A 57,671-nucleotide genomic window follows, 5' to 3' on the forward strand; every position below is an offset into this window, starting at 1 on the left:
TGTTTCGAATAAAATTTCGTCGTCGGTATCAATGGGAATGGCAACAACATTTGTAATGGTTATAACCGCTGTCGTCAGCTGGATACTCTACTTTAAAATATTAGTTCCTTACAATCTTGAATTTCTACAAATACCTTCGTTTATTTTAGTAATTGCTTCCCTCGTACAGTTTGTAGAGATGGTTATTAAAAAAGTAAGTCCAACAATATATCGTTCGCTCGGTATTTTTCTTCCTCTCATAACAACGAATTGCGCTATATTGGGCCTCGCTTTATTATTGTCGATGAGAAATTACTCGTTTTTGGAGAGCATCTTTTTCGGACTTGGTGCAGGCGCTGGATTTACAATGGCATTGGTTATAATGGCCGGAATACGCGAAGAACTTGAGATGGCTGACGTGCCCGAAGCATTTAAAGGCGCTCCAATCACTTTAATTACAGCCGGACTTCTTGCTCTGGCGTTTATGGGATTTGCAGGAATGATTTGATATGAAAAGGTATTTCATCATAATGCTTCTACTTGCAACTGCCTGTTCCGACAAGACAACTGTAAGTCGCAATACAATAGTAATGGGCAGTACACTCGAAATACAGGTGCGCGGAATAGACGAGATAAAGGCAAATAAAGCCATAACAAAAGCTTTCGAAGAAGCACGCCGAATCGATACCCTCTTTTCTACGTATATCGACGGAAATCCAATGTGGAAAATAAATAACACAGCTGCCGACGAAATTCTCATCGACCGCGAAATTTTTCATGTGATGAGAAGATGCGATGAATTTTGGAAGCTGACCAGAGGAGCTTTTGACCCTGCTATTGCTAATCTCGGATTGCTCTACGGATTCGACAGTAACACCGACAATTATCGGATTCCTTCCGAAGAAGAAATTCAAAAAGCACTTGCAAATTCCGGCTGGAAGAATATTAAACTCCGCGAACCAAATATTCTTATCAAACCAGCTGGAATCAAAATTAACTTTAACGCTTGTATTCCCGGTTACACTGCAGACAAAATTGCAAACCTTCTTTCCAATTTCGGTATTAAGGAGTTTCTCATTAACGTCGGCGGGGAAATTTTTGCCAGAGGTAAAGATTGGAAAGTGGGGATTCAACATCCGCGAAAACCCGGCGATCTGTTGACAGCAATTAAAGTCGACGGCTTTGGAGTGGCCACTTCAGGCGACTATGAAAAATATATCGATTCAAATGGTAAAAGAATTACACATATTTTTAATCCCTTGACGGGCAAACCTGCAGACGAATGTGAATCTGTTACAGTAATTGCACCCAACGCAATGACTGCCGATGCTCTATCGACTGCGCTTTTTGTAATGAAGATTGAAGAAGCTTTGAAATTAATTAACTCACTCGAAAATACAGAAGCTATAATTGTCGACTCCTCAGGTGGAATTCATAAATCTCATAATTTTGATAACTATATCGTGAGGGAATAATGGACTCAATTTTGTTGATTGCACTGGCAACTATGGGAGGACTTGGATTTATTTTTGCCGGAGGACTTGCATTTGCCGATAAGAAACTGAGAGTTGAAGAAAATCCTTTAATTTCTAAAGTTCATGAACTACTTCCGAATGCAAATTGTGGAGCCTGTGGTAATGCCGGATGTTACGATTTTGCGGTTAAAGTAGTGGAAGGTAAAGTTGCACCATCTTCCTGTCCTGTATGCGATGAAGAGGCTACAGCGGAAATTGCACGAATTGTAGGCAGCGACGCAGGAAATACTGTTAAATATTTACCGAGAATTTTATGCGGAGGTGGAGTCGACAAAGCAAAGAACAAAGACGTTTTTTATACAGGTCCTTTGAATTGCGCTCTGATGGAAATTGTAGCAGGCGGCAACAAAAAATGTAGTTATGGCTGCCTCGGCGGTGGCGATTGCGTCAAAGCCTGCAAATTTAACGCAATTTATATGGGAGAGGACAATCTACCAGTCATTATTGAAGAATTATGTAAAGGGTGTGGATTATGTGCTCAAGCCTGCCCACGTGGAATAATCGAGATGCACCCTGCTGATAGAGATTTATTCGTTTATTGCAAAAGTCACGACGACCCGAAAACTTCAAAAGAGAATTGCTCAGCTGCATGTATTGGCTGCGGCATCTGCTCGCGTAATTCAAACGGCGCAATTGAAATTATTGACAACCTCGCAGTAATTCATTACGAATTATTGAACTCGCTGGAAATTCCGATTGAAAAGTGTTCAACCCGCGCTATAAGAAAAGTAGAAAAAATAATGACGTCGACTAATTGAAATGAAAGAAGAACTTATAATTGAAGAAGGAATAGTTTCGCGGTCGCTGGGAAAATATTCCGAGATAATTCTAAAAGATGTTAAAGATTGCACGGAATGTTCCGCCCGTTTAATTTGCAAGCCAACTGGCGGCGATACAAAGATTATTATAGCTCACGATCCCTATGGAGCTCTACCAGGCGACAAAGTAAAGATTGCAGTTAGCGGCTCGTCTATTCTGAAATCAGCATTTCTGCTTTATGGCCTACCCGTTTTAATTTTTGTAATCAGCATAATTGCAGCTTTCTCTTTTGAATTTCTGTTCCGGGGCAATGAATTGATCTCTTTCCTTTTTGCTGTATTAACGACAGCTACCTATTATATTCTCTTTTCACTCGCTTCAAAAAAATTTTTCCACTTTTCTAATCCGAAAATAATTTCCGTTTCGAGGTCCTCTTCGAACAATTAAAGTCTTTTTATCAGCAAAAGAAGAGCCAGAACAAAACTAACCGCAGAAGAAATTAAAAAAGGAAGTTGAAAACCATATAGATCCCACAGCAGTCCTGTAAAAAACGACCCGATTAAAACTCCAAGACTCATCATACCATTTAGCAACCCGATAGCCGAACCTTTAAATGATGGATCACTAAGGTCGTTTGCCCAGGCTTTTATTATGCCTTCGGTAGAGGCCGAATAAAAACCATAGAGCGCAAAACAGAGCCAGATAACAATAATCGATTGATAGAGCGCAAATATCAGATAGACAAACGAAAAGATAATCAGACCCATCGAGATAATATATTTCTTACCAATTCTATCCGAAATAATTCCAAGCGGATACGACAGCAGGGAATAAACGATATTAAAAAATACATAACCGGCAATAGCCATAGTATCAGACTTTGATATATCCTGTGAGCGTAGGACCAGAAATACATCGCTGCTATTGACAATCGAGAAGAGAGTCATTATAAAAACCACATATTTATAATTAGTCGGAGCAGTTTTCCAGAACAGAAGGAAAGTTTTTCGGCTTCCAATTTTTGCTGTTGGTGTCTTAATTTCTTTTATAAGAAACGTAAATCCTATTGCTAACAAAGAAGGCACTAAAGCCACAAGATAAATCAGTATATAATTTGCAGGGTAAAAATAAAGAAGAACAATTGCTGCTAAAGGGCCAGCAACAGCACCAAGAGTATCCATCGAACGATGGAATCCAAAAACTGTTCCGGAATTGTTTTCGTTTGAATAACTGCCGAGCAATGCATCTCTGGGCGAAGTTCTGATTCCTTTGCCAATTCTATCTACAATTCTGGATACAAAGACCGTCGTAACAAACGGGAAAATACCAGGCAGAGATTTGACAATACCCGACAATCCGTATCCTGTTTGCACGAATATTTTTCGTCTACCGATCTTATCCGAAAGAACACCGAAATATCCTTTCATAAATCCAGCGGTCATTTCTGCCAAACCCTCAATAAGTCCCACTACAGCCATCGAAGAGCCGAGTGCTGCTGTCAAAAAGAGTGGCGTTACTGGATAGAGCATTTCGCTTGCAAAATCGGTGAAAAAACTGATAACACCGAGAACTATAACCGTAGGTGGTATTTTTTTGAACATTTGACTTTCTCTTAAAAATTTAAAAAGAAATATATCTTTTTAGTTGACAATTTGGAAATAACTTTTAACATTAAGGTGTGATGTTAAAGCTATCTAAAATGTCGTCGCACAATCAACCGCATACATCCTATCCAAACAGATAAAAGGAGGATAAATGGAGTTCTACGAATTGCATCCCATTACACCCCAGCAAAGATATATAAACAAAGCCGTCGAAGTATTGCGCCGTGGGGGTGTGATAATCTATCCCACCGATACAATTTACGGTATCGGCTGCGACATTTTCAACCATGAGGCACTCGAACGAATTTATACTATAAAACAGGATTCCGGAACCAAACTCTTTAGTTTCATTTGTCCCGATCTGAAAGATATTTCGAAGTATGCAAAAGTATCTGACTATGCCTATAAAACAATGAAAAAATTGCTGCCTGGGCCATACACATTCGTACTGCCCGCAGCAAAAGAGGTACCGAAAAAATTATGGACTAAAAGAAAAACCGTGGGAATAAGAATTCCCGACAATAAAGTGGCTTTAATGCTTGCAAAAGAATTGGGCAATCCGATTATCAGCACAAGCGTTACGAACAGAAAGGGAGAAATTTTATATGACCCCGAAGAAATTAGATTGATTTTCAACAACCAGATCGATTTAATGCTCTCCGTTGGAGCTTTAGAAGGAAAACCATCCAGCATAATTGATCTAAGCGAAGAAGAACCCGAAGTAATCCGCGAAGGGGCTGGCGATATCAGTATGTTTGTTATGTAATTTTTTTGCTGTCCCGAACGCTTGCTCGGGACAGTAGATTTATAATCTTCGCCAGACTATACGATCGCCCTCTTTAATGCCGTACTTATCGGTAAATCCTGCATTGACTTCAACCACAAATTTTGCTGGCCGGCCCGATCGATAAGACGACTCGGAGTAAGGAGTCGTATATTTATGAATTTTCACAATGTTCCCTTCGGCATCTACAAATATCATATCGAGAGGTAGAATTGTATTCTTCATCCAGAACGATTGCTCATTTTCGTATGGAAAGATGAAAAGCATTCCCTGATTTTCTGCCATATATTCGCGATACATTAGTCCTGTAGCACGTTGAACATCGTCGTCTGCGATTTCCACGTCGATTTTAACAATCTGTTCATCGCTCCCGGTGACAAACGAAAGTTCACCTTCTTTTACGAATGAAAAAGCTGTCTTGTTTTTTAACGCTCTGTTCAATTCCTCATCGCCTTTATTTTTATTCATAAAAAGTCGTGGTAAATTCAATAAATAAATTAAAAAAATGATTGACGCCAGTGCAGCGATTATCTTAACCACTTTATTTCGACTTTGACTTTTTTTGGATTTGATTTTTCCCATTTTTAATCTCGTTTTAGAATTTTAGTTCGGTTTTTTTATTCGACTTTTTAAATGTTATAACTATATGATTCAAATCTGTCGGTACGTCTTTCTCTACAATTATATTTTTACCTGATTTCAAAATATATTCTTTAATTAGACTTGTATCTACCGATTGATATTCGACTTTGATAGTTTCGTTGTCTTGACTGTAACAAAGCAATTTAATAGTGCCGTCGTTACCTTTAACAAGCAAGGGCTTTTGTTCTTTTGTCAGAATGTCGCTCAAGCCTTCAAATAAATCGATGGATGGCAGACGTGAATCTCGATTACTTTCCAGCCAATATCTGTTGAGTGAAGTTATAGCAAAGTAGCAACGTGGAAATTTTAAACGGTTTATCTCCAGCCTGTAAGAATTATTTTCAGCTGGAATAAGATCGATTAAATAATCGTTACTTAAAAGTGAACTTGAATCGGGCAGGCAATAAATTGCATAATAATTAATATCAGAACCACTATTATTATTTTGCCATCTCAATTCTATTGAGCTCGATTTTTTTGAATATTCAGCGGTAAAAGTTGATAGCTGAAAATTATTAAAAGTATCCATCCCATTAACTTTTTGTGGAATGGAAATGTTTGCAAACGATTCAATGCGGATTTCCTTAATGTTCGAGTACCTGAAGAATGCAATGCCGGCGGCGCCGATATCTCTGGAAAAATTGACCATTTTATTTATCACTGCTTTTACTTCCGGTTTATATGCTGCTATTCCGACTACAACGTCTTTCCCGTACGAGTTATTGACCCACTCGCGTGCAATTTTATCGAATGAAGTTTGGTCTTCAAAAGACCAATAGATCTGAGGAGCAATATAATCGAGGATGCCTCGGCGCAGCCATTCGCGAGAATCCTGATAAACCTGTGAATATCCTTCCCAGCCATACATTCCGTCAAGATTCTTGTAGATACCAATCGGAGTGGCACCAACTTTAACGTATGGCTTTTTCGATTTTATATTTTTATAAATCTGTTCAATCAACTCCGTAACGTTATTTCTACGCCATTCATTGCGATTTTTATTATTGCCATAATTGTAATAAGAAGAGTCGTCGTTAATGTTGTTACCAGGATACCTGATATAATCGAGTTGAACTCCGTCAACGTCATATTTTTCGATTAATTCCATAACCAGATTATTTAGGTAATTTCTAACCTCTGGACGTCCTATGTCCAACCAGAGCGAAGTGCCATTTTCATCTTTATATTTTAAAATCCATTCTGGTTTTCTAACTGCAATATGGTTTGAATCCATTCTCAAAGAATTAGTAGCAAAAACCTGAACGGCATTAATCCATGCGTGAATTTCGAGTCCTCTTTTATGAGCTTCTTTCGTTGCAAACGAGAGCACGTCGAATTGCGGAGAAATAAATGGACTCGGAGGGTCGTAAGAAGAATTGAACATAACCGTACCGTTGCTTCTTACTTGAAGGTAGACAGTGTTCAATTTTTTAGCCTTTATCGAATCGAAAATTTCAATCAAGGCATTTTTCTGGATATCGATGTCATACGTAGGAGGAGGCCAGTCGAGGCGATGGTTTGTTGCCAGCCATACTGCGCGAGTTTCTCTTTTCGATTCTGCAGGAATTATTCCTGCTACAATTAACAACAATAACAGAATTTTTTTCATTTACAATTATGCTTCAAAGTATTGAAGACCGTTTTTAATCGAGTAGAGTACGTCCGCTTTATCGGCTTCAGCATCAATTACAAGTTTGCCCGCTTTTTCGATTAACACAAAATTAATTGTGCCTTTTTTATTTTTTTTGTCACGAAACATAATATTATAGATTGCCTCAGAATTATATTTTTTTAATTTTATTTCGTCTCTGAATTTGATTATCAACGAAAGATAGTTTTCCAGATATTCATCATTCATCAGCCCTATCTTATTCGAAAGATGCAAAGCACATCCAATACCAGCAATTACAGCCATGCCGTGTTTAATTTTGTGATCTTGTTCGACTTCGATTGCATGTGCAAAAGTGTGTCCAAGATTCAAGATTTTTCTCAACCCGCTTTTTTCTTTTTCATCATTTTCAACCGTGCTTCCTTTGAACAAAACCGATTCACAGATTACCTTATTGAGAAAAGCTCCATTATAGTCAAAAGCCCTGTGATAATTTCTTGCCACGTAATTAAAAAAATCGTCACCAATAAGTAAACCGTATTTAATTACTTCGCCGAGTCCGCACAGGATTTCTTCTCGAGGAAGGGTTTTAATAAAATCTGTTTCTATAAATACCGATTCGGGTTGATAAAACGTGCCGATGATATTTTTTGTATGACCGTAGTTGATGCCTGTTTTGCCGCCTATAGCACTGTCGACCATAGCAAGTAAAGTCGTTGGAATATGAATATAACGAATTCCTCTTGCATAAACCGAAGCTGCAAAACCACTCAGATCCCCCGTTATGCCTCCGCCGATGGCTATTAGCAAAGTATTCCTTCCCATTTTTTTTCGAAGCATTAAATCAAAAATTTTTTTCATACTTTCAAACGACTTATTTTTTTCATCGGCTTTGAATTTATATACAATTGAGTTTCCATTAACGCCGTGCAGTAGATGTTCTATTTTTCCTTTGTGAAGTTCGTATACTTTCGAGTCGACTATAATGATCGAGTCGTTATTTTCGGCAAGTGAATTAATTTTTGAAGAATATTTAGTGAAAACGCTGCCTCCGATATAAACGTCGTAATTTCTGGAAGGGGCATCAATGTTTATTTTTTTCATTTATTTTCCTTTGAATGTGTTGGGCAATTCTGTCAACTGTAAGACCAACAGGTCGCGAGTCGCAAACAATTGTTAAATCAGCCTGTTCATAATAATAACTTCGTTTGTCAAACAATTTATTTATTCTTTTTATAAATTCTTCCTTGCTATAATCATTCAATACAAGATCTTTGAACAGCGGTCGATCCGTTTTGTTTTTCAATCTGTTATAGAGAGTTTCTATATCTACTTTAAGATATACTATTAAGCCGTGTTCCTTCATGAATTTTAGATTTTCATTATAAGTAATTGTCCCGCCTCCGAGCGATATAATAGCATTGTCGTTTTGCGATATTTCTTTCAAAAGCTGGGTTTCGACATTTCTGAAATAGATTTCACCCTTTTTTTCGAATATATCGACTATCGACATTTCTTCCCGCTTAACTATTTCATCGTCGAGGTCAAAAAAGTCGAGACCCATAACATTCGCCAGTATGGGACCTATCGTACTTTTGCCGCTGGCCATGAAACCTGTAAGATAAATAACCATCTTTCAAATTATCATTTTTTACTTGTTCGAAATATAAGCAACTTACGAGAAATAGTTAATCAATCAGAAAGGCATTAAAGCAATAGTGTTTATAACTATTCCGATACCGAATGTCATGCCGTCTACATTTACTTTTGTAGTATACTCTTCAGGAAGCAAATAAATCCTTCCTTCATAATTCACAAATGTGTCGCTGTATTTATTTTTCAATTTAATTTCAGGGTCTCTGAAAAGAATATGTCCCCTCACAGCAATCACATCGTTTATAAAATAATCGATTCCCAGCGAAGCCTGAATTCCAAAGTCGATGTTGAATCTGGCATCTTTCGTCGATACATTCAAAACATTGCGAATCATTTTTCCAGCATAAATTCCGAGTCCTCCGCCAATAAAAAAATTGAACTTATCCGACGAAAAAGGAAGTCGATAATAAATACTTATATCAACTGGAAAGACACTGTATCCTTCTTCGATCGATATGGCAATTCCATTGAGATTGAAATCATCCCTTGTGATTGTTTTGCGAAGCATTTCGAATGCCAGTGCTGTCTCAACTGACTCAGATATTTTGTAGCGTATTTCTACTCCAAAGCTGTAGATATCGTTCAACTCATGATAAACTGACTGCAGCTCAGTATCTGATAATTCGGGATTTAAAAACAATTTCGATGTAGTAGTATAATTACCTGTAAATGAAATTTCCGAAATTTGAGCCTCGACGGGAACAGCCAATGCTATTAATATGATTATCAAGCGTTTCATTGAGAATAAAAATAAATCATTGAGGAAAAAATAGAAAGGATAAAAAAAGAGGGGCATAAGCCCCTCGTTGAAATCATCTAAAGAAGAGATGACGATTGTCGACTATGTCAGCTTCGTCCTTTAATTTCTGGATCCACTGAGACAGTAAAGTATTTTTCTTTCTGTTAAGCAGTTGTATTGCCAGGCCATTTTTTTGGAGTTGATAAGTTTCGGGCACAAATTTGGTTCTGTATCTAAGGTTAATAAGATATACACCGTTGCTCCCTTTAATTGGATTTGACCATTTATTCAAATCGCCTTTAAGACAATATTCGGTGAATGTGTATTCCTGTCCCACATTCGGGATGATCGATGCTGCTGTGAATTCGCCAGTTGTATCGATACGCACGCCACCCCACACTTCCATTGCAACTTCGGCGTTGCCATTGTCGCCCAATCGAGCGCGTATTTTTTCGGCAATTGCAATTGCTTTATTGAATTTCTTTTCGCGTAAGACGCGATTGCGAACAATATCTTTAACCTCGTCGAATTCTTTAAACCCTGCTTTGATTTTATCGGAAACCATTGCCACTACATAACCTGCAGGCACTTTGTAAACATCACTAATTTCTCCGACGTTGTTTTCGAATGCCCACTTCACAAGAGCCTTGTTACCACCAAGTCCTGGAATAAATTGACTTCCTTCATAGAATGGGGGTGTTTCAACAACGTTATAGTTCATCAATTTTGCTTCCGACTCGAAACCGTTTTCCTTTGCGATATATGAAAAATCTGAGGCGCTTTGATACAAATCGTCGAGCGAAGAGGCCGACATCTGAATTCGATTGACAATTTTTTCAATTACATACTCTGTGTTTGTTTTTCCAGTTACTTTAATTATATGGTAGCCGTAATTGGTTTTAATCGGTTTTTGAACCACTCCAACCTGACCCTTGAAGCACGCATCTTCGAACTCTTTTACCATTTGTCCTTTACCAAACCATCCGAGGTCACCACCTCTAAATGCGCTTCCAGGATCCTGTGATTTTTCTTTAGCCAGACTTGCAAAATCTGCGCCATTCATTAACTGGTTATAAATTTCATTTGCCTTTTTAAGATCTTCAGCATCATTAGAAGACGAGCGAACCAGAATGTGCGATGCTCTTACTGTCGGATTACTGCTGTTTATTTTTTCTACTATGCGATAAACAATGTATCCCTGACTTGTTGCCACTGGACCGATAATATCTCCAACGTTGCTGTTATAAATCAGGTTCTGAGCTTCAGCAGGAATAGAAGTTAATGATACTGTATCTTTGGAGTAAGGTAGATCAGAGTAGATATCCACATAGGATTTAAAGGAAGCTGTATCGCCTTTCAATTTAGCGACTATAGCTTCGAGATTATTTTTAATGCCGAGCGAATCCTGTCGTGAGGGAACTCTGCGGAATAGGACATATTTAATTTTTCTTGCAGGTTCCACCTTGAATTCTTTCTTATTTTGTTCGTAATAATCTCTAAGTTCCTGGTCTGTAACCTTAACATCTTTATCGGGAATTAGATTGGGATTTAATTGTATATAATCAGCTTTCATTTTAATGTTTTGTTTAATGAAAGCGTCTTTAATTTCCTGTTCACTTACAATCAGGGAAGCAAAGAGATAATCCTGAAGTTTACGTTGTTTGAGTTGTTCTCTAATCAAATCTTCGTAATAGAGGACAATTTCTTTGTTACGCGGATCCCTCATAGCCTGTTCGTATAATTGCCTGTTGAAATTTCCTGTTGTATCGGTAAATTGTTGTCTCAGTTCTGCGGGCGGATTAGGACCCAGTAAAGCCTCTCTGACTTCATCATCCGTGACAACGATCCCAAATTCTTTAATTTTTTCGTCGATTAGTTTCTGAGTAACCAGAGCATCCCACACCTGGTCTCTGAAAAAATCCATCTGGTTTTCATCTATTGACTGACCGGTAGCTTGTTCCTGGTTTTGACGGGCTCTTTCAACCATGTTGGAAAATTCCTGATAAGAAATACTTTCTCCATTGATCGAACCAACATTTTGCGATTGCTGTCCCAAAAACTCAAGGACACGTGAATCCGAAATAACCATAAAAAGAACAAACAAACCGCCAACCATTAGGATGAACCACGGAGCTAAACTCCTCATCCGTGCCATCATAGCCATATAAGACAACCTCCGTTTTAAGAAAAAAATTAATTTTAGAGGCTTAATTTAGATACACATCAACTTAAAAGCAATCATTTTTATTGTCTCGATGCAATTCAAAATTTGAAAGGATTATCCAAAATTAATTTGCGATTAATTTTAAAGCGTTCTAACTTGAAAGACGATTTTAAAAGGTTTTGATATGAAAATCGATTTTGTAAATACTTGGCTGCCTTTTATCTACCTCTATGCAGGAGGTGGAATCTTTTTTTTAATGGGCCTAATTGTCATACGGAAATCCAGAGCACTTGATATGAGACAAAAACGACATCGATTCTGGTGGAAAGCTCTAATATTCGGATACTTTTATTTTATGCTACTTCATGCCTTTCTAATTATTGCCGCACTATATTTATGAGATCACTATGAACAACATGACTAATATCGGAACACAGACCGACTGGATTGTTCTGGTCGTTTACATGATTACAATGCTTCTTTTTGGCTCTTATTTCGCAAAATACAACAAAGACACAAACGATTTTTTCTTTGGCGGACGGCGTTTCAGCTGGTGGCTCATCGCCATGTCAATTGTTGCAACAGGTATTAGCAGTCACAGCTTTGTTAAATATTCTGCAATGGGATTTAAATACGGCTTTTCCTCTTCAATGTCTTATATCAACGATTGGTTCTTCGTGCCTCTCTTTATGTTTGGGTGGCTGCCAATAATTGTCTATTCAAAAATTAGGTCGATACCGGAATATTTCGAAAGGAGATTTTCGCCTGCAGCGAGATTTCTGGTTACAATTCTACAGCTACTCTATTTAACGGGTTATGTCGGAATTGGTTTTCTTACAATGGGAAAAGCAATATTACCTTTGATGCCCGAATCGATGTCGATATTAGGCATTAATTTTCATGTTACTTTAATGGGATTAATTTGGATTACTGCGATTATTACAGGTGCCTATATTACTTTTGGCGGGCAAACGGCGGTTATCTTTACTGATCTGGTTCAGGGTATGATGCTGATTTTTGCCGGACTGTTGGTTTTCTTCCTCGGTGTTTCTTACGTCGGTGGATGGGATTCTTTCTGGAATTTATTGCCTACAAGCTGGAAACTTCCTTTTGCAGGTTATAACTCGCCAGCTGAATTTAATTCAGTTGGAATCTTCTGGGAAGATGCAATTGCAGGTTCAGTTGGATTCCTGTTTATGAATATGGGACTTATAATGAGATTCATGGCTACTAAAAATGTACACGAAGGCAGAAAGGCAGCCGCTGCAAACATTTTATTTATGCTGCCTATATCTGCCATTGTAGTTGGTGGCGGCGGATGGGTTGCAAAAGCAATTTCGGAAATGAATCCAAACATTTTACCCCCCGATACAAATCCCGACACAATTTTTGTTCTGGTAGCAAATATATTGACCGGACCAGGAGTTTTTGGATTTGTAATAGCTGCAATAGCTGCAGCTTTGATGTCGACGGTAAGCACACTTGTTAATGCCGCTTCGGCAATTTACGTAAATGATGTAGACAAGCCAATCAGAATATGGCTTAAGAAACTCGACAAAGACCAACATCTCGAAGAAAATAAGGCTATGTTAATAGCACGACTATCGACGGTTGCTTTCACCTTGCTGGGTGTTTTTGCCGTCTATGCATTTGTTTCATATCCTACAATTTATCAGGCGCACGCATTTTTCCATGCAACTCTAACACCACCTTTGATGATTGCCATTTTCTTAGGAGCTTTCTGGAAAAAATATACCCCTGCAGGATTGGTTACTACAGTAATTGGAGGAATTTCACTTATGCTGCTGGGCAATCGCTTTCCGTATGAATTGATTCGACCGATTGCTCACGGCACTCCATTTGACCCTGTACATCCTTATACTTATATGAGCGCACTTTACAATCTGATTGTATGCGGCGCATTAGCCGTTCTGGTTACTATGTTTCAGCATCAACTCAAAAAGTTATCGACGAGAATTTATAAAAACAAGCAACATAATTTAATCATCTATGGTATGGTTGCATTCAGCAGCATTGTGATTGTTACCGACATTCTTGTAACGTTATTACGACTCGATTTTGCCTCTGTAGAAGTTCTTTTTTCACTCTCACTAATTATGTCGTTCTTTGTAGCTTTGATTACAACTCATTATGTAAAATACGACCCCGAAGCTCAAACAACTGGCTTGACAATCTGGTCTATTCATAAGGCGAAAGAATATTTCAAAGGCAGGAAATTAAACGAACGCGAAGGTGAAAAAGTTTTTGTACACTGGAAATTAATTACTGATGATAATGAAGATATAATTAATTTTTCTCAAAGAGATATGCACAAAATGGAAGCTCATCCGGGCGACCTTGTTTATCTGTGCGATGCACGAAAATATTTAGGAGGCTTGAAATCTGTTCATACTGTCTATGGAGAGCCTCACAATGAAGATGGCATTGTTTACATTCGGAAACGTCATCTCGAATCGGGACTGTTTGTCGAAGGAAGACTTCTTTACGGCGAGAAAGAGATGTGATAGTTAATAACCAAATTTTTCTTTTAACTTTTTCTCGACTATAGGAGGAACGAAATCTGATACATTCCCGTGAAATTGAGCAAGATTACGTACAATAGTTGAATTCAGATAAGTATACTTATCATGCGGCATTAGCAAAATTGTAGTTATTTCGCCGGCAAGCTTGCGATTCATTAACGCCATTTGAAATTCGTACTCAAAATCGCTCACCGCTCGCAACCCCCTTATGATTCCAATAGCGCCTACATTTTTTGCGTGCTCTACAACCAACCCATTGAAAGAATCTACCTCAACGTTTTTAAAATCTTTAAGACTTTCCCGAAGCATCTCCAGTCGTTCTTCAACTGAGAAGAGCGCTGTTTTCATCGGATTGTTTGCAACCGTTACAACTACTTCGTCAAATAATTCACTAGCACGTTTAACTATATCGATATGCCCATTTGTAACGGGGTCGAAAGTGCCAGGATAAATTACTTTTGCCATATTTAATCCGTCAAATCTAAAATCAATTACTCAATTATAACAAAAAATTGTAAGTCATCGAAAAGTAAACTGATAAATTAAGCTGTCGCCTACTTTTTTTATCGGTTCGCACGCAAACTCCACTTTATCTTTATCGTATGTTTGAACTGACCGTTCAACAATCATGATCCCAGTATCGGACAAAAATTGGTTCGTCATTATTTTTTTGACAACTTTGTGAATATCGTCCTTGAAGAAAGGGGGATCGGCTAAAATCAAATCGTAAACTTCGTGCCAGCTCTGGCTCGAAAACCGAAGAGCGTCCATTCTGAATACTTGTGTGCAATCCACCATCCCGAGCGATTCAATGTTTTCCTTGAGAACTTTTGAGACGAAAAAATCTTTTTCCACAAAATGAGCAATTGCAGCACCCCTGCTCAAGGCTTCGAGTCCCAGCGAACCAGAACCTGCATAAATATCGCACACTTTAATATTTTCGAAATCAATAAGATTATTCAGGTAATTAAAAATCGATTCTTTAACTCTGTCCGTTGTTGGTCTTACCAATTTCGATTTAGGAAATTTAATGGTTCGGCCTTTGAATTTTCCGGATATTATTCTCATCTTCAAACAATCCTTATTGCAATACCAGTTGCAGCTGTAAATGAATTACTCTGTGAAAGATAGAGAGGATTTTTTTTCACATGTTCTGTTGTTTCGAAGTATTCGAATGGATTGATTTTGATTATTTTCTTCGGAAATTTTTCGCCAAATTTATTGATGAATTCGTCGGTCAGACTCTGACCACTAATGACAAAATTATCGACCTTGTCGTAGTCAACGCCGAATTTTGACATCATATCTACCGTGTTATCTATAGCGGCTATTAAATCACTCTGGTTATAATATTTTTCGAAATAAAACGGGGTAACTCCTTCAAGTGCCATAAACGAGGAATAATCCTGTTCGATATAAAAACTGAACGTTATTTTTTCCATGAATTTTTTTTTTGAAAGATAAAAAAATGCAAGGGACGATAGATGAGCATTATCAATATATTTTAGAGTTAGTCCGTTTTGCAGGCAGAATTGTTTAATTAAATTTGTCAGACTACGCTTTAATAAAAAAACAATCAACTTATTTTCTTTGCGAATTTCTGATTTATCAACTTCAATATATTGAATGAGAAACTCTTCGGGATCAATGGCAGGGAAAAGAATGGAAATTTCCCACTTGAGCTGTTCCAATAGATCCTTTCTTGTAAGCGAAGGTTCGTAGGGAAGTTCGAAAATGGTAAAGTAAGAATTTGATAGTGTAAAAGAGGAATATTTGGAATTGATGCGTTTTTTAACGGAGAGTTTATTAAAAGCATCCTGGAGAATATCGAGTGTTTTTTTTTGCCAGTCTTTTTCGTCTTCGGAATAAACTTTAAAGGGTTTTCCAAGTATGGCTTGATCGATATTCTCCAGAAAGAACGAATTTTTTTTATAGCTTATTTCAACTAACTGCAGTTTTGATTCAGTTAAATTTATGCCTACATGATTTTGAAACACAACGACTCGATACTCAAGTTATTCCCACGAAGCAGTATTTTGCAGAGCGTCGCTTCTGAGGTCTCCAATTGTACCGTATCCGTCGGGGCATTCGATATAATACCTTTGACCAATGACTCTAATAGTATCGATATTAATAATTCTTCCTCTGCGATCAATTATAGTATCGGCAGAGATGGAAGTATCGACCTGCAACAGGTACGGTTTACCAGATTTTGGAGAATGCGTTATTGAATCCCAGACGAGATTTCCATCTGCTAAATTGACAAATGGATTTGTGGATTTTCCCGTAATCGAATCGACACCTTCAATTGCTTTCTTAACCGAAGGGTCATTTTTCAGGAAAGCTATCAGACTGTCGATCGAATCGGTGTAACGATTGTACTTTTTGTGCCATAGTCTTTCAGCGGCTCTCAGATTCGACATTCTAAGGCGCGATTCTTGTTTAAAGAATTGCTCCTTTTCAAGAACTGTCTTCGGATCGAGATAAGCTACTTTTATTAATACAAAGACCAGAACAGCTATAATTGCATAGAGTATTGCATGGATGTACCATGGTTCAGACTTGTAAGACATTATTCCTCCGATAAATCTTCTTTTTTTACAATAATTTTGTCTTTTATCGTCTCGAGTTTTGAGATTCCAATACCTTTTACTTTCAGCAAATCTTCAATTGAATTAAATTTGCCGTATTTGTTTCTGTATTGGACTATGGCTTCGGCTGTTTTAAGTCCGATGCCTGGCAGCTTAATGAGTTCGTCAATACCTGCATTGTTAATATTTACGGCGACAAACTCAGATTCTGCCGTATTATTCTTATTAACCCGAATTTTAGCCTTTCTAAAATCTAAAAGTTCCTGTTTAATATCAACACTATTTTCGATTATTTTTGATTCATTGACCAGGTCATCTAACTCTATGTTGTTTAAAAATAAGCTGTCGTCTTGCTTATAATTATAGAGCAAGGCTTTATTGCCGTGTGTTCTGAGGTAATAATTGAATACGCCCCCGATAATCAGAAAGAAAATTAGATAAAAGATAACCCGGATTTCTGACTGAGTAAACCCGAGTTTACGCGTGAAATTGTAAATTAGCCCTATTACGCACCTCAACCAAAGTTTAGTACTAATTTAAGTTATAATTTAATAATATACAAATGTCAATTATCCACTTTTATATTTGGCATATTCATCAACTCTTTCAAGAGTTCTTTTTCCCTTGCATTGACTTTATTTGGGACATGTATATTGATGCGTACTAACTGGTCGCCTGCTCCATGGCTATTGAGGTGCTGAATTCCTTTTTCTCTCATGCGTAGAAATTTGCCGGGTTGAATTCCGGGTTCAATTTTAAGTTTGGCTCTTCCCGTTAAAGTCGGCACTTCCACTTCCGTTCCAAGTACAGCTTCGGGAAAACTAATTGTAAGTTCGTATATAACGTCGTCGCCCTCTCGAGAAAAGAATTCATGTGGTTGTTCCTGAAAAACGACTATAATATCGCCTGCAGGACCACCATTTTTTCCAACATTTCCTTCACCGCGTAGAGTCATATAACTGCCATCATGCACTCCGGCTGGCACATTAACTTTAATTGTAGTCTCTCCATAGATTCTTCCCTCGCCAGAGCATTTTGAGCACGGTTCTGCAACAACTTTTCCTGAGCCTCCGCAATTATTACACGTGGTTATATTTACGAACTGTCCAAAGATCGATTTGGATACTTGACGTATTTCTCCGCTGCCGTTACATACGCTACAAGTTCTATATCCCGTTCCAGCTTTAGCACCTGTGCCTCCGCAGGCGTCACACTTCATATACTTTTTGAGTTTAATTTTCTTGGTTGTGCCTCTCGCTATCTCTTCGAGTGTTAGTTTTAGATTTATTTTAATATCGGAACCTGGAGTACCTGTAGAACGTCTTTGAGTCCTTCTAGTAGACGTGCCGCCAAAGAAGTCATCAAATATTGAAGAACCACCAAATGCCCCTCCGAATATATCCGAGAAATGACTGAAGATATCGCTGACGTTGTCAAATCCGTGAAAGTCCTGACCACCTTTCAATCCGCTGTGACCGAAGCGGTCATACTTAGCTCTCTTTTCGGCATTACTCAAAACTTCATAAGCTTCGGCAGCTTCTTTGAATTTTTCTTCGGCATCTTTATCTCCAGGATTGCGGTCGGGATGATATTGCATTGCCAGCTTGCGATATGCTTTTCTAATTTCTTCCTCTGAAGCGTCCCTGCTCACACCCAATATTTCATAATAATCTCTTTTGGCCATATTATTTTCCTTCCTCGTTATTTTGATTTTCAGGAGAATCAGCACTTACTATCACTTTGGCATGTCGAATTACTTTATCTTTGTAAATGTACCCTGGCTCAACAACGTCGACAACTGTGTGAGGAGGCAAACCTTCGACAGGCTGTTGCATCAAAGCTTCGTGCATTTCGAAGTCAAAAGGTTGACCTTTGGCATCTATTTTTTTTACTCCTTGAGCTTCCAGTGTTTTTGTAAATTTCTCGAATACCAGCTCGAGTCCCTTCTTCATCGCATCATAATTATTAATATCGTTAATATGCGACAGCGAGCGCTGCAGGTCGTCGTAGACAGTTAGAATACTTTTAATGAACGGCTCTGCTGCATATTTAATTATATTGAGCTGATCTTGTTCCGTGCGTCTTTTGTAGTTTTCGAATTCTGCTACTTTTCTTAAAAGAGTATCTTTTAATTCAGAATTTTCTTTTTCGAGTTGTTCTAATTTTTCATTTAATTCTTTAATAATGTCTTTCTCCTTTTCGTTTTCTTCATTTTGAGACTCGGTTGTGGTCTGAGTTTGTTCTGATTCTTTGATTTCCTTTTCTTGATTTATTTTAACTTCTTCTGTTTCTTTTTTGACGGTCTTCTTTTTCATAGTCATCTCTGTTTTGTTAACTCCTCGGTTAATTGGTTGGCTACATAAACCACCGCAGCAATGATTTTCGAATAGTTCATTCTCTTTGGACCCATAATTCCAACAGTTCCTTCAAGGTCGCCAATTTTATATTCCTTAGTAATCATACTGTATTCGCTCAGTTTTTCATCCTGATTTTCTTTACCAATTGTAATTACCAGGTCGTCTTTATGGGATTGTCTTTTTTTATCGAGCACGTGAATTATGATATCTTTATTTTCAATCAGTTCAATAACGCTCTGGAGTTGTTCATGGTCAGCAAATTCGGGCTGCTTCAGGATATTCTGAGCTCCTTTAACCACCACTTTATCGCTGCTAATATCCGTAAAAATACGATCTACTGAATCGAGAAAAACACGGACAATTGGTTTATATTTCGTTTCCTCAATATCCTTAATTCTTTCAGCGATAGTTGCGCGGATTTCAGAAAATTTTAATCCCGCGAGCCGCTCGTTCAGGTAATATTCGACTGCGTCAATATTTTCTTCGTCAATTTCAGCATCGAGTTCAAGTGTTATGGTTCTTATCAAGCCTGACTCAATGGCTACAACGACTAAAATTCTTGTTGATGACAACCGGACAATTTGAATTCTTTCGAGCTTTGCCTGTTCAATTTTAGGATAGGTAACCATTGCAAGCTGGTCTGTAAGATTACTCAATATGGTCGAGGTTATAGTGAGTAAATCCTCGGTTTCAAAAGAAGAACGAGCGCTTAGATTTGTATCGATAACCTCTTTAATTTTACTATCAAGATAAGGCGGCTCCATCAAAGAATCGACATAGACACGATATCCTTTGTCAGTCGGAACACGACCAGCTGAAGTGTGGGGATGATCGAGGTATCCTAATTCTTCGAGATCCGCCATAATATTCCTTATTGTTGCCGGCGAAAGCCCGATATTGTACTTTTTAGAAATATTCCTCGAACCGACTGGACTTGCAGTCATAATAAATTGATGAATCACAAACCTCAGTATTGCCTTTTCTCTATCCTTCAATTGATAGTCTGACATAACTTTACCATACTACTTAAGATCGTACCTGCAAAAATACCAAATTTAATAGAATTATACATTATTAGATAAAAACTACAATCAGGCGTTGCGTGTTACAAACTGAGACAGAGGAAAGTTTCCAATTTTAATGCTTATATTTGCAAATAAAAATAATCGGGGATCGACAAAGTGGCAATTAATTACAAAGAAGCCGGGGTTAGTATCGAAGCTGGCGAAAAGACTGTCGAAAAAATTAAAGGATATGCAAAATCAACATTTAACAAAAACGTATTGAGTGGAATAGGACACTTCGGAGCTTTTTATCAAATTGATTTGAATCGCTGGAAAAATCCCGTACTCGTTTCAAGCGTTGACGGCGTAGGTACAAAAATTAAAATTGCTTTTAAAATGAACCGGCATGATACTATCGGGCAGGATCTGGTAAACCATTGCGTCAACGACATCGCCGTTTGTGGCGCCGAACCCCAATATTTTATGGATTATCTGGCATTCGGAAAACTTGAGCCCGAAAAAGCCGAACAAATTATTAAAGGATTTTCGGTCGCATGCAAAGAAAATGGAGTTGCTCTTATTGGAGGTGAAACCGCTGAAATGCCCGGACTTTATTCTCCTGATGAATATGACTTATCGGGTACTATCGTAGGCATTGTTGAGAAAGAAAAAATAATCGACGGCTCAACTGTAAAAAAAGGAGACCAACTTATCGGACTTCCTTCAACAGGATTACATACAAACGGATATTCGCTTGCTCGTAAAGTTCTCTTCGACAAGTACAAACCAGAAGATAAATTTGACGAATTCGAAGGCACTTTAGGCGAGGAACTTCTGAAAATTCATAAGTCGTACTTAAAAACGATTAATCTATTAAAAGAAAACCTGACAATTGCCGCCTTTTCTCACATTACCGGCGGCGGAATAATAGGCAATACAAAAAGAGTTGTTCCTGAAAACCTTTCGATTAAAATTGATTGGAATGCGTGGGAGGTTCCACCGATATTTAAACTAATTCAGAAAATCGGAGAAATCGACGATGCTGAAATGAGACACGTTTTTAATTTAGGCATTGGTTTAATTGCCATTCTGGATAAAAACGACACAGATAAAGCTCTCGAATTGCTCAAATCGATAGGTGAAAACGGTATAATCATTGGTGAAATTGTATAACCATAGGAAGTTATAAAAATGTATATAGATACACATGCTCATTTATTCTATCCCAATTTTAATGACGACCTCGAAAATGTAATCCAGAAAGCACGACAGGCTGGCGTCGATTATATCCTTGTACCTGCAACCGACCTTGCATCGGCGGCTCAGGCAATCGATCTTGCAGAAAAATATGACTTCATATATGCAGCTGTCGGTATCCATCCACACGATACAAATGAATGGAACGATTCACTGGTCGATAACTTAAGAGAATTATCGAAACACAAAAAAGTTGTTGCAATTGGCGAAATTGGTCTCGATTATTATTACGATTTTTCTCCCAGAGAAAAACAAATCAAAGCTTTCGAAGCTCAAATTGAATTAGCACTCGAACTGAAACTTCCAATAATCGTACACAACCGCGAAGCTTCCGAAGATTTAATGAAGATTATCGAAAAATATAAAGACACTCCTCTCAAAGGTCAGTTCCATTGTTATTCAGGGAGTCTGGAAGAAGCCCGCAGATTAATAGAACTGAGGCATTTCGTTTCTTTTACAGGGAATATAACATTCAGTAAAGCCAATACACTCAGAAATATCGTGAAAAAGATTACCGTCGAAAATATGCTTCTTGAAACCGACTCGCCGTTCATGACACCTGAACCTCACAGAGGTAAAAGAAATGAACCCTCTTATATAAGATTAATTGCCGAAAAGATTGCGGAAATTCATCAATTAACAGTTGAAGACGTCGCAAGGACTACTTCTTATAATGCATTTAAACTTTTTGGTATCGGAATGAAGCCGAAACTTAGTTTCACGTATAAAATAGGAAATTCACTTTACATTAATGTAACCAACCGTTGCAACGCAGACTGCATCTTTTGCGACAGGAAGGGCGATGCGGTGATTAACGGCTATAATCTTAAAATGAAAAAATCGGAAGAACCCGAAGCCCACGTCTACATAAAAGAAATTGGCGACCCAAAACAATATAAGGAAGTTGTATTTTGCGGCTACGGCGAGCCCACAATTAGATGGGATGTCGTAAAAGAAATTGCACGTTACGTAAAAGAAAATGGCGGTAAAACACGACTAAATACAGACGGACACGGAAATTTCATCAACAAAAGAGATATAACTCCTGAACTGGAAAATTTAATTGACGTAGTATCGATAAGTTTGAACTCTGTCGACCCCGAGCAATACGCAAAATTGATGCGAGTCGATCCTTCAATGCACGCAGAAATGCTCGACTTTGCTCGCAAAGCTAAAAAATATTCACGGGTGGTAATGTCAATCGTAGGCATCAACGGTGTAGACGCCGAACGAGCTAAGAAATTTGTCGTCGAAGAACTCGGAGTCGATTTCAGGGAAAGAGAATATTTTTAGATGATAAAGTGAAGATAAAATTAATATTAGTAATAACATTTTTCTGTTCCTCCATCTATTCACAGAAATTAGAAAATAAGACAGCGTCTCAACTTGATTCAATTCTTGCCAGTCCATTTTTTAATAATACAATAGCCGCAGTAGAAGTCTATGACTTGACTGAGGACGTCAATTTATACGAAGTCAATAATAAACTTCTTCTGAGACCTGCTTCAATTACAAAACTATTTACAGCGGCGGCTGCACTTATTTTCAACAGCGACTTTGAATTTTCAACCGAATTTCATACACACGGTGTTTTTCATGACTCAGTTTATTATGGCGACATTTTTATAAAATGCTCAGCCGATCCTCTTTTGACAGATAGAGATTTATTGACATTTATAGCCGAACTGAAAAACAGAGGCATCAATTCGATACAAGGCAATATTTTTGCTGATATAACGGTAGTCGATTCATCAAAATGGGGCAAAGGATGGATGTGGGACGACGATCCTTATTCTTTTGCACCTTATGTTTCTGCGTTTAATTTGAATGGCAATTCAATATCAATTGCAATAGAGAGAAACGAGAGAGGTACAATTGTACGTCCACTTATGGAATCCCGCCATATCAAAATTATCGACAATCTCAAATATGCTGAAGAATGTAAAAATAGCATTGAGCCGCAGCGATTTTTACACAACGATACAATAGTAATTAAATTGAATGGCCATATTAATTCTGAATTCAGTTCCGACACTATTAAGATCAGCATCAATAATCCAAACAAATTTTCTTTAAATCGTTTTGTGGAACTTCTCCACCAGGCGGGAATTAATTTTAAAGGCAATGTCGACTTTAAAAAGCATGACAACTGCGATGAAAGATCATTTGAAATAAAGAGGCACATCGATACGGTACTTACTCAAATGCTCAAGGAAAGCGACAATTTATGCGCCGAATCGATATTAAAAATAATTTCTTCGTGTTGTTATAATCCACCTTACTCAACCGAAAAAGGGCTTGCATTAATCGACAGTCTAATGTCTTTAATCGGGATCGATAAAGACCAATATAGAATTGTAGATGGTTCGGGATTGTCGTTTTACAATTTGATTAACGCCGAAACTATCACAAAACTGTGGCAATATTTATATAATGATGAGCCCGACATTTTTGTGAAGATATACAACATGCTTCCCATTGCCGGCTACGACGGGACAATAAAAAACAGGATGACAACACCCGACCTCCGTCGCCGTTTTAGAGGAAAGACCGGAACATTAAGCGGAATTAGCAACCTGAGCGGTTTTATACGCGATAACAACAATCATCTACTGGCGGTTACACTTTTTTTCCAGAATTTCACAAACAGGAGAAAAGAAGCTTTTAATATTCAGGAAAAAATAATAGAATTATTATCAAAAAAGACAGGACGAGAATGAAAAATTATAAACAAGTCATACTTACTGCAATTCCTCGTAATTACGAATTGCTAAGCGGTTTATTATGGAATCTTCCAATCGAAGGAATCAATGAAACGGAAACTTCATTAATAATTTACTACGATACTTCGACACAAATTTCTATCGATGATTTTAAAAAAGTTCTGGATGAGTCTGTAAAAAATAACTTGATAGAAAGTTACGATTTATCTGAGACCGAATTAGAAAACAAGAACTGGAACGAGGAATACGAAAAGAATGTAAGGGTAATAGAAGTGACCGACAAAATAGTTATTAAACCTTCATTCAAAGAATACAATGCGCGTGAAGATCAAATAGTAATAACAATCGATCCCAAAATGTCTTTTGGTACGGGCGAGCACGAAACGACAAAACTAATGATTGAAATGATAGAAAAGTATATTTCACCAGGCATAAAAGTACTTGACGTTGGAACAGGTACAGGTGTACTTGCCATAACAGCCGTTAAATTAGGAGCAGAAAGTGCAATCGGAGTTGACAACGATGAATGGTGTCATTTAAACGGAAATGAAAATAGAGCACTCAATGGTGTGGAAGATAAAGTAAAAATTGTGCTCGGAGAAATAACTGATATCGACGAAGGGCATTTCGATATAGTACTGGCCAACATCAATAAAAATATTTTGCTCGATATAGCCGACGAAATTAAAAAGAAAGTTAAGAAGACCGGCTTAGCCATACTTTCCGGTCTTCTTAATGCTGATGAGAATGATATCAATAATCGATATAAAAGTATCGGATTTCGTCCTATCGATAAAAAATCGATGGGCGAATGGCTTTCAATCGTATATCGCTTAGACCAATAATTTGTCCAGAAGAGCGCTTAATTGTTTTTGCTCGCTTTCAGTTAGACCCGAAGTGAGATTGGCTAATTTTTCAGTGTACTCAGGCAAAATACTTTCGACTTTTTTTCTGCCTTCAGGTGTAAGCTCGCCCAATATAACCCTTCTGTCCTCTTTAGAATGAATGCGCCGTACAAATCCTTCTTTTTCGAGATTATCGACGACGCAGGTTATGTTGGCACCGGTTACCATCATTTCGTCGCTGATTCTTTTCAATGGCACCGGACCGGTTCGGCTCAGTATTTCGAGAACTGCAAATTGAGGCGCAGTTAAATTTTTCTCGAATACGTATTTTGCCTGGACCTTACGAATTTTATCGGCAGTACGGCTCAGTTTTTCAATCAGCTTCAAAGCTGCTTCCGTTTTTTCTAATGACATTATTTACTCCTTAGTTTAATTATTACGATCGATAAAACCAGGTCCCCATCCCTCTGAAAAAAATATGAGTTTCTTTCATCTGAATGATAACTTATAAAATTTAATTGATAAAAAAAAGTTAAATTGTCATTCCTCTCTTTTCTTTTTATATATCTTTATCTTTGGTACTAAATTAGTATTTTTTTAGTATTTTTCTATGAGAAAATTAAAAATAAATTTGATATATAACAATAAAAATTTTTTGCACTTTATTAATTCTTACAACACTAAAAGCTCGTATAGTAATAATATAGTCTATTCCTATATAGAAGAAATAGACGAAAAGAGTTACAAATCTTTATTTAAAAAAATAAAAGATATTAACTCATGGTTTTACTTCAATACTCTTGCTGAAAAAAAATCTTTCCTTGCCTTCGGAAATTTATTCATTGAAGGGAAAGAATTCATTTCACGGCATGAAATCAATCTTGATATTCGAGTACCTACCTTCTTCGGCGGAGCCATGTTCCCACTGCCTCAAAAAACAAATTTGTGGAACAATTTTGAAAGAGAGGAATGGTTTGTGCCGGAATTTATTCTAATGAAATTTGAAAACAAATTCTACCTGACAAGCAACTTCAACAGTGCACTTCAGAAAAAAATTGACTCAATAAATTATTTATCCCAAAGATTGAATGAGCTGACAAAAAATAAAAAGACAGCCGACGAATCTACAAATTTTATCAGCGGAGATGTCGACTATAGCATGTGGAATCGACAAATCAGCTTAGCACTCGAGCAAATAAAAAAAGGTTATATAGATAAAGTTGTACTGGCAAGATATCTTGTAAAGCCATTTAAAAAAGAAGCGGATCTATCTCAAATAATATCAAGTTTGGAGGAAAGTTATCCCGACTGTTATATATATTTATGGCGTCGAAACAATTCGATTTTTTTCGGAGCTTCGCCCGAAAAATTTATTTCGATAAGAGAGAAGAAAGTATCAATTGACGCTTTGGCTGGTTCTGCCATGCGTGGCAAAAACGAAAAAGAAGACGAAGCAATAGCCCTTCAATTACTCAACGATTCTAAAAATTTATACGAGCATAATGCGGTACTTTCATATATTTTAGGTAAAATAAATAAATTCAGCTCAGAAATTCATTACCCGGAAAAACCGAAAATAAAAAAGTTACAAAACATTCAACACCTATGGACACCGGTAACTTCAGTCATTAGTAATGAAGTTTCTGCTGACGAACTAATAAAGTCTCTTTTTCCGACACCTGCGGTTTGTGGTTTACCAAGGGAACGAGCTCTTGAACTAATTGAAAAGTCAGAAATGTTTGATAGAGGACTTTATGCCGGCATTTTAGGCTGGAAAGACGTTGAAGGTAATGCAGAGTTGACAGTTTCAATACGTTCCGGATTAATAAAAAATAATCAATTATATCTTTTTGCCGGATGCGGAATTGTCGCTGGTTCGGATAGCATGGAAGAGTTTAAAGAAACAGAACTAAAATTAAAACCTATACTTAATTTATTTTATTCATGAAAATATCTGTTAATCGAAACACTCTCTGGAGTGAACTTTTCGTAAAGCGGCTTGAGAAATTGGGAGTTAAGAATGCCACAATCTCACCGGGCTCTCGCAGCACTCCATTAACACTGGCATTCACAAATTCTAAAAAAATAAAAACATTTCAGATAGTGGACGAACGTTCAGCAGCTTTTTTTGCACTCGGTATGTCAAAAAAAACTGGCTATCCTTCTGCTATTGTAGTTACATCCGGTACGGCAGTTGCCGAAATTTACCCTGCTATAATCGAGGCTTTTTATCAGCGTGTTCCTTTAATTGTTTGCACTGCCGACAGACCTCCAGAACTCCGTAATTCAGGTGCAAACCAGACAATCAATCAGGATAACATATTTCGAAATCACATAAGATTATTTAAGGATGCCGGACTTCCTGACGTTAAATATGCGAGCTTGTTATCATTAATAAATACAGCGGATGAACTGTTCAACACTTCTTATTATTACGATAGAGGTCCTGTGCACATCAATTTCCCGTTTGCCAAACCTTTTGAACCCGATTCTTACACGGACAAAATAGAGAGCGCTTTGCTCGATAAATTATCTACAATTAAGCTTCCTGAGTTAAAACCCCAAATAAACGACATTGTTAAATTCAACAGTATAATCGATAATCTTGAGAGCCATCGTCGGGGACTCATTTTGCTTGGTTACAACAATTACGATGCAAAATTTATAAAAGCAGTAATACGATTGTCGAAAAAACTCGGTTATCCAATTTATGCCGACGCAGCCTCGGGTTACCGATTTGGAAATCATCGTAAAGATACGATAATCGAAAATTTGACTTCGCTGCTCCATTCAAAAAAATTCAGGAACTTTTTCAACCCTGAAATTATTTTGCAGTTTGGAGGTACGCCCACTTCAAACATCGTGCTTCATTTTTTCAGAGATTCATCGGCCAAAAAAATCCTAATTAATCGCTATGGCGATAGGTTTGATCCTTCATTGACTGCCAGAACAATACTGAACATGCAACCATATAACTTTTGTATCAAAGCGCTCGAAACTTTAAAGGGCAATCCTGACAACCGATGGTTCAATAAAATTATTAAGCTGAATAAAGAAGCTGAAGAGATAAAAAAATCGTTCTTCAAAAAGAGTAAAATTTCTTTTGAAGGATTAATACCCGCCACTGTATTCGAAAATCTTAAAGGTGAATTTGATGTAATGGTTTCAAATAGTCTGCCAATAAGGGACAGTGATTTTTTTGCATCGAATCAAAATAACAAAATAACATTACATTGCAATCGTGGCGCAAGTGGAATTGACGGGATAACTTCGACGGCGCTCGGCATTTCTGCTGTTTCAAAATCACCTACTTTATTGATCACAGGCGATATGGCTTTTTATCACGATATGAATGGACTCCACAATTCAATGAAGTTCGGAATTCCACTGACAGTTATTTTAATCAATAACAATGGCGGAGGCATTTTTGAATCGCTTCCTATTTCACGTTATAAAAAAATCTGCAAAGAAAATTTTATTGCACCTCTTAATCTAAACTTTCGTAAATTTGTCGAAGCATATGGCGGTAAATTTATTACTGCAAGTTCCAAAGCAAAGTTTATCCAGTATCTGAAAGCTTCCTACACAAACCGCCGTCTCACTGTAATCGAAGTTAAAAGCGATGCCGGCGATTCAAAAATATTAAGGACGAAATTCTGGCAAAAGATAGCAGAGAAAATCGACTTCTTAATTGATGAGGCTGAAAATAGATAACATCCATATTAACTATATTACAGGTGAAGGTAGAAATTCTTCTGGAATTCCCATCCTGTTCATTCACGGTTTTACAGGCAGTTCGAACGATTGGAAATTCCTGATGAACAGATTGCACCCCTCTTATTTTCCCATTGCTATCGACCTGGTAGGACATGGTAAGTCAGATTCTCCCGACGATCCGAATTTCTATACTTGCAGCACAATAGTAAAACATATCGACGTACTGATGAAATATCTGGGTTATGATCATTTTATTCTTTGCGGATATTCAATGGGAGGAAGAGCCGCACTCTCCTATGCTTTGAAATATCCCGGCAATCTACTTGCGCTTATTCTCGAAAGCTCGTCAGCTGGAATTGAAGATTATAATGAGAAAAAAGATAGAGTCGAGCACGATTTTCTTCTTGCTGAAAAAATTAAAAGTAATGGTATCGATACCTTCCTGGAGTTTTGGTTCGACCAGCCACTGTTCGAAAATTTGAAAAAACTTAAAAACTTCGAACAAATCAAGAACGAAAGAAAAAAAAATAATGTTATTGGTTTATCTAACTCACTGATGGGATTCAGTAATGGTTTAATGCCAAGTTACTGGTCTAAACTTAAAGACATTAATTTCCCTGTGCTTTTAATCAGTGGAAGTTTAGATTATAAGTATACGGAAATCTCATTAAGAATGAATAAAATGATTCGAAACTCGATACACAAAACAGTGGAAGGTGCAGGTCACAACGTACATTTAGAAAAGCCTGAAGATTTTGTAAATTTACTCAACACATATTTATCAAAAATTATCGACGGAAAAATATCATGAAGTTTAACTGGATAAAAGCCAAAGATTATCAGGATATTATTTACGAAAAGATGGATGGCATTGCCAAAATTACGATTAACCGTCCTGAAAAAAGAAATGCATTCCGCCCTGAAACCACAAAAGAATTATACGATGCATTTAATGATGCTCGAGAGGATTCTTCAATTGGAGTGATTCTTTTGACAGGCAAAGGTCCAGCAAAAGATGGTAAGTATGCTTTTTGTTCTGGAGGCGATCAATCGGTACGTGGCGATAAGGGCTACGTTGGAAAAGACGGTGTTCCACGTTTGAATATTCTCGATGTTCAAAAACAAATCAGGAGCATTCCTAAACCTGTAATTGCGCTGGTTGCTGGATATGCAATTGGAGGAGGTCACGTGCTTCACGTAGTTTGCGACCTTACAATTGCAGCTGACAATGCAATTTTTGGTCAAACCGGTCCGAAAGTGGGAAGTTTCGACGGTGGATTTGGAGCCAGTTATCTTGCCAGAATTGTTGGTCAGAAAAAAGCACGCGAAATCTGGTATCTCTGCCGTCAATACAACGCTCAGGAAGCATACGAAATGGGATTGGTAAACAAAGTTGTTCCCGTCGATCAACTCGAAGAGGAAGGTGTTAAATGGGCGAAAGAAATACTCGAAAAAAGTCCGCTGGCAATTAGACTTCTAAAATCGGCATTCAATGCAGAATTAGATGGTCAGGCTGGTATTCAAGAACTGGCCGGCAATGCCACTCTGCTCTATTATATGACTGACGAAGCGCAAGAAGGCAAGAATGCATACAATGAAAAAAGAAAACCCGATTTTTCAAAATTTCCGCGGGTACCATAACTATGAGCAATTCCACTACTATTTCCAAAATCGATGCGTGGATACTTGCCAGTAGACCGAAAACTTTACCGGCTGCTGTAGTACCCGTTATTGTAGGTACCTCAATAGCCGTTTACGACGGCATGTTTAATCCTGTGGCAGCTCTTTTTGCCCTTTTATGTTCAATCTTGATTCAAATAGGTACCAACTTCGCAAACGACCTTTACGATTATTTACATGGCACCGATAAAAAAGAAAGAACAGGTCCACAAAGAGCGGTAGCATCTGGATTAATTTCCGTCAAAGAGATGAAACTCGCTGTTGCATTTACATTTGGACTCAGTTTTATTATGGGATTATATCTTGTATATCTCGGAGGCTGGTTAATTCTGGTTATTGGAATTATTTCCATAATAGCTGGAATCGCTTATACTGCTGGACCACTCCCCCTTGCTTATAATGGTTTGGGCGATATAGCAGTGTTTCTGTTTTTTGGTTTCATCGGAACTACAGGAACATATTATGTCCAAACAGGTCGGATTTCCCCACTTGCTTTCTGGGCTTCTGTCCCTGTTGGAGCATTAATTACCAACATTCTTGTAGTAAATAATTACCGCGATAGAGAAGAAGACCGATTGAATGGCAAAAATACATTGGCCGTATTAATGGGCGAAAAATTTACTCGATATCAATACATCTTCTTTATGATTCTATCGTATACAGTCTTGTTTGTTGTATACTTTACTTATAAAAATACTCTTACAGTATTTTTACCTCTGTTAAGCCTGCCCTTGTCAATTAAATTAATCAGGATGATATTCACGTTAAAGGGAAAAGAACTAAATCGTACTCTTGAACTTACCGCAAAACTCTCTGCAATTTACGGAATACTATTTGCGGCTGGTATACTGTTATGAAAATTGGCATCGATAAATATTTTAAATTTACCCTCAAGTTTAAAAACACTTTTTCAAATGCCACTACCAACTTCAATCAAAAAGAATTTCTTATAATTAAATTCGAAATTGACAAACATTATTTCCCTTATGGAGAAGTAAATTTAGCTTCTGATTCCAATCCGCAGAATATTATTAATGAATTAGTCTCATTGCTTAGCGATCTGCCCGAAAATCCTGCAGATTGTATCGAATATATAAAAACAATGAAAATTGAAGATTCGCTTCGTTTCGGATTAGAGCAAGCGCTGCTATTTTATCTTCTAAAGAAAAAGAATCTTTATTATAGGCCATTAACAGAATTACGCACTCTTAACGTGAATGCCATTATCGATTTAACCGATATTGACGCTGCACTGAAAAAAATTGCCACAAAAGTAAACGCAGATTACTCCGTAATTAAAATCAAAGCAGGCAGAGACAATTTTAATGACGATTTGAAATTATTAAAAAGCATAAGCTCTCTTTATGGTGAGAAGATTATTCTGCGCCTCGATGTCAACGGTAAATGGGACTACAATGCAGCTTTAGACCGCCTGCCTTCATTAGAAAAATTTAATATCGAATATATCGAAGATCCTACGTGCAGTTTAGATGACAACTTAAAATTAGCAAACAATAGTAAAGTGCACATAGCACTCGACCAAACTTTGCCCGACTTTAACGAAACATTAGACATTTTACAGAATTACGACATCAAACATATTGTCGTTAAACCGTCTATCCGTTTCGGCATCTTTAAAACTATCGACTTAATTAATTATGCACGAAAGCTAAATAAACAAACCGTAATCTCGTCGGCTTTTGAAACAACTCTGGGCAAATCCGTTTTGACATTTATTGCCTCTTTTACGATGCCCGAATCAGTGCATGGCCTTGATGTTTATGATATGCTCGAAACATCGTTCTACGATCCGTTCCCAATTAAAAAAGGTAAAATTGAATTTGATTTTTCAGCTCTTGATAAAAATTTTGAAGAAGTATTTAGATCAATAGAAACTAACTGGAAGAATTATATTGATTGAAAATAACAATCACTGGCTTTTATCTGCAGTTCAAAATTTTCCATCATCTGTTGCAGTAGAATATGAAGACCGGAACTATACATATACAGAAATTTATGAGACGGTTACAAAAATTCTTCGGTCTTTACAAACCTGTGGTATTAAATCGGATTCTACGGTTGGATTGTTAATAAAAAACCAATTTAATTTTTTTATAATTGTGAATGCACTGTGGCTTTCGGGTGCTGCAGTAATTCCACTTAATTACCGGCTTACTCCAAATGAATTGAATGAGTTATTAAAGAAGATAAAACCCGACATATTATTGCACGATAGCAATGTTGAACTGTTGGAAATTGATATTCCTTCAATCGAAGTAGAGTCTTTGTTTCTCAATAATGCAGGCGAAGAATCGATAGCACATCAGTTCAATTCATCTCGAGTTGCTGTTATTATGTTGACTTCGGGAAGCAGTGGAATGCCGAAAGGGATTGTCCATACGTTCGACACTATTTACAAAAGTGTTCTATCTTTTTCAGAGTTTTTCGATCCAGCTGAAGAATCCCGCTGGTTGGCTTCGTTACCTTTTTATCACATCGGTGGATTTATGATTTTCTGCCGGTCACTTATTTTGCGTCACAAAATTAAGTTGCTTCAGGATCCTTCTTTTGAATCGGTGAAAAAAATACTGAAGGAAGAGAGTTTCGATTTTTTATCGCTGGTACCAACTCAATTGAAAATTCTAATTGACGAAAATTTCCGACCGGTTGCCAAAACAATTTTTCTCGGTGGTGCGCCTGCCGAATTTGAATTACTAAGCAGAGCTCTCGACGCAGGCTGGAACACCGTGAAGGTTTATGGGTCCACCGAAACATGCTCAATGGTTACAGCACTGGAAATCAGAAAACATAGAGATAAAATCGCTTCATCCGGTAAGCCAATGCCCGGCTGCGAAATTGTAATAATGCAAGGCGATAAAGAGTTACCAGCTGGTGAGTCTGGAGAAATTTACGTTAATTCACTTTCTAATTTTATTGGCACGAAATACCCTGAGGAAATTTATCGTACTGGAAAATATTTCCGTACTGGCGATTGGGGATTTATTGACAAAGACGGATTTCTTTACGTTGAAGCACGTCGCGATGATATAATAATCACAGGCGGCGAAAACGTAAGCTCACGAGAAGTTTTAACTGCACTCTTAGCACTCGAATATATCAAAGATGCGTATGTATTTGCAGAAAGTGATCAAAAATGGGGCAAACGAATTTCAGCCGTTGTCGTTATTAAAAAAAATTTTGAAATTAATGAAACAAAAATTAAAGACGATTTAAGAACGTTCCTTTCGTCTTTTAAAATCCCCAAGAAATTTTATTTCCTCTCCGAAATTCCCCGCAATGAAATGGGAAAAATAAATTTGAAAAAATTATTAAAACTATTGAATCAAATGTAACTTCAGCACTTTTCTAAGGTCATCTGGAATTTTCATTTTTTTAAAATTCGTGTCGACGGCAATGTGAACTGTACGTCCTGTCGCTACAAGTTCTTCCTTCTCATTAAAAACTTCATAACTAATTTCATAAGAAGAATCCCTTAATTTCGTTACCGTTACATTAATCGTTACGGCATCAAACGGTATTAAAGGCTTATAAAAATCTGCTTCTGAATGAATTACAGGTAGAAGAATTTCATTACCTGTAAAATATTTCTTCAGTTCGTTGCTCACTAAAAAATCCTCGTATGCGGCATGCAAATATCTGTGCAGATTCCCGTAGAATAAAACTCCGGCTGGGTCAGAGTCATAAAAGCGAATTGTCTGTTTGAATTTGTGCATATCGAATACCCATTTGATTTTATTAGCTTTATATTTGTCCCGATAAATTTAACTATGATAATGAAATATAAGTTAATAAAAATAATATTCTTCCTCATTCTTCCGATAATATTATTAGCTCAATCGAAACCGGAACTTAGAAAAGAATATTATAAAAACGGACAGGTTAAATCCGAAGGTTATTATGTCGACGGGAAAAAAGAGGGCATTTACCGTGAATATTATGAAAACGGTCAACTATGGAAAGAGTGGAATTTCAAAAACGGCCTCGAAGAAGGGATTTCTGTCTGGTATTTCGAAGACGGCACAAAGAGTATGGAATGGAATTATGTTAATGGCAAACTTGAAGGTGTATCCAGATGGTACTACGAATCAGGCGAACTATGGGCAGAGCCAAATTATGTAAACGATAAATTAGAAGGATTCAGTAAAACTTATTACAAGAGCGGAGCCATTCAGGGCATCTGGAGTTACCGAAATGGAAAATTAAACGGCGTTTCAAAAATATTTTATGAAAATGGTCAACTCGAAGTCGAAAGAAATTATGTAGACGACAAGCTCGAGGGAATAAGCCGGGTTTATTACGACTTCGGCGTGGTTGCTCTCGAGGCTAACTACAAAAACGACCTACTCGACGGCAACTCATATTTTTATTATCCAGACGGTTCTATAAAAGTTATCGACACTTATGTCAATGGTCAGATAGTAAAACGTGAAAGATATGACGTAGGTGGGAAATTCGACAAAGTTGAAGAGAGCTTTTCAGATTATTATGATAATGGTACTTTAAGGGCTACCCTGCACTTCAAAGAAGGCAAACTTGACGGTAATATTGTTCGTTATTACGATACTGGGTTCGTCAAAGAAGAAATCCATTATAATAATGGTCAAGCAGAAGGCGAAGCACGTTTCTATTATGACGGCGGAATATTGAAAGAGATAGCAAAATTTAACTTTGGAATGAAAAACGGCCTGGCAACACTTTTTAACGAAGACGGAATTAAAATTGCTGAGATTAATTATGTGAATGGCATGCGGGAAGGCGAGGCTAAAACATTTTATCCAAGCGGCAAAGTAAAAAGCATTATGTTTTATAAAAACGACAAACTTTCCGGCTACGTAAAAACTTTCTATAAAAACGGGAATATCAAAGCCGAAGAATTTTTCCAGAATGGTTTGCGACAAGGAATTTCAAAATATTATCATCCCAATGGTAAGCTTGCAGACTTTATTACATACAAAGATAATCTGATTAATGGCAAAGCATTTACATACGATGAAGAAGGTAATCTTATTCGAGAACAGTTTTTTAACCAGGGAGAACCACTCGAATAATCTTGTTATCCAAACAATTCATTTTCCACTATCTCACAGATTATGTGTGCGATTGTTATATGTCCTTCCTGGATTCTTTGTACATTTTTTGATGGAACAACTATTGCTACGTCAACCATCGAATACAATTTACCTCCGTTACCACCGAGCATTCCGATCGACTTCAAGCCTTTTTCTTTCCCTTTTTCTACAGCTTTTATAACATTGACCGAATTGCCACTCGTCGAAATTGCTATTAGAATATCTCCTTGGTTGCCAAGTCCTTCGACATTTCGTGCAAAAATGTTTTCAAATCCAATATCGTTACCACCCGCAGTTAAATTAGAAGAATCGGTAGTTAAAGCAATTGCCGGCAATGCAGGTCTTTCGATATGGTGACTAAGTCTTACCATTAATTCAGTTGCAATATGCTGGCTGTCGGCAGCACTGCCCCCGTTACCGCATAACAATACTTTCTTACCGGAGAGATACGCTTCTTTAATCAAATCGACTGCTTTGAATATATCTTCTGCACATTCTTTTTCTATATTTAATTTTGTTTCGGCACTTTCCTGCAAAGAATCTTTTAAAAATTGATTTCTATTGAACATTCGTTATTTTTCCATTTATTATTCTATTCAAAAATAACAAACTTTATTATAATTCATTTAATAAACAGAAGATACTATGGCAAAAAAGAAAAATAATGCAGAGTTACACGATTTCCCCTTATTTTGCGATTACACGTGTAAGTATGCCGATTTTACAAATCCGGAGGCAATCGGTGCCTGCAGAAAAGAATTGGCCGTATGGTGTAAATATTTTAAGAGGTACAACAACAAGAATAATAAATGCCTGGCTCGTAAATAACTTTGTATCGAACCTCTTTCTTTGGTTAAATCTGATAGATTTCATAAGTTGCGTTTATTATTAAAAAAACAGATATGACAAAATCAAAGAAATTACTTTTCTGGATTATTGCTTTTTTGATAACATTATCATCTGCAGTTTATCAACGAATGACCGGGCCAACCTATCCTTACAAAAACCAAATTGAGTTTGCGAACAGAATAATTGAATACAAATTACTCAGAAGCCACAGTTCAGAAAATGATTATCAAATTTCAATCGATACAAAAGGAGCTAAGATTAAAGGGATGGTTTTCTGGCGGAGGTACAAATTCGACAAAGAATACTATAAGATTGAAATGAGTGGCGACTCAATCTTGACAGCTTCCTTGCCCAAGCAACCTCCCGCAGGCAAACTCGAATATTATATCCTACTTCGCAATAATGGGAATACCATTTATCTTCCACCCGACAAAACAATAGTGATTCGTTTTAAAGGTGATGTTCCCTCAATCATTCTTATTCCACATATAATAATTATGTTTTTAGCGATGTTATTTGGTGTGCGAACGGGATTGGAAGCATTTGTCAAAAATGGCAATTTGAAATATTACACGCTCGCCACAATACTCCTTTTGTTTGTCGGAGGTTTTATACTCGGACCTCTAATGCAATATTACGCTTTCGGAGAGTTCTGGACGGGTTTACCTTTTGGCTACGATTTAACGGATAATAAAACTCTCGTGGCAATGGTCGGCTGGATTGTTGCTTTTCTGAAATTGAAAAAATCACCTGCATCGGAGAAATGGGTCATTGGAGCTGCATTGTTGATGTTTATCGTTTATCTCATACCACACAGCACTTTAGGCTCGGAACTGGATTATAGCAAGTTAAACAATAACTTTTGATACACAATACAAATCCTAACAAAATAGGAGTGTTGCATGAACGAGACTCACAATACAAAAGGTCTCCCGTCAAACGCCTACAGGGAGCTACAACCCGGCGAAAAATATATTCCGGTTATGCTTGCGGATAAAGAATATCCGGAGGTAACACCTTACACGGTCATTACCGGAATAATTATGGCAATAATTTTTACTGCAGCAGCAGCTTATCTTGGATTAAAAATTGGTCAAGTTTTCGAAACAGCAATACCAATTGCAATCCTTGCTGTTGGTCTCTCAGCTACATTGAAAAAGAAAGGTGCTCTTGGACAAAATGTAATTATTCAATCGATAGGTGCTACGTCCGGTACAATTGTGGCTGGTGCAATTTTTACTATTCCAGCTCTCTATATTCTTAACCTTGAAGCTGAATTTTTTAAAATATTTCTTGCATCGGCTCTGGGAGGCTTTCTTGGAATTCTTTTTCTTATTCCTTTCAGAAAATATTTTGTTTCGGAAATGCACGGCAAATTTCCATTTCCCGAAGCCACTGCTACAACAGAGGTTCTGGTTGCCGGCGAAAAAGGTGGCAAACATGCAATAGTACTTGTTACTGCTGGTTTAATCGGAGGTATCTACGATTTCGTTGTTGCAACCTTCGGTTGGTGGCGCGAAATCTTTACTACAAAGGTAATTCCTGTCGGTCAGTCGATAGCCGACAAAATTAAACTCGAATTTAGATTGAATGTGAGTTCAGCTATTCTCGGACTTGGATACATAATCGGGCTTAAATATTCTTCGTTGATTACCGCCGGTTCCTTCCTTTCATGGTTCGTTATCATTCCCATCATTGCATACTTTGGAGATTATATTACCACGCCTATCGGTGTTAATATAAATTTTCTAATTAAAGATATGACAGCTGAACAAATTTTCAGAAGTTACGTACGTCATATTGGTATTGGCGGTATTGCTATGGCAGGATTTATCGGAATAATCCGCTCCTCTGGAATTATTAAAAAAGCTTTCACGCTCGGTTTTCAGGAATTATTTGGCAAAAAAGTAAATGAGAATAAAGAACGTACACAAAGAGATTTACCGATGAAAATAATTTTCGTCGGTATATTTATTACAGCAATTTTAATTTTTATTTTCTTTTTATTTGGTATAGTCAACAATCTTTTACATGCTCTTATTGGTCTCTTAATTGTGCTAATTATATCTTTCTTATTTACAACCGTTGCGGCAACTGCAATCGCAATTGTTGGAACCAATCCTGTTTCAGGAATGACCTTGATGACATTGATCCTTTCTTCTGTAGTACTTGTATCGGTTGGACTTACAGGTACTTCAGGAATGGTATCTGCACTAATAATAGGCGGTGTAGTTTGTACAGCGCTTTCACAAGCTGGAGCATTTATTACAGACCTTAAGATCGGTTACTGGCTTGGTTCGACGCCTTACAAACAGGAAAAATGGAAATTTGTTGGTACCGTATTTTCTGCAGCTACAGTAGCATGGATAATAATGGTATTAAATGAAACATACGGATTTACTGGAGAAAATGCTCTTGTAGCACCGCAGGCAAATGCAATGGCTGCCGTTATCAAACCTTTGATGTCCAATCAGCCTGCACCCTGGCTTCTTTATCTTGCAGGCGCATTTCTGGCACTAATCCTTACAATGATAAAAATTCCAGCACTTCCTTTTGCTCTCGGAATGTATATTCCTCTCGAATTGAACACACCATTACTCGCAGGAGGCTTGATTGCTCATTTCGTATCGACTCGCAGTAAAGACGAAAATTTAAACAGCTCACGTCGCGAAAGAGGAACTTTAATTGCATCCGGCTTCATTGCAGGCGGTGCACTTTTCGGAGTCTTGAGCGCAATACTCAGATATGTCGGTTATAACTGGGTCAATCATAACTGGCAGGAATCGCATTCAGCTGAACTACTCGCTATTATTATGTTTTTATTAATTAGTATTTATATGACCTGGGATGCTCTCAGAGCACGTAAAGGAGAATAGTTTTGAAAAATTAATCAAGGATTACTATTATGCAACCCAAATTTTTTCTAACATTATTTATGGTCTTTGCTATGTTCCAAAGTGGTAAATCGCAGGTGCTCGAAAGAAACGAAGTGCCTGATAAATACAAATGGGATAATTCCATACTTTACAAAAGCGCCGAAGAGTGGACTATGGAACACGATCGGCTCGAGAAGGAGATTGAAAAATTTTCACAGTACAAAGGGATGCTTGGAAAAAACGCCGATGTTTTATACAATGCGTTAAAAACTTATTTTAATCTGCTGAAGGATTATTACAAACTTTCCGATTACGCCTTCAGGCTTGCAGACGAAGACCTTAGAATAAGTTCAAACCAGGCACTTAATCAAAAAGCAACTACGCTCGGCACTAAATTCTCTGAAGTCACTTCATTCATAAATCCGGAAATTTTGAAAGTGGGACGGGAAAAAATCGAGCGCTTCCTTGATGAAAAAAAGGAACTGGATGAATTCAAATTCTATCTACTGGATATACTTCGTCTCGAAGATCATACTCTCTCCGAAAATGAAGAGGCTATTCTGGCAAGTGCCGGTTTAATTACTTCAACCCCAGGCGAAGTCTACAGCATATTCGACAATGCTGAAAAACCGAATGCCATCATAAAACTTTCCACTGGCGAGGAAGTTGAATTGACCTCAGCAAACTATACTAAATATCGAGGTGTCGAAAACCGAGCTGACCGTCAATTGGTAATGCAATCGACATTCGAAAACTATAAAAAATTCCGCAACACCATCGGCGCAAATCTGGTCGGTAAGCTAAAAGCCGATTATTTCTATGCAAAAAACAGAAAATATAATTCTGTCCTGGAGAGTTCTCTCAATGTTAATAATATCCCAGTTTCTGTTTATGAAAACTTAATTGAACAGATTCATAAAAATCTACCAACACTCCATCGTTTTCTTAAATTAAAAAAAAGAATGCTTGGAGTCGACACTCTTCATTATTATGATCTCTACACTCCTCTTGTAAAATCAGTTGAGTTTAAATTCACCGTAGAAGAAGGCCAAAAATTGTTGCTCGACGTTTTCAGACCTATGGGCAAAGAATACGTCGGGACGGTAGAAAAAGCATTTAAAGAAAGATGGATCGATTTCATTCCGAATAAAGGAAAACGAAGTGGTGCTTATTCATCTGGTGCTGCATACGATTATCACCCTTACATACTTATGAACTGGACAGATGATTATGAATCTGTATCGACACTGGCTCACGAACTGGGTCATACAATGCACAGCTATTTCTCAAATAAACATCAACCATTTGTAAACTCTCAGTATTCGATATTCGTCGCAGAGATTGCTTCGACAATAAACGAAACTCTGCTCAATAATTATATGGTAAATAATGTTAAATCAGACGAAGAGAAACTTTATCTTTTGGGCTCTTATCTCGATTTGCTCAGAACGACAATATTCAGACAGACCTCCTTTGCCGAATTTGAATGGGAAATCCATAAACGAATCGAAAACGGCGCGCCTCTCACAGGCGACGATTTGAGCGAAATTTATTATAACATTGTAAAAAAGTATTACGGCAACGACAAAGGAATTTGCATTGTTGACCCTTATGTTGCTTACGAATGGGCATACATTCCCCATTTTGTACATTACACATATTATGTTTATCAATATTCTACATCTTTAATTTATGCCACAGCTTTTGCCGAGAAAATTGTTAAAGAAGGGCAGCCCGCAGTAGATAAATTTTACCATATATTGAAAGGTGGTAGCTCGGAATATCCAATTGATTTGATAAGAAAGGCAGGTATCGATCCACTTTCTTCTGAAGCATTCGATCTTACAATGGCAAAGATGAACAAAGTAATCGACATGATAGAAGAAATTTTAGATAAAAACAAAAATTAATACAATCAGCCCCGCACTGCGGGGCTTTCAATAACTATGGGTCAACTAGCCCTTTATTTCAATTCAGTTTCAATTTTCTCAAGGCCATTCCGATTGCAGTTTCAACGGAGTAACGTTCGTCGAGATATTCAATCACCAATCTACAGAACTTCTCCTTATATCTCTTCGGTATCAAAACTCCGTAAAATGCTACGGCTAATTCTAATAACTTGTTCACTTTTCAATTCCCGAATCTCTGATTTATTATCGAATTGAAAACGAAAATTTTTAAATAGTACGGAAAAAATTATGGAAATAAATGAAATCAGAAATCTCTTCCCACATATAAAAACGGGACAAATCTATTTCAATCATGCTGCTCTCGGCCCGTGGTCAAAGCCTTTGCTCGATAGATTGGAATTGTATTCACGTCAGAGGAGCGGTGAAAAAATCGAGAACTTTAAATTTTTTTTGAAATGGAACGCCTCTGCAAAAGCCAAACTCGCGCAACTCCTTAACACGAAAAGCAACAGAATTGCATGGACAGATAATGTTTCCAATAGTATCAATATTCTTGCACAGGGATTAACATGGAAAACGGGCGACCAAATAATTCTTAACGATCTTGAATTCCCGTCGAATGTATATCCTTTCTTAAATCTTAAGAAGCACGGCGTTGAATTAACAATTGTTAAAAACAGGAATGGTATAGTCGACATCGAAGACATCGAACAAGCAATTACCGCGAAAACGAAATTAATTTCGATCAGCTCGGTTCAATTTCTTAGCGGTTACAGAGCAAATATTGATGAAATCGGGAAACTGTGTCGTAATAAAGGAATTATTTTTTGCGTAGATGCAATTCAGGGCGTCGGAGCAATTGATACTGACGTACAAAAGTTCAATGTAGATTTTCTTACTGGCGGCACTCAGAAGTGGTTGATGTCTATGGAAGGTCTGGCCTATTTTTTTATTTCAGAAGAATTACAAGAGAGAATTGATCAGAAATTCGTAGGCTGGACTTCGGTTGAAGATGCCTGGAATTTATTGGACTATAACCTTATTCTAAAAAAAGATGCCGACCGTTTTCAAAACGGCACACTCAATACGCTTGGCGTGGCATTATTCGATACGATGCTCGACATTTTTACACAACTTGGAATCGCAAACATCGAAAGAAGAATTCTCGCTAACACAAACTATTTTATCGAACAGTTATCCGAAGCGGGCTTCGAGCCAATGTTAAAAAATATTCCTGAAAGGAACCGAGCTGGTATAGTCACAATAATCGTCGACAATCCTGAAAAAATATTCGAAGAACTTGCGAGACATCAGATCCACTGTTCGCTTAGACAAGGGCTAATCCGGTTTTCACCTCATTTTTACAATACGAGCGACGAAATAGATATGACAATTGACATCCTTAAAAAATCAATGTAAAGAAATCTCTCCCACATGCAGAAGAACAGATTCGATTGCTAAGTAGTTTTTCCTATCGATTGAAGCAGACTATTTTTACTTTTGTATAGAAATCTGGAATAATAAGGGAAAAAAAGATGCACGGTTACAATTAAATCCGTGCATCCGATTGATTTTTATTCGTTGGGGCTATAAGTCAATTCCACTTTGACGTGAAAATCGGCACCACTAAAAAGAGTATATTTCACTTCGCTGATGGTACACTTATAATCTTCACCAACCAGCTCGCTTATAACTTTTGCGATAGCATTTTCAAGTGTATTTACGCTTACTCCTTTGAGTTTGTTCTGAAGCAATTTATCCACATCAATTGGTTTTTCCTTGTCGCTCATAATTATTCTCCCTTATTTATTGTCCTTATTAGACGATATATAATAGAAAATGTTCTAACCCCTGATAAAGTTAAGCAATTCCTCTGTTTTTTTGCGCATTAATTCAATATCGCCTCTGGCTTCCACATTGAGTCTAAGTAAAGGTTCCGTATTACTCATTCTAACATTAAAACGCCAATCGGGATATTCCACACTTACACCGTCGAGCTCGTCGATCTTTCCGTCGCTATATTTTTCTTTAATAGCAGCTAATTTGCCTGTGGGATCTGCGATTTTGGAATTTATTTCACCTGAGCATGGATAAGCCTTAATCATTTCGCCTACGAGCTCTGATAACTTGGTATTTTCTTCTGAAAGAAGTTGAAGTACCAATAAAAACGGGATTAGTCCGCTATCGGAGTAGGAATTTTCCCTAAAGTAGTGATGAGCCGACATTTCGCCGCCGTAGATTGCATTAACCTCTCTCATTTTTTGTTTAATAAAAGCGTGCCCGCTTTTCGAAACGACTGGAATCCCACCAGCTTTAGCAACGGTATCGATAGTGTTCCATGTAAGGCGTGGATCGTAAACAATTTTCTCGCCAGGATGATTTCGTAAGATTGATTTGGCCAGCAATGCTACAATATAATAGCCTTCGATAAAATTACCATGTTCGTCGAAGAAAAAGCAGCGGTCGTAGTCGCCGTCCCATGCAACGCCTAAATCGGCACCACTCTCTTTAATAGCATCGATAGTTGGTTGGCGATTTTCTGGTAATAATGGATTTGGTACTCCATTGGGAAATCGTGAATCGGGTTCGTGAAAAACCTTTACCATTTTAATTGGAAGAAACTTTTCGAGTTTATCGAGTGCCGGTCCGACACAACCGTTTCCAGCATTTACAACAACTTTGAAAGGAGAAATTTTTTCAGGATTGTAGAATTTATTTAAATGATTAATAAACTCATCCATTATATCTTTCTTTTGTATGGTGCCTTTAAACTTTGCAATCTCGCCTAAATCATTATTAAGTATCATCTTTTCAACTTCGTTTAGACCTGATTCGTATCCAAGGGGTTTAGAACCTTCTTTAACAAATTTAAGGCCATTATATTCGGGTGGATTGTGACTTGCAGTTATCATAACTCCGCCATCGGCATTAAAATGAGGAGTTGCAAAATAGATCATTTCTGTGCCACATAATCCTATATCGATAACGTCACATCCCGCCTCTGTAATTCCTTTTGCAAGGGCATCGGACAATTCAGGAGATGAAGGGCGTACGTCGTGGCCAATTACTATTAATTTAGCATTGAGATATTTTACAATAGCTCGTCCAATTTTATAAGCTAAATCAACGTTCAACTCAGATGGGACCTTACCTCTGATATCATACGCTTTAAAGCCAGGGATTTTATCCATGCCACCTCCAAAATTAATTATGCAAAGATAAGGAAAATTCGAATAATATGATTTATTGATGGGAATTAATGTTCTACTAGTTAGTTAAAACTGATAGTAGAAATTCAAATTATACTGATTTCCGAATCTTTATCAAAGAAATGGAGATTATTAAGTTCAAAATACAACTCAATAGTTTCATTAAGATGAAGCTCGTTTACCATATTAATTTTTGCTGTAAATTGCACATCGTCGATAGTAAAGTAAACGATCGATTCGCTTCCCATCGGTTCAATTAATTCCGTGGTTATACTGATTTTGGAGTAATCACGCTGGGGTTTTTCAAATTTGATATGTTCAGGACGTATTCCTAGAATTATCTCCTTATTGGAGTATTTTTGCAATCTATCGTAATACTCAGGAATAATATAAAAACTCAGACCATTTTTCGACGAGACGAACTTTAATTTTCCATCATTAATAATTTTTCCACTAATAAAATTCATAGCCGGACTTCCTATAAAGCCCGCTACAAATTTATTATAAGGATTAAAATAAAGATTCATTGGGGTGTCGACTTGTTGAACAACGCCATCTTTCATAACAACAATTCTGTCTCCCATAGTCATAGCTTCTATTTGATCGTGAGTAACATAAATCATTGTGGCTTCTAATTTTTTATGAAGCTTAGTAATTTCTGCTCTCATCTGTACTCTCATTTTTGCATCAAGATTGCTGAGAGGTTCATCGAACAAAAATACTTTAGGGTTCCTAACAATTGCTCTTCCTACAGCCACTCTTTGTCTTTGTCCACCTGAAAGTGCTTTTGGTTTTCGATTTAATAATTCTTCAAGCCCAAGAATTCGCGCAGCTTCTTTAACTCGTTTATCAATTTCTTGTTTATCAAATTTTCTAACTTTGAGTCCGAATGCCATATTTTCATAAACTGTCATATGAGGATATAAAGCATAGTTTTGAAATACCATAGCAATATCTCTATCCTTAGGAGGTAAATTATTTACACATTTACCGTCGATATAAATTTCCCCTTCTGAAATTTCTTCAAGACCAGCAATCATTCTAAGAGTTGTTGATTTTCCACAGCCAGAAGGACCAACAATCACAACAAACTCTTTATCATGGATTTTCAAATTAACATTATTTACTACTTTTTTATTATTATCGTATTTTTTTGATAAATTGATTAAATTTACTTCAGACATTTTATCCTCGGCTTATTTCAATAAGATCAATTTTAAATTTTTTTGAATGTTTCCATTGCTTATTCGAACAATATAAACTCCGGATGTCACTCTTTCCCCGTTATCTGTTTTACCGCTCCAGATAGCTCGATATTTCCCTGGTTGGTGGTATTTGTCAACAAGTGTTACAATTCTTCTTCCAAGAATATTAAAGATTTCTATTTTGATTTTTTCTTCTCTTTCTACATTGTAGGTTATTATTGTTTCTGAATTAAACGGATTAGGATAAACAGTTAAACTTAGATTTTCTTCTTGAAATGAATTACTAATTAAGTCTACATCAGTAACAATATCATACATTTTAATTATATCTTCTGGTAAAAGTGCGTAGTCATAAATTCTTAAATCATCTATAATACCTTTGAAATTATAATTTGAGTTATCAGGCAGCATTTGTCCAATAGTGAAATCATATTCCGACTGCATTAAATTTCCCTGCCATTCAGCAAATGCATCGAGAGTTCCATTAAGCCATAATTCAACGTATTTGCCGTCATAAGTTACAACGACAAAGTAGAGTTTCTCTGATTCGATTATTGTTTCGCTATCAAGATCGACAATTGGATTTATATTTTTATCTGTTTTAATTGTCCATCTCAGTTTACTAGCTGCTATCGATATTTTAAAACGACTATTCCAGCTACCGTGCGATACCAGGTATACTTCTTTATTAGGATAACCATCCATTTTGAACCAGAATGCAATTGTAATGGCATTGGTAAAATTAAGAGAAGGATTATTCTTTATGAGTACATAATCAACAATCCCATCAAAATAAAGTGCTGATTCCAGATTGTTGTGTCTGTCATTTACAAATGAAGCTCCGTTTAAAATACCATTATTATCATTCCCACTAATATCGCTAGCGTCATTATTAAAAGGTAGGTATACAACGAGATTCCCTTTCGCATAATCATTGAAATTCCTTACGAGTATTTTAATACTATCATTAACACTGTTTTCATATTCATCTTTAACTGTGCATCCAACATTATAAATTCCTTCTTTATCCGGGGCGGACCAAATAATGGAATCCTTTTCAATTACATTAATTTTACCTGCCTGAGAATACCAATAATAATCAAGTACTGTAGTTGTTTGCGAATAGGCAATACATCTAATACCAGTCATCGAATTTATATTCACCTTTCTACAGTCAGCTTTTATCGATTCAATTACGGGTTCCGAAATGACATTCTCAACCACATCTATTGTTATAGAATCTATCTCTTTATTACCATGACTGTCATAGACGGTAGTATAGATTTTATATTGCCCTGGAGTACGAGCAACAAAGAGAGCTAAATTATTCTGCGGATTAATTGTTCCACTATTAGCCGACCAAACATATCTCAATGGTTCATTATCCGGATCCACTGCAGTACAGTAAATTTTTATAGTATCGTTAACCATAATTTTTTCTTTTTCAGTAGCCAAACATTTAATTCTCGGGGGCTTATTGTAAATTGCATAATTATGGTTATAGTCAACTACAACTCCGTTTGCTTTCATAACATTTTTTTCATATTCAATGTTAGCATCGGATGGAATAAGGCGTATTACGACAGAAGAACGGGGTGGGATTTCCAGATTGAAACTACCAGAAATATTAAAAGCAAGAAATTTATTATTAATCATCTCATAAATGTTAACAGGGATACTCTGTACATCAATTTCCACATTTTGATTTTCATTATATGGATTATATAACATGTAAGTAGAAAAATCATTATTGCCAAAAAAATCGGTTTTATTGAGGTTAATTTTTAAGATACCTTTAATATTAGTAGTATCTACGAGTGCCGCCAAGTAACCAACAGAAGAGGATGAATAGAGAGATAAATTAGTTCGAGCCCATCCACCTTTCACAGCATCGCCAGTCGCAAAGGGCCAGCCTGATTCTGATTTCAACAGAGCTTCATATGCAATGGATGAAGTTAAATCAAATTTCTCTGACCAGTATTCACTATCCTGATGCAAATTATCGAGGTATCGAGAATAAAAAAGTCTGGATGCATTTGCCACATTTAACAGCCATTTACCTAATGTATTGGCAAATCTTTCATCGTACTTAACTAAGGGGAGTAATGCTCCAGCTTGTTGAAATGTGTTCATCGAAAATGCATACTCTCGTTCGCTATCCTCACCAATTAAACCTGAAATGTCATATACACCCCATTTCCCGAGTAAAACATTCCAGTTTCTCAAGTTAGTCTTACTAAAACACCAATTCAGCATTTTATATAAATTATAATTTGTACCAATTTCCGCATTCATTCTTGCAGCAGTAATAACACCGTAAGGAAGTTGTATTTCATATGCAGGATTTTCAGATAACGAATCAAGAAATTCAAGACACAATTCTGCACCTGATAAATATTTTTTTTCACCTGTAACTTTAAATGCATTGTAAAGAATATATGCTATTGCACCTGCAACTTCAGGTTCATTAATTCCTTGCTTAAAAGCTTTCATAGTTATAAAATCCCATCCGCGTTGATTAAAATCTGGAAATTTCCAGGGCGTATAGCTACCACCACTTAGTTTCACCACATCAAGAAAACGATCTGCGATTTTTATAAACTGTTCTTTAAAGTTTTCAGTAGTTGGGAAAAGGTAAAACAACTGTGTAAAAAATACATTTGGCATTGATTCATACCACCAATCATCGTATGTATTATCTTTTGGCGAGTTTTTATAAACATTCTGATTTCTATTAAAATATTCACGCGACATTTTTACCCAATTGTAACCATACTGATTACTTTTATCAATTCCACACAATGCTGCACCTACCAGCGAAGGTAAAACATTTATAGCTTCTGTACTTTCGGTATTATAGGTTCCTACATAAGAATGCAAACCGAAACTAATTTCTTCAGGATAATTAATACTATTTGTAATAAAAAAAAGAAAAGGCATATGTTCGCCGTAATTACCTGGATAATAAACTATCGAATCATAAGTTATAGCAACTTCTTTCCAATTCCGCATTTGATAAGGCTGCGGCATTTCCGGCATCTCTTCAATTCTCTCGATCGACAATTGCTGTGAACAAACATTATATCTTAAAAGCATTAGCAAAGGAATTACATATAATATTTTACTTGTCATCATTCTTATAAATAATCATTCAAACTATATATTTTGAGCTTGTTCTTATTGAACTTTCCTTTGAAGCCATCCATGCGTAGTAAGATTTTTTCATCGGGTAGAAGAATAAAGCCCCGATTCGAAAACATAACATCATCATATTCAACATCAACAAAAAATGCCGGTTTATCGGTATTTAATTCGAGTATATTTTCATTATCTATTTTTTTGAATGAGAACTTAATATTTGGTTTTGAAAGGTGTAAGTATTTCCATTTTTTCATGGGCACCGCATCTCTGAATATCAATGAATCATCTTTAAATATAGAAATAACATATATAGCTTCTTTACCATATTTACTCTTAACCTCTTTAATTTTTTCATATCTATTTCTTCCCAAAGATACACTAGTTGACAAATAATTAAGAATGCCATTCTTTGAGTCAATTATTTTTATTTTTAATAAGACTTTCAGTTCATTCTCTGTTTCATTTAAACCGTATATTTTAATGTCATCTTCCTCTTGAATTATCCTAAATGTTATTGGTTCGAAAATTTTTTTTACAAAGTAATAAGATATTTTTGGCATAGACATGCTATCGATTAAAGACCAACTCGTAACAGGCCATGTATCGTTTAATTGCCATATTATTGCGCCTTTGGTTATTTTATTAAAGCGCCAATGTTGTATACAAGTTTTGAGTGCTATTGCCTGATTTAATTGTGTTAAATAAAAGTAATCTTCCCATTTAGTACTCAATGGCAAATGTGCACTAAGAAATCTAATAATTCTTTCAGGGCCTTCAATTTGTTTATTATGAAATTCAAAAGTTTCTGAATTAATTTTTCTTTCGTGTTTTGGGATATATTTTTCGATCGTAAATTTATTTGCAGCACTTTGGAAACCAAATTCTGTAACAAATAAACTTTTATCATGAACAACTTCTTCATAATCTTTCCAAGAACTCCAGATTTCCCACTGGTGTCTGTTACCGCTTATTTCTGAATTGGGGTCATCTTCATATCCAAATGGAGAGGATTCCCAATAGAATCTATCTGGATCAATTTTCTTTAATAAATCAGGAATAATTTTATTATAAATTTTATAGCCCGGCATATTTTTATAATGAGTTTTATTCGTCTGATACCAGATCCATTCATTTTCGTTATTGCCACACCAAATAGCTAAGGAGGGATGGTACTGTAAACGTTTTACGTTGTATATAATTTCTTTTTTTACATTATCAATAAATTCTTTATGTTCGGGATAAGCACCACAGGCAAACATAAAATCCTGCCAAATAAGCAAACCTAACTCATCACATATTTCATAAAAAATATCATTTTCATAAACTCCTCCGCCCCAGACACGAATGATATTCATATTAGCATCAACAGCCATCTTAAGCATTTTTCTATACCTACTTTCAGTTACTCTTGGCAAAAATGCATCGCACGGAATCCAGTTAACCCCTTTGGCAAAAATCTCTTTACCATTAATGATAAATTTGAAACTATTTTCGCCCTTCTCCTTAAGTCTAACTTCGATTTTTCTTATACCAACTTTTCGTACAAATAAATCGTTTATATTATTTTCCTTCGATTGCAGCAAAATCTCTAGCTGATATAAATTTGGCTTCCCATATCCGTTTGGCATCCATAACTTTGGATTTATTACTTCCATTATTAATTTATTGATACCTTTTTTAATATTTATATTTTTTTCTATAACATTATCTTCTATCGACAATCTTAAAATTGAATCTGGTAGATTGTATGACGATCTGAATTTTATTTCTACTACTGCTTTTTTCTTGGTAAGATTCAATGTTTGAAAATAGAATTCGTCTATTATTTGATAATCAAGTGCTTTTAAATAAACCTTTTTCCACATACCTAAGGTTGGAAACGAAGGTCCCCAATCCCAGCCAAAAGAATATTGAGCTTTTCTTATATATACTCTGCTGGAATTCAATGCAACTTGTAAAACTCCATATTTTTTTTCTTCATCATAACTATATTTTACTGGAGAATATAACTTTACTTTCAATATGTTATTTCGTTCTTTTAATATTTCTGTAACATCGAATTCATATTTTATAAACATATTTTCAGTTTTACCTAATAGTTTACTGTTCAGAAAAATTTCTGAGATAGTATCTATCCCTTCAAATACGAGTTTAACAGGACCTTCAATTTTATTGTCAAAAGTAGTTTCGTAAATCCAGTCAGATTCTGATATCCAGCTTAGATTTTTTTCGTTGTCTGCATAAAATGGATCTTCTATTAATTGATTCTTAAGAAGATCTGTGTGCACCGTTCCAGGAACCTCAGCTTCAATGTTTACTCTTTTTTTGATTGTTTCAGGAACACTTGGTGAGTATTGTTTACCTAATTTAAGATACCATTTGTCTAATACAATAATTTTCATGTGTGCTCTCTCTTAAAATTCTATTTCAATTTCTTCATTTAATTTATGATGACTAAAAATAATTTCTGTAAGCCATAAATCATTTTTGAGAATAGACTTGACAGTTAAAGAATTGTTATTGTTTATCTTTATATTTCTGGGTTTCATAGGTGATATCAGTTTTGTAATGTTTTTATGTCCCATAAAACCATTTAAGTAAAGTTTCATTTTATTGTTCTTGTGTTCAACCTTTTCTAAAGATGAATTGGTTGACTTTAAAAAAGGTGTATTAATTTTACCTATCTTAATATTAATCACTGTATCATTAACGTTACTAGGTATTATGAAGCTATGTAATTTTTTGTTGTTTAATAAAATTTCGTAATTATTTGCTCTTTCTATATTTATCTTTGTTTTTTTCCCTGCAATAAAAATGTCGAAAGAACATTTCATTTGATTCGGAGGGAGGAATGGATCGAGTTCAATGTTCCATCCATTATCATTTAAACCATAAATATGATAAAGAGTATAGAGATACCAGCCAGCAGCCCACAAGAATTGTGGTTTATCAACCGTACCATAATTTATCATATCATTTTTATTACCATTGCGGACTTCATACATTGCAGGTTGTCCACCTGGTGCATTTATTATTCCATCTATAGTCATAATTTTTTTTAAAAAGTCAAAAGCTTCTTCTTTTTTCCCAGATGATGATAAAGCTAATGCATACCACGCATTATTATGGTACCAGATACCACCATTTAAATAATAGTATTTATCGCCAGCTTCGTTCCCAACAAAATTCCAATAGCCAGTTAGTTCATTAAAATCCATCGGGAATACATTATAAATTCCAACTTCTTCATTTAACAAATGTTTTTTTGCTTTATTAAGCATAATATTTTTTTTTGTAGTGTCAATTAAATTAAAGTGAGCTGCCAGTAGGGATCCGCAATAATAATGCGTATCTATAACACACTGTTCCGAAAAATTCATCAGATACCCGTACTTATCGTTCCATAATTTTCTATTTAATTACTAATTAATTTTTCCTTTAGTTTTTCGAGTTGAACCAAGTCTTCACCTTCAAGTTTTAAATAGCTCGCAATAAAAAGATACGATTCAATTGCTCTTGCAGTAAGGATTGAAATATAACTTCTTGGACCAAATCTTTTTCCAATATCCCACCAGTCAGGCCGATGCGACCACATCAAACTATCTTCGCCTAATGTTTTCAGTATGTTGTTAATGGAGACGTTAAGATGTGGTAATAATTTCCTAGTTGTTTCAGTATCTGAAGAATATTTCAAATATTCCGCCGTAACTATAATAAACCATTGATTATTCCAGTTATCTTCGATAGCATATTCAGTATGATATGAGCTGTCTTTCCAATATATAGCATGTGGGATATTGAAATCTTTGTCTGCATTTATTGCAATAAATTCGAGATCATTTTTTACTCGTTGTAAATCATATTTCACAGCGGACAAATCAGTCATTAAAACATCATGTGTAAAATAAAAGTTATATTCTGCAGGACAAGGCATTGGTACTATTTTATCATTTAAATAATGTTTATTTACAGCAAGAATTGCTTGTGCCCAATTAACTGTAAAGTCAATATCCTTAATACCTGTCTTAAAATTGCTCGCATTAAATGCATAATCAAGTACTTCTTTTTCGTATAGTTCAATTTCTTTTTTGTAATTATTGCTTATATATTCAACCGTACCAGGTAATTCTTCTTTTTTTACCATTCCAATTATTTGTTCAATTATCATCTCTTCTTCGGGTTGTAAATACATTTTATAAGATAATTGAAGTACAGGATTGATAAACTGATTATCAGTATTTTTCACATTGAATATTTTTGTTTCTTCGGGTATCTGTTCGTTATTTAATACAAACATTGTAGGTTTACCTGTTTCTATATCTAAGTAATCAACAAATATTTGATTGTCTTTTACTTTATATTCAATACTATATTTGGGTTCATATGTGTGACTTGTTCTAATCGTTAAAGTATGATTGGTTACTACTGTAAAAGTATCCGAAATTCCATATGCATTTTTTATTCTGTATTTCACAACAAAAGCAGGATAATTTTTTAAAAACCTATATGAAATAGTTATATTTTTATCCGTATTAATAAAGTCGACACTATAGGGTGTAAGGCAGTATTTATAAGCTAATTTGTTAAATTCTACAATGTTATTCCCTATACTCAAATGTAATTTTATAACAAATGAAGTATCTCTTTTCCAATAATCGTGACTCTGGTCTATGCTATTAGCAATTGGATAATAAAAACTAAGTCTTTGAGGTAAAGCTTTACTTTCATGAAATTCAAGACCGATATATCTACTACCTATTTCAATTTTTGAACGAGCGGAAGAGCAGATCTTAATGTCGTGTTGTGGTCTAATTGTTTTTCCGAAGAAAATTAGAACTATAAAAAGGATAATCCTTATCATTTTATTTATCTCTTAAAAGTTTTTCTAGAAGCTCATTCAAATTAACATACGCAAAGGTTGTAGAATAATCAGACACCGCATAAGGAATAATCAAGGAACCGTTATGTACTAATGCGCCACAAGTATAAACGACATTAGGAACATAACCCTCCCTTTCGTTAGCATCCGCTTCAATTAAGGGTTCCTTTAATCTGCCAATTAAGATTGAAGGGTCGTCTCTGTCCAGCAAAAAAGCACCTATCGAATATCTTCTGGCAGCTCCCACGCCATGGCTTAAACACAACCATCCCTTTTCTGTCTCTATAGGCGAACCACAATTTCCTATCTGAAAAAATTCCCATGGATATTTAGGTTCCATTAATAGCTGCTTGGTCTCCCAATTATTGATGTCCTCTGAGAACATAATGAAATTATTTTCATTGTCTTGTCTAGAAAGCATAACATATTTGCCATTTATTTTACGGGGGAAAAGCGCCATTCCTTTATTTTTAACTTCTTTTCCTTTTATCTTATTAATCCTAAAATTCCGAAAATTTTCAGTAGAAAGGAGCTTAATAGTAATATTTTGTCCATCGTATGCACTGTAAGTAGCATAGTAAATTTTTTTTCCATCATCTTCTGTAAAATGAACAAATCGTGCGTCTTCAATTCCATTGCTTTCTGCTTTGGTTTGAGGGAATAAAGTTATTTCAGTATAATCATCATCATAATTGAAATCAGCTTCGTAATAATCTTCTGAAATATTATTTATTGATGGCATAACGACATAGTCTGATACAGTATCAAGGTGAATATTCAAATTTTCGTCAATGACACCTGTCCGAAATACAATTGATGATATATGTCCCTCGCCAGTTGCACGTAAACTCATTATAAATCTCATCTGTTGTGGTCTGAGATTTGATTGATCTGGGTGAGGCACTATCGATGGGTTAAACAAAGCCGAATGTTCGAGTGAATATTCATTCGAAAAATATGCTCCAATTAATAGTTTTCTAACATCAGAAATTTCTTTTTTAATATTAAGGTACCTTTTATTAATCTCCTCGTATCTGTTTATAAAAAATTTTTCTGTTTTTTTGTGTCTGGCGAGGAAATTATTTCTTACCCTCTGATATTCTAATGTAGCTGAAACTTCCGACAATGACAGAATTCGATCTATTATTCTATGTATTCTATCTTTTTCATATGGTTCAAAGGATTTAAGAAGTACTCTTCTGTGATCCGGTGTTATCATTAATCCCGTTTTTTTAATGTTCATTTTAATTTTCCCAAATTTTATTTTTCCAATAAACTATTAAATAATGAGCGAGTTTTTGTATTACTAATTATTCTATTAAGTGAAAGAAGCGTTTCAATTGTCGACTCTGCACCCGAGTTCCGATTAACTTTATTAGGTCCAAGAATGCCGTCGTAGCAAATACCACTATCATAGAAGTACATTTTCGTATTAGCAGGATTGTCCCCAATAAACCACATGGCTGCTTTTACAGCTAATTCATAGTAGTATTCCTGACCTGTGAGTTCGCCTGCCAACACGGTTGCATAAATCATTGGTCTTATACCGTAAGCAATTTGAGGAAATCTTTTTACCTCTAGAATATTAATTAAATTACCTTTTTTTTCGATCTTAAATTCATTCAAATAACCTTTCTCTATCAGATAAGGATAGAAATTTTTAATTTCATTTAACGCTGCATCCAAGAGTCTTTTATCGTTCAAAACTGTATATGCTTTAAGAAGCGCATAAGCCTGGAGATTTCCCCATGCGTGCCAACTACTGTTCCAACTCAAGAAAGCATTATATGGAAACATATTATCACTGCCTGCCTGCATTAAGACAATGCCATCAGAATAGCTTTTGATTATTTCTAGAATTTTCGAGTCATTGTTTTTTTTGTAGTAATTTACTAAAGACAAAATAATTAAGGCAGCTTGGTCGGAAGCATATTCATAAGGCAACCAGACTGGCAGAGCCACCCCGTTTAGGATTACAGTATCTCTTTTATTGTTGTAATCTTTTTTAATATTTTTTATTGTTTTTGCAATAGCGCATTCTATTTCATGAGTTAATTGTTTATTCTTAATTTTATCAACTACTTCAGTCAAACACCAAAGTGCTCGCCAGCTCCACCAGCTACCGATAGCTTCACTATTTTGATGGCGTTTATTGATAGAGAAGTCATCAAAAATAAAATTGTAGAAATAACCATTATCCGACTGCATATTGAGAATAAATTTAATTAACCTCTCAACTTTTAACTGGTACTCAACTTTACCAGTGTATTGTGCATATTCAGAATAAAAAATAACTGCTCTTGCAACATCATCAACACATGCAATCCCTTCGTCCTCATCTCCTACCCATTTATACTCTGGATACTCGCTATAAATATGAATAATGCCAACACTATCTCCCATAAAGAAGATGTCCTGATAGAGCTGGTCTAAGTGGAGAGGGTTAACGAAATAACTTCCTTGCTGAGAAAAAGTTATAATATTAAAAAATACAAATGTTAGGACCAGCGAATTTTTTATTATTCTTCTCATTAATATTTTTTTATAAGTTATTGACAGAGCGAAATGAGATATTCAGTTGAAGTTTCTGCCAGACAAATATTAGTATCCGCGCCTGAGTAGTAAATCTTAATTTTGCCATCAGGTTCTTCAATCCAGCCACAAGTAAAAACGACATTAGGAACATCGCCTATTCGTTCGTAATCGGTCTCAGGTGATAAGATGGGTTCACGTGTTCTGCCAATAATTTTTCGGGGGTTGTTAAGATCGAGTAGCATTGCGCTGATTTTATAGAGACTCGATATACCAAAACCACGCACGCCATGATAAAGAAGTAGCCACCCGCTATCTGTTTTAATCGGAGGTGTAGAAAGCCCAATTTTATCATTTTCCCAAGTACCTTTAGTTGGTTCTGCTAATAGTTGATAATCTCCCCAATGAATCAAATCGGGACTTTTACTAATCCACATGTCCCTTCTATTTTCTGCAGAGGGTCTGTCGATTTTCCAGTAATAGCCGTTAATCTTTTCCGGGAAAATTGCACAATCCTTATTAGATGGTTCCGATATTGTGCCGTGTACTTTAAATGTCTCGAAATCCGTAGTTTCGCTTAGAACCACCAGCGGCATGTACTTTGAGTATCCTGTATAGGTAATAAAATATTTCTCTTCAAGTTTAACTATGCGGGCATCTTCTATTCCCCATTCGGTATAAAGGGAATACTCCTTATGATCGGAAGGAGTAAGAATAAGTTTGTCTTCGACTTTGAATTTATAACCGTCGTTGCTTATTGCTTTTACAAATGATGATCTACCGTTCGGCATTTCGACACGGCAAAGCAACAGATATTGATCCTTATACTTAATTACACCGGGATTAAAGATGCTATTTACTTTGAATGGGACGTCATCCTTTGTTATAATAGGATTCTGGGGATATCTAGAAATACTCATATTAATTTCACCTCTATAATTTCTTTATTATTATTCTTTAAGGCCAGAAGAAGCCATACTCTCTATAAAATATTTTTGAAAGAAAAGGTAGACAATCAAAATCGGTAAGGCTAATAAAGCTGCGGCAGTAAGTTTCATTCCAAGTTGTGATTCAGCTCTACCTCCTACCGCAAATAGTGTTACCAATTGGGGCATTGTCATCAATTTCTCGTCTCTAACAATAATTAATGGCCAGAGTACTTCGTTCCAAGAAGTCATAAATGTAATAATTCCAACTGTTATTAAAGCTGGGATTGAATTGGGTATTAAAACACTAAATAAAATTCTGAATTCATTGCAACCGTCTATGCGAGCAGCATCAATGAGATCCTGTGGTATAGTCTTGAAATATTGACGAAACATAATAATCGCAAATGAATTCATAAGGTATGGAACAATTAATCCGGCATATGAATCTACCCAATTAAATTTTACCATTAAGATATATTGTGGTATAAGGGTTATCTGAAAAGGTAACGTCATAGTAAATACTATTATATAGAAAATCAGATTACGTCCTTTGAATTCCAAACGCGACAGCGCATAGCCTACCATCGAACCGAAAAAGAGCACACCCGCAGTAATAATTCCAGATACAATTAAACTATTTATAAAGGAACGCATTATAGGAATTTTATCAAAAATGAGGACATAGTTACTAAAAGTTAATTGAGAGGGGAACAACACAAGACTTCCGATTTCATTTTCAGGGGCTACAGAGGCTGTAAGCATCCAAATAAAAGGAAAGATAAAAATTACTGCGCCTAACAAAAGGATAAGATATAATAGCAACTTTTTCATAGTTTTAATTTTCTTTTTCTAAAAATTTTTTT

The 57,671-nt window shown here is 36.2% G+C and carries 55 protein-coding genes (2 of these 55 cut by a window edge); 24 read left to right on the forward strand and 31 right to left on the reverse strand.

The window, feature by feature from the left end; translation table 11 throughout:
- The 4 genes in view from rsxA to ACSSV9_RS05330 are tightly spaced (at most 1 nt apart) and all read left to right on the forward strand, a layout consistent with a single transcriptional unit that may run on beyond the window.
- Positions 1 to 487 carry the 3' portion of an electron transport complex subunit RsxA gene (gene rsxA / locus ACSSV9_RS05315; RefSeq protein ID WP_437346202.1) on the forward strand. It extends 86 nt beyond the left edge of the window, so the window shows 487 of its 573 coding nt (coding positions 87–573); its start codon lies beyond the left edge, outside the window; its stop codon occupies positions 485 to 487.
- Between the two features lies 1 nt (position 488).
- On the forward strand, positions 489 to 1,454 hold the full coding sequence (locus ACSSV9_RS05320; RefSeq protein WP_437346203.1) for an FAD:protein FMN transferase: 966 nt from the start codon (positions 489 to 491) through the stop codon (positions 1,452 to 1,454).
- Positions 1,454 to 2,272: an RnfABCDGE type electron transport complex subunit B gene (locus ACSSV9_RS05325; RefSeq protein ID WP_437346204.1), complete on the forward strand. Its 819-nt coding sequence runs from the start codon at positions 1,454 to 1,456 to the stop codon at positions 2,270 to 2,272. The genes ACSSV9_RS05320 and ACSSV9_RS05325 overlap by 1 nt, the downstream gene beginning before the upstream one ends.
- 1 nt (position 2,273) lies before the next feature.
- Positions 2,274 to 2,720: a SoxR reducing system RseC family protein gene (locus ACSSV9_RS05330; RefSeq protein WP_437346205.1), complete on the forward strand. Its 447-nt coding sequence runs from the start codon at positions 2,274 to 2,276 to the stop codon at positions 2,718 to 2,720.
- On the opposite strand, the gene ACSSV9_RS05335 is transcribed toward ACSSV9_RS05330, so the two are convergent.
- On the reverse strand, positions 2,717 to 3,874 hold the full coding sequence (locus ACSSV9_RS05335) for an MFS transporter (protein ID WP_437346206.1): 1,158 nt from the start codon (positions 3,872 to 3,874) through the stop codon (positions 2,717 to 2,719). The genes ACSSV9_RS05330 and ACSSV9_RS05335 overlap by 4 nt on opposite strands.
- A 154-nt stretch (positions 3,875 to 4,028) precedes the next feature.
- Between ACSSV9_RS05335 and ACSSV9_RS05340 the strand changes: the two genes are divergently transcribed.
- Positions 4,029 to 4,643, forward strand: a complete 615-nt coding sequence (locus ACSSV9_RS05340) for an L-threonylcarbamoyladenylate synthase (protein WP_437346207.1) — start codon at positions 4,029 to 4,031, stop codon at positions 4,641 to 4,643.
- A 39-nt stretch (positions 4,644 to 4,682) separates the two neighbouring features.
- On the opposite strand, the gene ACSSV9_RS05345 is transcribed toward ACSSV9_RS05340, so the two are convergent.
- The 6 genes from ACSSV9_RS05345 to ACSSV9_RS05370 form a co-directional block, all read right to left on the reverse strand.
- The gene (locus ACSSV9_RS05345) at positions 4,683 to 5,243 is read right to left on the reverse strand and encodes a DUF192 domain-containing protein (protein WP_437346208.1); all 561 of its coding nucleotides are present in this window, start codon (positions 5,241 to 5,243) and stop codon (positions 4,683 to 4,685) included.
- A 13-nt stretch (positions 5,244 to 5,256) separates the two neighbouring features.
- Positions 5,257 to 6,912: a glycoside hydrolase family 10-like protein gene (locus ACSSV9_RS05350; RefSeq protein WP_437346209.1), complete on the reverse strand. Its 1,656-nt coding sequence runs from the start codon at positions 6,910 to 6,912 to the stop codon at positions 5,257 to 5,259.
- 6 nt (positions 6,913 to 6,918) lie between these two features.
- On the reverse strand, positions 6,919 to 8,016 hold the full coding sequence (gene aroB, locus ACSSV9_RS05355) for a 3-dehydroquinate synthase (RefSeq protein ID WP_437346210.1): 1,098 nt from the start codon (positions 8,014 to 8,016) through the stop codon (positions 6,919 to 6,921).
- Positions 7,997 to 8,545 (reverse strand): shikimate kinase, encoded by a 549-nt coding sequence (locus ACSSV9_RS05360; protein WP_437346211.1) that lies wholly within the window; start codon positions 8,543 to 8,545, stop codon positions 7,997 to 7,999. The genes aroB and ACSSV9_RS05360 overlap by 20 nt, the downstream gene beginning before the upstream one ends.
- A 63-nt stretch (positions 8,546 to 8,608) precedes the next feature.
- Positions 8,609 to 9,307 carry an outer membrane beta-barrel protein gene (locus ACSSV9_RS05365; RefSeq protein ID WP_437346212.1) on the reverse strand — a complete coding sequence of 233 codons (699 nt, stop codon included), beginning with the start codon at positions 9,305 to 9,307 and terminating at the stop codon, positions 8,609 to 8,611.
- A 73-nt stretch (positions 9,308 to 9,380) separates the two neighbouring features.
- A complete protein-coding gene (locus tag ACSSV9_RS05370; protein ID WP_437346213.1) occupies positions 9,381 to 11,471 on the reverse strand; it encodes a peptidylprolyl isomerase in 2,091 nt (696 codons plus the stop codon).
- Positions 11,472 to 11,655: 184 nt separating this feature from the next.
- Between ACSSV9_RS05370 and ACSSV9_RS05375 the strand changes: the two genes are divergently transcribed.
- Together ACSSV9_RS05375 and ACSSV9_RS05380 are read left to right on the forward strand one after the other, a co-directional pair.
- The gene (locus tag ACSSV9_RS05375) at positions 11,656 to 11,871 is read left to right on the forward strand and encodes a hypothetical protein (protein WP_437346214.1); all 216 of its coding nucleotides are present in this window, start codon (positions 11,656 to 11,658) and stop codon (positions 11,869 to 11,871) included.
- A gap of 7 nt (positions 11,872 to 11,878) precedes the next feature.
- The gene (locus tag ACSSV9_RS05380) at positions 11,879 to 13,996 is read left to right on the forward strand and encodes a sodium:solute symporter family protein (protein ID WP_437346215.1); all 2,118 of its coding nucleotides are present in this window, start codon (positions 11,879 to 11,881) and stop codon (positions 13,994 to 13,996) included.
- Positions 13,997 to 13,999: 3 nt separating this feature from the next.
- Here the strand turns inward: ACSSV9_RS05380 and coaD are convergent, their stop codons facing one another.
- From coaD to hrcA, 8 genes are all read right to left on the reverse strand, one after another.
- Positions 14,000 to 14,479 carry a pantetheine-phosphate adenylyltransferase gene (gene coaD / locus ACSSV9_RS05385; protein WP_437346216.1) on the reverse strand — a complete coding sequence of 160 codons (480 nt, stop codon included), beginning with the start codon at positions 14,477 to 14,479 and terminating at the stop codon, positions 14,000 to 14,002.
- 54 nt (positions 14,480 to 14,533) lie between these two features.
- The gene (gene rsmD / locus ACSSV9_RS05390; protein ID WP_437346217.1) at positions 14,534 to 15,082 is read right to left on the reverse strand and encodes a 16S rRNA (guanine(966)-N(2))-methyltransferase RsmD; all 549 of its coding nucleotides are present in this window, start codon (positions 15,080 to 15,082) and stop codon (positions 14,534 to 14,536) included.
- 2 nt (positions 15,083 to 15,084) lie between these two features.
- The gene (locus ACSSV9_RS05395; protein ID WP_437346218.1) at positions 15,085 to 16,011 is read right to left on the reverse strand and encodes a type IV pilus biogenesis protein PilM; all 927 of its coding nucleotides are present in this window, start codon (positions 16,009 to 16,011) and stop codon (positions 15,085 to 15,087) included.
- 18 nt (positions 16,012 to 16,029) lie between these two features.
- Positions 16,030 to 16,587, reverse strand: coding sequence for a hypothetical protein (locus tag ACSSV9_RS05400; RefSeq protein ID WP_437346219.1), 558 nt, complete (start codon positions 16,585 to 16,587; stop codon positions 16,030 to 16,032).
- Positions 16,587 to 16,976 carry a ComEA family DNA-binding protein gene (locus ACSSV9_RS05405; protein WP_437346220.1) on the reverse strand — a complete coding sequence of 130 codons (390 nt, stop codon included), beginning with the start codon at positions 16,974 to 16,976 and terminating at the stop codon, positions 16,587 to 16,589. The genes ACSSV9_RS05400 and ACSSV9_RS05405 overlap by 1 nt, the downstream gene beginning before the upstream one ends.
- Before the next feature lie 194 nt (positions 16,977 to 17,170).
- Positions 17,171 to 18,289, reverse strand: a complete 1,119-nt coding sequence (dnaJ, locus tag ACSSV9_RS05410; RefSeq protein WP_437346221.1) for a molecular chaperone DnaJ — start codon at positions 18,287 to 18,289, stop codon at positions 17,171 to 17,173.
- Position 18,290: 1 nt separating this feature from the next.
- Entirely contained in the window at positions 18,291 to 18,920 is a 630-nt protein-coding gene (gene grpE, locus ACSSV9_RS05415) for a nucleotide exchange factor GrpE (RefSeq protein WP_437346222.1), read from the reverse strand.
- A gap of 2 nt (positions 18,921 to 18,922) precedes the next feature.
- The gene (gene hrcA, locus ACSSV9_RS05420; protein WP_437346223.1) at positions 18,923 to 19,972 is read right to left on the reverse strand and encodes a heat-inducible transcriptional repressor HrcA; all 1,050 of its coding nucleotides are present in this window, start codon (positions 19,970 to 19,972) and stop codon (positions 18,923 to 18,925) included.
- Between the two features lie 177 nt (positions 19,973 to 20,149).
- Here hrcA and purM point away from each other — a divergent pair, with 177 nt between their 5' ends.
- Genes purM through prmA form a run of 4 tightly spaced genes read left to right on the forward strand, consistent with a single transcriptional unit; the run spans position 20,150 to position 24,791 of the window.
- Positions 20,150 to 21,139 (forward strand): phosphoribosylformylglycinamidine cyclo-ligase, encoded by a 990-nt coding sequence (gene purM / locus ACSSV9_RS05425; RefSeq protein ID WP_437346418.1) that lies wholly within the window; start codon positions 20,150 to 20,152, stop codon positions 21,137 to 21,139.
- 18 nt (positions 21,140 to 21,157) lie between these two features.
- Positions 21,158 to 22,516, forward strand: coding sequence for a TatD family hydrolase (locus ACSSV9_RS05430; protein WP_437346224.1), 1,359 nt, complete (start codon positions 21,158 to 21,160; stop codon positions 22,514 to 22,516).
- Between the two features lie 8 nt (positions 22,517 to 22,524).
- Positions 22,525 to 23,943: a D-alanyl-D-alanine carboxypeptidase/D-alanyl-D-alanine endopeptidase gene (dacB, locus tag ACSSV9_RS05435; RefSeq protein ID WP_437346225.1), complete on the forward strand. Its 1,419-nt coding sequence runs from the start codon at positions 22,525 to 22,527 to the stop codon at positions 23,941 to 23,943.
- Positions 23,940 to 24,791 (forward strand): 50S ribosomal protein L11 methyltransferase, encoded by an 852-nt coding sequence (prmA, locus tag ACSSV9_RS05440; RefSeq protein ID WP_437346226.1) that lies wholly within the window; start codon positions 23,940 to 23,942, stop codon positions 24,789 to 24,791. Before dacB ends, prmA begins: the two co-directional genes overlap by 4 nt.
- Here prmA and ACSSV9_RS05445 read toward each other — a convergent pair.
- Positions 24,780 to 25,205, reverse strand: a complete 426-nt coding sequence (locus ACSSV9_RS05445; RefSeq protein ID WP_437346227.1) for a MarR family winged helix-turn-helix transcriptional regulator — start codon at positions 25,203 to 25,205, stop codon at positions 24,780 to 24,782. The genes prmA and ACSSV9_RS05445 overlap by 12 nt on opposite strands.
- 196 nt (positions 25,206 to 25,401) lie before the next feature.
- Between ACSSV9_RS05445 and ACSSV9_RS05450 the strand changes: the two genes are divergently transcribed.
- From ACSSV9_RS05450 to menE, 7 genes are read left to right on the forward strand one after another with little or no spacing between them, the layout of a single operon-like run.
- Complete coding sequence (locus tag ACSSV9_RS05450) at positions 25,402 to 26,739, forward strand: isochorismate synthase (protein WP_437346228.1); 1,338 nt, start codon at positions 25,402 to 25,404, stop codon at positions 26,737 to 26,739.
- Complete coding sequence (menD, locus tag ACSSV9_RS05455) at positions 26,736 to 28,505, forward strand: 2-succinyl-5-enolpyruvyl-6-hydroxy-3-cyclohexene-1-carboxylic-acid synthase (RefSeq protein WP_437346229.1); 1,770 nt, start codon at positions 26,736 to 26,738, stop codon at positions 28,503 to 28,505. The genes ACSSV9_RS05450 and menD overlap by 4 nt, the downstream gene beginning before the upstream one ends.
- Positions 28,486 to 29,319, forward strand: coding sequence for a 2-succinyl-6-hydroxy-2,4-cyclohexadiene-1-carboxylate synthase (gene menH, locus ACSSV9_RS05460; RefSeq protein WP_437346230.1), 834 nt, complete (start codon positions 28,486 to 28,488; stop codon positions 29,317 to 29,319). The genes menD and menH overlap by 20 nt, the downstream gene beginning before the upstream one ends.
- On the forward strand, positions 29,316 to 30,149 hold the full coding sequence (gene menB, locus ACSSV9_RS05465) for a 1,4-dihydroxy-2-naphthoyl-CoA synthase (protein ID WP_437346231.1): 834 nt from the start codon (positions 29,316 to 29,318) through the stop codon (positions 30,147 to 30,149). Before menH ends, menB begins: the two co-directional genes overlap by 4 nt.
- A gap of 2 nt (positions 30,150 to 30,151) precedes the next feature.
- On the forward strand, positions 30,152 to 31,045 hold the full coding sequence (locus ACSSV9_RS05470; protein ID WP_437346232.1) for a 1,4-dihydroxy-2-naphthoate polyprenyltransferase: 894 nt from the start codon (positions 30,152 to 30,154) through the stop codon (positions 31,043 to 31,045).
- A complete protein-coding gene (locus ACSSV9_RS05475; protein ID WP_437346233.1) occupies positions 31,042 to 32,109 on the forward strand; it encodes an enolase C-terminal domain-like protein in 1,068 nt (355 codons plus the stop codon). The genes ACSSV9_RS05470 and ACSSV9_RS05475 overlap by 4 nt, the downstream gene beginning before the upstream one ends.
- Entirely contained in the window at positions 32,102 to 33,541 is a 1,440-nt protein-coding gene (gene menE, locus ACSSV9_RS05480; RefSeq protein WP_437346234.1) for an o-succinylbenzoate--CoA ligase, read from the forward strand. The genes ACSSV9_RS05475 and menE overlap by 8 nt, the downstream gene beginning before the upstream one ends.
- Here the strand turns inward: menE and ACSSV9_RS05485 are convergent.
- Positions 33,524 to 33,922 (reverse strand): acyl-CoA thioesterase, encoded by a 399-nt coding sequence (locus ACSSV9_RS05485; protein WP_437346235.1) that lies wholly within the window; start codon positions 33,920 to 33,922, stop codon positions 33,524 to 33,526. The two genes, menE and ACSSV9_RS05485, sit on opposite strands and share 18 nt — an antisense overlap.
- Before the next feature lie 60 nt (positions 33,923 to 33,982).
- Here ACSSV9_RS05485 and ACSSV9_RS05490 point away from each other — a divergent pair, with 60 nt between their 5' ends.
- Positions 33,983 to 35,257, forward strand: a complete 1,275-nt coding sequence (locus tag ACSSV9_RS05490; protein ID WP_437346236.1) for a toxin-antitoxin system YwqK family antitoxin — start codon at positions 33,983 to 33,985, stop codon at positions 35,255 to 35,257.
- A gap of 5 nt (positions 35,258 to 35,262) precedes the next feature.
- Here ACSSV9_RS05490 and ACSSV9_RS05495 read toward each other — a convergent pair whose 3' ends face one another.
- Positions 35,263 to 35,847 (reverse strand): D-sedoheptulose-7-phosphate isomerase, encoded by a 585-nt coding sequence (locus ACSSV9_RS05495; protein ID WP_437346237.1) that lies wholly within the window; start codon positions 35,845 to 35,847, stop codon positions 35,263 to 35,265.
- Between the two features lie 76 nt (positions 35,848 to 35,923).
- Between ACSSV9_RS05495 and ACSSV9_RS05500 the strand changes: the two genes are divergently transcribed.
- The 4 genes from ACSSV9_RS05500 to pepF all read left to right on the forward strand — a co-directional run bounded on the left by ACSSV9_RS05500 (position 35,924) and on the right by pepF (position 40,913).
- Positions 35,924 to 36,106 carry a hypothetical protein gene (locus tag ACSSV9_RS05500; RefSeq protein WP_437346238.1) on the forward strand — a complete coding sequence of 61 codons (183 nt, stop codon included), beginning with the start codon at positions 35,924 to 35,926 and terminating at the stop codon, positions 36,104 to 36,106.
- Positions 36,107 to 36,180: 74 nt separating this feature from the next.
- Positions 36,181 to 36,993, forward strand: a complete 813-nt coding sequence (locus tag ACSSV9_RS05505) for a hypothetical protein (RefSeq protein ID WP_437346239.1) — start codon at positions 36,181 to 36,183, stop codon at positions 36,991 to 36,993.
- Between the two features lie 36 nt (positions 36,994 to 37,029).
- The gene (locus ACSSV9_RS05510; protein WP_437346240.1) at positions 37,030 to 39,003 is read left to right on the forward strand and encodes an OPT family oligopeptide transporter; all 1,974 of its coding nucleotides are present in this window, start codon (positions 37,030 to 37,032) and stop codon (positions 39,001 to 39,003) included.
- Between the two features lie 29 nt (positions 39,004 to 39,032).
- Positions 39,033 to 40,913, forward strand: coding sequence for an oligoendopeptidase F (gene pepF / locus ACSSV9_RS05515; protein ID WP_437346241.1), 1,881 nt, complete (start codon positions 39,033 to 39,035; stop codon positions 40,911 to 40,913).
- A 58-nt stretch (positions 40,914 to 40,971) separates the two neighbouring features.
- On the opposite strand, the gene ACSSV9_RS05520 is transcribed toward pepF, so the two are convergent.
- A complete protein-coding gene (locus ACSSV9_RS05520) occupies positions 40,972 to 41,130 on the reverse strand; it encodes a hypothetical protein (protein WP_437346242.1) in 159 nt (52 codons plus the stop codon).
- A 71-nt stretch (positions 41,131 to 41,201) separates the two neighbouring features.
- On the opposite strand from ACSSV9_RS05520, the gene ACSSV9_RS05525 reads away from it, so the two are divergent.
- Positions 41,202 to 42,332, forward strand: a complete 1,131-nt coding sequence (locus tag ACSSV9_RS05525; RefSeq protein WP_437346243.1) for an aminotransferase class V-fold PLP-dependent enzyme — start codon at positions 41,202 to 41,204, stop codon at positions 42,330 to 42,332.
- A gap of 155 nt (positions 42,333 to 42,487) precedes the next feature.
- On the opposite strand, the gene ACSSV9_RS05530 is transcribed toward ACSSV9_RS05525, so the two are convergent.
- The 12 genes from ACSSV9_RS05530 to ACSSV9_RS05585 all read right to left on the reverse strand — a co-directional run.
- Entirely contained in the window at positions 42,488 to 42,703 is a 216-nt protein-coding gene (locus tag ACSSV9_RS05530) for a hypothetical protein (protein WP_437346244.1), read from the reverse strand.
- Positions 42,704 to 42,757: 54 nt separating this feature from the next.
- Entirely contained in the window at positions 42,758 to 44,104 is a 1,347-nt protein-coding gene (locus tag ACSSV9_RS05535; RefSeq protein WP_437346245.1) for a phosphohexomutase domain-containing protein, read from the reverse strand.
- Between the two features lie 104 nt (positions 44,105 to 44,208).
- Positions 44,209 to 45,306, reverse strand: coding sequence for an ABC transporter ATP-binding protein (locus ACSSV9_RS05540; protein WP_437346246.1), 1,098 nt, complete (start codon positions 45,304 to 45,306; stop codon positions 44,209 to 44,211).
- A gap of 12 nt (positions 45,307 to 45,318) precedes the next feature.
- Entirely contained in the window at positions 45,319 to 48,462 is a 3,144-nt protein-coding gene (locus ACSSV9_RS05545; RefSeq protein WP_437346247.1) for a LamG-like jellyroll fold domain-containing protein, read from the reverse strand.
- Between the two features lie 2 nt (positions 48,463 to 48,464).
- Positions 48,465 to 50,870 (reverse strand): beta-mannosidase, encoded by a 2,406-nt coding sequence (locus ACSSV9_RS05550; RefSeq protein WP_437346248.1) that lies wholly within the window; start codon positions 50,868 to 50,870, stop codon positions 48,465 to 48,467.
- 12 nt (positions 50,871 to 50,882) lie between these two features.
- Positions 50,883 to 51,749 carry a glucosidase family protein gene (locus tag ACSSV9_RS05555; protein ID WP_437346249.1) on the reverse strand — a complete coding sequence of 289 codons (867 nt, stop codon included), beginning with the start codon at positions 51,747 to 51,749 and terminating at the stop codon, positions 50,883 to 50,885.
- A 134-nt stretch (positions 51,750 to 51,883) separates the two neighbouring features.
- Entirely contained in the window at positions 51,884 to 53,329 is a 1,446-nt protein-coding gene (locus tag ACSSV9_RS05560) for a hypothetical protein (protein WP_437346250.1), read from the reverse strand.
- A 1-nt stretch (position 53,330) separates the two neighbouring features.
- Entirely contained in the window at positions 53,331 to 54,590 is a 1,260-nt protein-coding gene (locus ACSSV9_RS05565) for a glycoside hydrolase family 130 protein (protein ID WP_437346251.1), read from the reverse strand.
- 17 nt (positions 54,591 to 54,607) lie between these two features.
- Positions 54,608 to 55,879 carry a glycoside hydrolase family protein gene (locus ACSSV9_RS05570; RefSeq protein WP_437346252.1) on the reverse strand — a complete coding sequence of 424 codons (1,272 nt, stop codon included), beginning with the start codon at positions 55,877 to 55,879 and terminating at the stop codon, positions 54,608 to 54,610.
- Between the two features lie 17 nt (positions 55,880 to 55,896).
- Positions 55,897 to 56,799, reverse strand: a complete 903-nt coding sequence (locus ACSSV9_RS05575; RefSeq protein ID WP_437346253.1) for a glycoside hydrolase family 130 protein — start codon at positions 56,797 to 56,799, stop codon at positions 55,897 to 55,899.
- A gap of 30 nt (positions 56,800 to 56,829) precedes the next feature.
- On the reverse strand, positions 56,830 to 57,639 hold the full coding sequence (locus ACSSV9_RS05580; RefSeq protein ID WP_437346254.1) for a carbohydrate ABC transporter permease: 810 nt from the start codon (positions 57,637 to 57,639) through the stop codon (positions 56,830 to 56,832).
- Between the two features lie 4 nt (positions 57,640 to 57,643).
- A protein-coding gene (locus tag ACSSV9_RS05585; protein ID WP_437346255.1) for a carbohydrate ABC transporter permease crosses the window boundary here: on the reverse strand, positions 57,644 to 57,671 show its final stretch. 827 nt of this gene lie beyond the right edge of the window; 28 of the gene's 855 nt are visible here — the last part of the coding sequence; the start codon falls outside the window, past its right edge; the stop codon is at positions 57,644 to 57,646.

It is taken from the genome of Melioribacter sulfuriphilus (assembly GCF_051488685.1).
Taxonomy (GTDB): Bacteria; Bacteroidota; Ignavibacteria; order Ignavibacteriales; family Melioribacteraceae; genus Melioribacter.

Excerpts from the sequence above, each read along its gene's own strand:
- ACSSV9_RS05320 (WP_437346203.1), top strand. The coding sequence starts at position 489 with ATGAAAAGGTATTTCATCATAATGCTTCTACTTGCAACTGCCTGTTCC.
- ACSSV9_RS05325 (WP_437346204.1), top strand. The coding sequence starts at position 1,454 with ATGGACTCAATTTTGTTGATTGCACTGGCAACTATGGGAGGACTTGGA.
- ACSSV9_RS05330 (WP_437346205.1), top strand. The coding sequence starts at position 2,274 with ATGAAAGAAGAACTTATAATTGAAGAAGGAATAGTTTCGCGGTCGCTG.
- ACSSV9_RS05335 (WP_437346206.1), bottom strand. The coding sequence starts at position 3,874 with ATGTTCAAAAAAATACCACCTACGGTTATAGTTCTCGGTGTTATCAGT.
- ACSSV9_RS05340 (WP_437346207.1), top strand. The coding sequence starts at position 4,029 with ATGGAGTTCTACGAATTGCATCCCATTACACCCCAGCAAAGATATATA.
- ACSSV9_RS05345 (WP_437346208.1), bottom strand. The coding sequence starts at position 5,243 with ATGGGAAAAATCAAATCCAAAAAAAGTCAAAGTCGAAATAAAGTGGTT.
- ACSSV9_RS05350 (WP_437346209.1), bottom strand. The coding sequence starts at position 6,912 with ATGAAAAAAATTCTGTTATTGTTGTTAATTGTAGCAGGAATAATTCCT.
- aroB (WP_437346210.1), bottom strand. The coding sequence starts at position 8,016 with ATGAAAAAAATAAACATTGATGCCCCTTCCAGAAATTACGACGTTTAT.
- ACSSV9_RS05360 (WP_437346211.1), bottom strand. The coding sequence starts at position 8,545 with ATGGTTATTTATCTTACAGGTTTCATGGCCAGCGGCAAAAGTACGATA.
- ACSSV9_RS05365 (WP_437346212.1), bottom strand. The coding sequence starts at position 9,307 with ATGAAACGCTTGATAATCATATTAATAGCATTGGCTGTTCCCGTCGAG.
- ACSSV9_RS05370 (WP_437346213.1), bottom strand. The coding sequence starts at position 11,471 with ATGGCTATGATGGCACGGATGAGGAGTTTAGCTCCGTGGTTCATCCTA.
- ACSSV9_RS05375 (WP_437346214.1), top strand. The coding sequence starts at position 11,656 with ATGAAAATCGATTTTGTAAATACTTGGCTGCCTTTTATCTACCTCTAT.
- ACSSV9_RS05380 (WP_437346215.1), top strand. The coding sequence starts at position 11,879 with ATGAACAACATGACTAATATCGGAACACAGACCGACTGGATTGTTCTG.
- coaD (WP_437346216.1), bottom strand. The coding sequence starts at position 14,479 with ATGGCAAAAGTAATTTATCCTGGCACTTTCGACCCCGTTACAAATGGG.
- rsmD (WP_437346217.1), bottom strand. The coding sequence starts at position 15,082 with ATGAGAATAATATCCGGAAAATTCAAAGGCCGAACCATTAAATTTCCT.
- ACSSV9_RS05400 (WP_437346219.1), bottom strand. The coding sequence starts at position 16,587 with ATGTCTTACAAGTCTGAACCATGGTACATCCATGCAATACTCTATGCA.
- dnaJ (WP_437346221.1), bottom strand. The coding sequence starts at position 18,289 with ATGGCCAAAAGAGATTATTATGAAATATTGGGTGTGAGCAGGGACGCT.
- grpE (WP_437346222.1), bottom strand. The coding sequence starts at position 18,920 with ATGAAAAAGAAGACCGTCAAAAAAGAAACAGAAGAAGTTAAAATAAAT.
- hrcA (WP_437346223.1), bottom strand. The coding sequence starts at position 19,972 with ATGTCAGACTATCAATTGAAGGATAGAGAAAAGGCAATACTGAGGTTT.
- ACSSV9_RS05430 (WP_437346224.1), top strand. The coding sequence starts at position 21,158 with ATGTATATAGATACACATGCTCATTTATTCTATCCCAATTTTAATGAC.
- prmA (WP_437346226.1), top strand. The coding sequence starts at position 23,940 with ATGAAAAATTATAAACAAGTCATACTTACTGCAATTCCTCGTAATTAC.
- ACSSV9_RS05445 (WP_437346227.1), bottom strand. The coding sequence starts at position 25,205 with ATGTCATTAGAAAAAACGGAAGCAGCTTTGAAGCTGATTGAAAAACTG.
- ACSSV9_RS05450 (WP_437346228.1), top strand. The coding sequence starts at position 25,402 with ATGAGAAAATTAAAAATAAATTTGATATATAACAATAAAAATTTTTTG.
- menD (WP_437346229.1), top strand. The coding sequence starts at position 26,736 with ATGAAAATATCTGTTAATCGAAACACTCTCTGGAGTGAACTTTTCGTA.
- menH (WP_437346230.1), top strand. The coding sequence starts at position 28,486 with ATGAGGCTGAAAATAGATAACATCCATATTAACTATATTACAGGTGAA.
- menB (WP_437346231.1), top strand. The coding sequence starts at position 29,316 with ATGAAGTTTAACTGGATAAAAGCCAAAGATTATCAGGATATTATTTAC.
- ACSSV9_RS05470 (WP_437346232.1), top strand. The coding sequence starts at position 30,152 with ATGAGCAATTCCACTACTATTTCCAAAATCGATGCGTGGATACTTGCC.
- ACSSV9_RS05475 (WP_437346233.1), top strand. The coding sequence starts at position 31,042 with ATGAAAATTGGCATCGATAAATATTTTAAATTTACCCTCAAGTTTAAA.
- ACSSV9_RS05485 (WP_437346235.1), bottom strand. The coding sequence starts at position 33,922 with ATGCACAAATTCAAACAGACAATTCGCTTTTATGACTCTGACCCAGCC.
- ACSSV9_RS05490 (WP_437346236.1), top strand. The coding sequence starts at position 33,983 with ATGAAATATAAGTTAATAAAAATAATATTCTTCCTCATTCTTCCGATA.
- ACSSV9_RS05495 (WP_437346237.1), bottom strand. The coding sequence starts at position 35,847 with ATGTTCAATAGAAATCAATTTTTAAAAGATTCTTTGCAGGAAAGTGCC.
- ACSSV9_RS05500 (WP_437346238.1), top strand. The coding sequence starts at position 35,924 with ATGGCAAAAAAGAAAAATAATGCAGAGTTACACGATTTCCCCTTATTT.
- ACSSV9_RS05505 (WP_437346239.1), top strand. The coding sequence starts at position 36,181 with ATGACAAAATCAAAGAAATTACTTTTCTGGATTATTGCTTTTTTGATA.
- ACSSV9_RS05510 (WP_437346240.1), top strand. The coding sequence starts at position 37,030 with ATGAACGAGACTCACAATACAAAAGGTCTCCCGTCAAACGCCTACAGG.
- pepF (WP_437346241.1), top strand. The coding sequence starts at position 39,033 with ATGCAACCCAAATTTTTTCTAACATTATTTATGGTCTTTGCTATGTTC.
- ACSSV9_RS05525 (WP_437346243.1), top strand. The coding sequence starts at position 41,202 with ATGGAAATAAATGAAATCAGAAATCTCTTCCCACATATAAAAACGGGA.
- ACSSV9_RS05530 (WP_437346244.1), bottom strand. The coding sequence starts at position 42,703 with ATGAGCGACAAGGAAAAACCAATTGATGTGGATAAATTGCTTCAGAAC.
- ACSSV9_RS05535 (WP_437346245.1), bottom strand. The coding sequence starts at position 44,104 with ATGGATAAAATCCCTGGCTTTAAAGCGTATGATATCAGAGGTAAGGTC.
- ACSSV9_RS05540 (WP_437346246.1), bottom strand. The coding sequence starts at position 45,306 with ATGTCTGAAGTAAATTTAATCAATTTATCAAAAAAATACGATAATAAT.
- ACSSV9_RS05545 (WP_437346247.1), bottom strand. The coding sequence starts at position 48,462 with ATGATGACAAGTAAAATATTATATGTAATTCCTTTGCTAATGCTTTTA.
- ACSSV9_RS05550 (WP_437346248.1), bottom strand. The coding sequence starts at position 50,870 with ATGAAAATTATTGTATTAGACAAATGGTATCTTAAATTAGGTAAACAA.
- ACSSV9_RS05555 (WP_437346249.1), bottom strand. The coding sequence starts at position 51,749 with ATGCTTAATAAAGCAAAAAAACATTTGTTAAATGAAGAAGTTGGAATT.
- ACSSV9_RS05560 (WP_437346250.1), bottom strand. The coding sequence starts at position 53,329 with ATGATAAGGATTATCCTTTTTATAGTTCTAATTTTCTTCGGAAAAACA.
- ACSSV9_RS05565 (WP_437346251.1), bottom strand. The coding sequence starts at position 54,590 with ATGAACATTAAAAAAACGGGATTAATGATAACACCGGATCACAGAAGA.
- ACSSV9_RS05570 (WP_437346252.1), bottom strand. The coding sequence starts at position 55,879 with ATGAGAAGAATAATAAAAAATTCGCTGGTCCTAACATTTGTATTTTTT.
- ACSSV9_RS05575 (WP_437346253.1), bottom strand. The coding sequence starts at position 56,799 with ATGAGTATTTCTAGATATCCCCAGAATCCTATTATAACAAAGGATGAC.
- ACSSV9_RS05580 (WP_437346254.1), bottom strand. The coding sequence starts at position 57,639 with ATGAAAAAGTTGCTATTATATCTTATCCTTTTGTTAGGCGCAGTAATT.